Origin of the sequence: Alcaligenes sp. Lyrl_28, assembly GCF_051948705.1 — a bacterium.
GTDB classification, from domain to species: Bacteria; Pseudomonadota; Gammaproteobacteria; order Burkholderiales; family Burkholderiaceae_B; genus Alcaligenes; species Alcaligenes ammonioxydans.
The window spans coordinates 575,819-633,489 of sequence record NZ_JAYJLG010000001.1; the positions used below are offsets into that span (position 1 = coordinate 575,819).

Here is a 57,671-nt window from a genome sequence, read left to right on the forward strand (position 1 = left end):
CTTTTCAAGGAGTCTTTGTGGATTTAACCAGTCTGTCTCTGTATGTCGTTGCCGTGGCCGCTGTCACCGTCATGCCTGGGCCCACCATGCTGCTCGCCCTGAACAATGGCGCCCACGGCGGCAAACGCATTGCCGCCTGCGGAATTGCGGGTGCCGCGCTCTCGGATCTGATTCTGATCGCCGCGGTAGGCGGGGGGCTGGGCGCCCTGCTGCTGGCTTCCGAGCAGCTTTTCACGCTGGTGAAATGGATTGGCGCCGGCTATCTGCTTTATCTGGCCTATGGTCTTTGGCATGCCCCTGTGAGCGCCGTCCCGTCGCAACCCTCCACAGAGAAAGTCCGTACGGGTCGAGCCGCCTTCCTGCGTTCTTTACTGGTGGCTCTGTCCAACCCCAAAGCCTTGCTGTTTTTTTCGGCCTTTTTACCCCAGTTCATCCGGCCTGAAAGCCCGATCGCCATTCAATACATTACGCTGGCATTGGTCACCGCCCTGATTGATATTGCCTTAATGAGTATCTACGCCCTGGGAGGACATCACGCCATGCGCCTGCTCTCGGGCCAGGCCATGCGCTGGCTGAACCGAGGCTGTGCAGGCATGCTGGCCGGGCTGGGGCTTGCCCTTAGCGTGTACCGCCGCAGCGAATCCGATTGAGTCCTGGTGGCCGGAAAAACCTCTCGCCGATGTTCTGCTCCCACGGTTTGAATCGTATATCATCACGTAGATCATGACCGACACCACAGGGCCTCGTTGTGCCTCCGCTGCAGATCAGCGTCCGGGCCCACGCGGCCCCTGGTTGCCTGCCTTCCCAAAACCAACAAGGAGCCACGATGAAGCGTATCTATTTAGCGGGTCCTGATGTGTTTTTCAGCGACGCTGTCGAGCGTGCCAAACTGCACAAGCAACTGGTGCGAGACTTTGGTTTTCAGCCTCTGCACCCCGTTGATCAGGAAGAGATTGAGGCCTCTGCCATCTATCACCACAATATCCGCCTACTGGATCAGGCCGATGCAGTCGTGGCCAATATCACGGCGTTCAGGGGCGCGGAGATCGACACGGGCACGGCTTTTGAAATCGGCTACGCGGTAGCTCAGGGCCTGCCGGTATTCACATACCGCTCCACAGCCGATACGGTACTGGATCTGGTGCGCGAGCACTACAGCCCAGTCGTTCTGGACCCTGCCAGCCAGACCTGGCGCGACCGCAACGGCGCCCTGATCGAGGACTTCGGTCTGCCTGCGAACCTGATGGTCGCGATCAGCACGGAATTTGTGCATGGCTCCTTGAGCGATGCCTTGCTTGCCGCACAGGATTACTTCAAAGCCATCAGCTGACTTTCTATAGAACAAACTACCGGCTTACCTTGTGAATCAATGACACGCCGTCAAACAAGACGAACCCAACCCGCGGTTCCCTGCAGGCTCGTTTTTCGCAACTCCAAAACAGGGCCTCGCCCCACACCATGCCCGACAAGCGCCCACTCTCTTTTCTTGACCGCGTCCGCGCCATCCTTACTGATCTACCCGCCTCCGAGCGCCGTCTGGCCCAGTTCGCGCTGGATTTCCCCGGTGATCTGTCCAGTTATAACGCCTCGGAACTGGCCAGCCTGGCGCAAGTCTCCAACGCAACCGTCACGCGCCTCATTCGTCGCCTGGACTACGCCAACTACGAGGCGGCACGCAGGCAGATTCGCACGGAAAAAACCGATGACACTCTTCTCTCGCCGAGCCCCCAACTGTCTGTGGGTGAGGCAAGCCTGCAATCCCATTTGCAAGATGGCTACAACAAGCTGAGCAACACGTATCGTCATCTGTCCCATTCCGTCCTGCAAGAGGCCAGCCAGGCCATCCGTGGCGCACGACAAATCTGGGTACTGGGCTTGCAGGCAAACTACTTTCTGGCAGGGCATTTCTACTGGCATCTGTCCAGGCTCATGCCCGGGGTGCGGCTGATCCCGGGCGCCGGTCAGACGGTCTGCGAATACCTGGCGGACATTCAGCACCAGGATGTCGTGATAATTTTCAACCTGCATCCCCGAGCTGAGGGCATGCCAGCGCTCATGCTTCGCCTGGAAACACGCTGCGCAAACATCGTGCTGATCACCGACCAGGACTACAAGGAACGCCCCAAAAGCCGCTGGCCCCTGCCCTGTCAGCCCGGTTCTGAACAGACGCCTGACAATGCGCTGGCGGCGGCAAGCCTATCTCATCTGCTGTTGTCCGAGATCGCGAACGTATGCAACGCCCTTGATCGGGATGAGTCGAAACAAGCACCATCACCGGCCGAGACAGTATTTGAATGACACGGGCAGGGGCACCCAAGAAGTCGCCCAACGCGCCGCCCTGCCCCCCTCCTCTACGACCAAAGTCGCCTGTCGGGAAAAGCTGATTCGTTTTATACATGCTGTACACAGAGCGCCCTCAAGCGCCCACTCTCTGTACGTCCTGTAGGTAGAGAGCCTCGATGCCAAGAATCATCAAACCCCATAAGGAGACACCAACCATGAATTCAGCCCATCCTGCCGTCACGGCAGTGACCCAACACCCGGCCTATCAAGAGCTGCTTCGAAAACGCAACCGCATGAGCCTGATCTTCTTTGGTCTGACCGTGATTGTGTACGCCGGCTTTATTCTGACACTGGCTTTTGACCCCGAGCTTTTCAGCCGTCCCGTCGGCTCCATGACAATGACGATTGGCGTGCTGAGCGCCGCCATTGTGCTGCTCAGCGCGGTTGTTCTGGTGTCCCTGTTCGTCTACATCTCCAACAAGGTCTATGACCCCTTGCTGGCGCAAATCATGAGGGACGTGACATGAAAACCTTACTCATGAGCTTGGGCCTGTTCAGCTTGGCCAGCAGCCATGCAATGGCCGCCTCGCCCGGTCAGGCCAATACCTCTGCCATTGTCATGTTCCTGATCTTCATTGCCGGGACCATGGCCATTACCTGGTGGGCCGCACGACGCACCCGCACCACATCAGACTTTTATACCGCGGGCGGTGGCCTGACCGGCTTTCAGAACGGACTGGCGATTGCCGGGGATTATCTGTCCGCCGCCTCTTTTCTGGGGATTGCGGGCATGGTGTACGTCAGCGGCTTTGACGGCATGATCTATGCCATCGGCTTTATGTTTGGCTGGCCGGTCGTCATGTTTCTGATTGCCGAGCGACTGCGCAATCTGGGCCGCTACAACTTTGCCGACGTGACCTCGTTTCGTCTGTCCCAAAATCCCATGCGCATTCTGGCGGCCAGCGCATCCTTGCTGATTATTGCCCTGTACCTGATCGCACAAATGGTGGGGGCTGGCAAACTGATCGTGCTGCTGTTCGGGCTGGACTACAACGTGGCGGTGGTCATTGTCGGTTCGCTGATGATGATTTACGTGACCTTTGGCGGCATGACCGCCACGACCTGGGTACAGATCATCAAGGCCGTACTGATGCTGGTTGGCGCCACTTTGATGACGGTTCTGGTGCTGGCTGCTTTCCATTGGGACGTGGATACCATGCTGGCGAAGGCCGTTGCCACTCACCCGACCGGCCATGCCATTCTGGAGCCGGGCGCGGCGGTCAGTCGCAACCCACTTAACGTGCTGTCCCTGGGCATTGCCTTGGCCTTTGGTACAGCCGGCCTGCCGCATATCCTGATGCGCTTTTTCACCGTGGCCGACGCCAAGGAAGCCCGTAAATCGGTGATTTATGCCAGCAGCTTCATTGGCTACTTCTACCTGCTGACCTTCATCATCGGCTTTGGCGCCATTGCCTTGCTGGTCAGACACCCCGAGTACTTCCATACCGGCCCTGACGGTTCCTTCAATATGTTGACCGACCTGATTGGCGGCACCAATATGGTCGCGGTCCACCTGGCCAATGCTGTCGGTGGCAACCTGCTGCTGGGCTTTCTGGCCGCCGTCACTTTCGCCACCATTGTCGCCGTGGTGGCCGGCCTGGCGCTGGCGGGCGCTGCCGCGATTTCGCATGACTTGTACGCCAACGTCATTGCCAAGGGACGAGCCACCGAGAAAGACCAGATGCGCATTTCGCGCATCTCCACCGTGGTCTTGGGCGTACTGGCCATTTTGCTGGGCATCATTTTTGAAAACCAGAACGTGGCCTTTATGGTGGGGTTGGCCTTTGCGATTGCGGCCAGCGCCAACTTCCCGGTTCTGGTGTTGTCGATCGCCTGGCGTGGCTGCACCACCCGTGGCGCCACCATTGGCGGCTTTCTGGGGCTGGTCACCGCCACCGCATGGGTCGTTTTGAGCAGCACCGTCTGGGTAGATGTCTTCGGATTTGCCGAGCCTATCACCCCTTTCCCCAACCCAGGCATTTTGTCCATCCCGCTGGCCTTCTTCTCGATCTGGCTGTTCTCAACACTGGATAACAGCGCACGCGCAGTCAAAGAGCGCGCCGCGTTCGAGGCCCTGACCGTACGCAGTCAAACCGGTATTGGGGCTGCCAGCGCCAGCGCTCACTAAGGCTTTGACGCTGATTCAGTCAGCATGCAAGAAAAAACAGGGCATTTCGGTGCCCTGTTTTTACGGATACACAGCTCATCCGGGCGGGCATCCTTGCAGATACTTGAACATGGCATAATCCCCACATGAATGAACTGCTCATTGCGGACGATCACCCGCTATTTCGGGAAGCGTTACGAGGTGTCGTAGCCAGTCTGTTTCCCGGCACGGCCATCTACGAAGCGGATCGCATCTCTAATCTATATCCGCTGGTCGACGACCATCCTGACGCCGATTTGCTCTTGCTGGACCTGGATATACCTGGGGCAATCGGCTTCAGTGCACTGGTCCATTTGCGTGCGACCTACCCCTGCCTGCCCATCATTCTGGTCACGGCCCATGAAGAGGCCCGCTTCATGCGCCGCGCCATGGATCACGGCGCCATGGGCTTCATTCCCAAATCCATTGATGCGCAAACGCTGGGTATCGCCCTGCAAGTCGTTCTGGATGGCGGCACCTGGCTGCCGGAAATCGGTTCTTCCGCCCCCGGCATCAGCCTGGACGAGCGTGAAGTCGCCGCGAAGTTGCGCGAGCTGACCCCTCAGCAATTTCGCGTACTGCAAATGCTCAGCACCGGGCAACTGAACAAGCAGATTGCCTACGAGCTCAATGTCTCGGAGGCCACCATCAAGGCACACATGACGGCCATTTTGCGCAAGCTGGGTGCTTCCAATCGCACCCAGGCCGTCTTGATGGCCAGCCATCTTGGCCTGAACCAGGACGAATCCCAGGACGCTAATACGTTTTAATTTGCGCGGTCAAAAAAGCTCGCAGCGAAGCGGGCTTTACCGGCTTGGTCAACACCAGATAGCCATATTGTCGAGCTGCTGCTTTCAGCTCATCACTCCCATCCGCCGTCAACAACGCGCCTTGCGCATGAGGCAAATGCAGGCGCAACAATTGCAGTGCCTGCAAACCGTCCAGCCGATCATGCAAGTGATAATCCACCAGCAAGACATCGGGGTTCAAGGAGATGGTCTCCAAAGCACGATCTACCGTATTGGCGGTAATGATTTGCGCTCCCCAGCGGCCCAGCAGCACTTCCATACCCGCGATAATATCCAGATCATTGTCCAGACACAGCACTCGCAAGCCCTTTAACGGCAAGCCATCGGCAGGCTTGCTGGAATCGTTACTTGGGTGACTGCTGGCTTGCGTCGCGTGGCTCAAGGGAACGCGAATGGAGAACATGCTGCCGCGCCCCACCTCGGATCGGACATCCAGCGTGTGCCCCAGCAAGACCGCAATACGCTGGCAAATGGACAGGCCCAATCCCAGGCCCCGGCCATCCCAGTCGAAAGCTTGCTCGTAACGATGGAACTCCGCATAAATCTGCTGAATATGATGCGGCGGAATGCCCTGGCCTGAATCCCAGACCTGGAACTCCAGCTCTTCGCCCCGAACCCGCACGCCAAACACCACCCGGCCTTCCTGTGTGTAGCGCAAGGCATTGGCCAGAAAATTCTGCAGCACCCGCCGCAGCAGGCGATGATCGCTATACACCGACAAAGGACGGGCGTGAATCCGCAATTGAATGCCGCGCCGAGCCGCCATGGGCGCATATTGATCCGCCAGATGCTGCAACAAGTGCTGAACATTGATCACCCCCAGATCGGGCTTCAAGGCTCCGGCATCCAGACGGGAAATATCCAGCAGACCCTCCAGCAATTCCTCCGCGGTACGCAAAGATGTATCGACGCGCTCGGCCAGATTGGGCATTTCGGCAAGATCGTGTGTATCGCGCAAGGCCGAAGCAAACAGACGTGCGGCGTTAATCGGTTGCAGGACATCGTGGCTGACAGCCGTCAAGAAACGGGTTCGGGACTCCTGAGCTTTTTCCGCCTCTTGCGTACGCACGGCGACGCGCTGCTCCAGACTGTCATTCATCTCCCGCAACTCACGCTCGACCCGCTTGTAATGGGTGATGTCGCTATAGCTGGTGACATAGCCGCCGCCGGGCAGGGGCCGGCCTCGCAGTTCGATCACTTGCCGGTCATTGAGCATGCGTTGGGTCACATAAGAGGAACCCTCGCGCATAAACTGAATCCGGCGAGCAATGGCCTGTTCCACCCCGATGCTCTCTACGCCATCGACCTTGCCCCGTTCGGCATTAAAGCGAATCAGGTCGGCTACGGACCGTCCCACATACAACATACTGGGCGGGTAATCGAATAACTGCTGGTAGCGCTGGTTCCAGGCGACCAGACGCATATCTGCATCGACCACACTGACGCCCTGATCAATATTTTCCAGCGTCGCCAACAAGATATCCCGATTAAAACGCAACTCCTGACCGGCCTCATCCAGCACGGCCATGATAGCGGCCACCTCCATGCCTGAACCGCGCAAGGCACTGGTCAAAACCAGACGAGCCGAGGCCGCCCCCACCGCTGCCGCCAACAACAGTTCCGTGAAATGCACCCAGGCGCTATCTGCCCGCAGTCCCGGCTCCAGCGGCTGTTTCATTTGCCGTGCCTGGGTCTCAAACGCCCGCCTTGCCATTTTTTTACCAACAATCCGTTCAGCCAACACCTGCAGATCCTGCACCGACAAATCCCCATAAGCATGACGAGCTGCCAGGGTTTGCCGCTCCGCATAGGGATTCAGGAAAGGCTCGGCGCGCAGGCGCTCGCCCAGGCCCGGCCGCCGGCGCCAGGACACCCACAAGAATGCGCTGATATTGCATAGCAGGGACCAGAAAGTGCCGTGGGTTAAGGGGTCCCACCCTTCAACGCCAAACAGATGATAAGGTCGTAGCCAGGCCAATCCCCAGGGCCCTTGGTGCAGCCAGTCAGCCGCCAACCATCCCACCTCGGCCAAGGTAGGCAACAGCAAGGTATAGACCCAGATGGCAAAGCCCAGCAAAAGCCCCGCCTCCACGCCCTGTCGGCTGGCTCCTCGCCAATACAGCCCTCCTATCAGGCCAGGCCCGAACTGGGCGACCGCCACAAACGCCATCAAGCCATAGGCCGCCAAGGTCGTATCGCTGCCGCTAAGCATGTAATAGCCGTAAGCCACGCCGGCCAGCACCATAATGGCGACACGCCGAATCCAAAGAACCGTAGAAGCCACTGTGCTTTGCTGATACTGCGCCCAGCCACGACGCAGCAGCAAGGGCATCACCAGATCATTGCTCACCATGGTCGAGAGCGCCACACTGGTCACGATGACCATGCCTGTCGCCGCCGAGAAACCACCGATATACACCATCAGGGCCAGTCCCACCTGGTTTTGCGACAAGGGCAAGGCGAGCACAAAACTATCCGGCGCCACCCCCTGGGCTCCAGTACCAAACAAGCTGACCCCGGCCGCGGCAATCGGCAAGACCATAAGACTGACCACGATCAGGTAGGCTCCAAACAGCCAGCGTGCGCGCCGTATGTCCACCACGTCTCCACACTCCACAATAGCCACATGGAACTGCCGGGGCAGGCAAATGATCGCCGCAAATGCCAACAGGGTTTGACCGACGAATCCCACCGGTGGACTGTTTTCGAACAAGGTGCTGACCGCCCCCACCATATCGAGCTCCGTGTGGGCAAACCAGCGCACCGCAAACAGGCCTACCGCGAGCAAAGCCACCAGTTTGACCACCGACTCAAACGCCACGGCCAGCATCAGACCCGGTCTGTGCTCGGTGGCATCGACTTGCCGCGTTCCGAACAAAATGGAAAACAGGGCCATCAGGATCGCCACGTACAGGGCCGGGTCGCCCAACAGGCCTGCATGAAACTCGGTCCCGGCCAGCACGCTCAGACTTAGGGCCACCGCCTTGTACTGCAGGGCCAAGTACGGCACGGCCGCCACCACGGCAATACCTGCCACCATCGCCGCCAGACGTTGAGAGCGTCCGTAACGACTGGCCATAAAGTCCGCAATGGACACGGTATTTTGGGATTGGGCGACCAGCGCCAGACGTTCGATGATTCGCCAGCCAAACAGCAGCATCAATATCGGGCCCAGATAAATAGGCAGAAAACCGATGCCGTACCGGACCGCCGACCCTACCGCGCCGTAAAACGTCCACGAGGAACAGTACACCGCCAAAGCCAGGCTATAGACCATGGGCCGCAGCCAGGGGCGCTGGGTATACAAGGGGTTTCTATCCCCGAACCAGGCAATCGCAAACAAAATCGCAGCGTAAATCAAGGAAGCCAACACCACCCAAGCCGGCGTCATCTGCACTGTCTCCTACTTTGGTATAACGCGATGATTTTTCTCGCGATTGTGAGTAATACTAAGGCAGTTCCGGCGGGATCTGCTCATGGAAAGCTAGGGCTTATCACCTATACCCAATTTGATTTTCAAGGCGGTTTTCCTGGGGTAAGCAGCAGCATCATGAGCCATGGGTAACGATCACCCCACCGGCCAAGCAGCCCGGCACGATGCCTGTTTCCTTGTCGTCATGCCGTATCAAACGACCGCAACACAACGATGCGCATACGGCATGCAAACCAGTGCGGCATCACCTGTTCGGACGAGGATTTTTCGTTCGACATCCCAAGAAGAAATAGAGCATTTGCAATCCAGGGGCCTGTCCCGCGGCCTGCAACTCATCTATCACTGGCAAACGAAAACGCCCCGACAAAAAAACTATCTCTCATCGTCACCGCGGGGCACCTTAAAGGAGGCAATATGAACCATTCCACATTGAATTTTGATCGCTACCCACAGCAACCGCACGGTGGAACGCTGGTCAACCAGGTCGTCCCGCAAGATCGCGTCAAGAACGAGATTGAACGTGCGCGCTCCCTGCCCAGCATCCGCGTGGATCTGGAGGCGGTGATCACCATAGAGATGATCGCCACGGGTGTGCTGTCCCCCAACAAAGGCTTCATGAACGAGGCCGACTACAACTCCGTGCTCAAAGAGGGTCGTTTGAGTAATGGTGTGGTGTGGCCTGTGCCGCTGAGCTTCGCCCCGATTGGCGATCGCAACCGCGACATTATTAAAAGACTTTCGGTCGGCTCTGAAGTGGCGCTGACCAATAGCGACAACGAGCCGGTAGCCATCCTGAGCGTAGAGGACATCTTCTCCTACGACAAAGAGCAACGCGCCCAGCAACTGTTTGGCACCACGGACAGAAACCATCCCGGCGTGGACTCCATTTACCGGCGCATGGGCGACGTGTCCCTGGGTGGCACCTTGCACCTGCTGCAGCGTGTGGACTGGGGCCCGTTCGAGAAGCTGCGGCGCGAACCCAAAGACACCTGGCGCCTGTTCTACGAAGACAAGAAATTCAATTCCGTGGCCGGCTTTATCACCGGCGCGAACCCGCTGCACCGGGGCCATGAATACATACACCGCAATGCGCTGGAAGGGATTGATGGCCTGTTCCTGCAGCCATTGGTGGAAATGGCCAAGCGTGAGTACGTGCGCCATGAGTTCCGCATGATGGCCTACCGGAATGTGCTGGATACCTACTATCCCAAAGACCGCGCCATCCTCTCGCCGCTGCGCGTCACCTATATTTTTGCCGGTCCGCGCGAAACCATTTTGCATGCCCTGATCATGAAGAACTATGGGTGTACGCATGCGCTGATTGGCCGCGATCACGCCGGCATTGGCAGCTACTACGACAAGTACGCCAGCCACAGCATTTTTGACCAGTTCAGTCCGCAGGAAATGGGCATTGATGTGCGTCTGTTTCACGAGGTGTTCTATTGCACGCGCTGCGCCTGCCACGCCACTTCCGAAACCTGTCCACATGACGAGCGCTTCAGACTGACCATCTCCGGCACCGGCATTCGCGAGATGCTGCGTCACGGCATCATGCCGCCCAAAGAGATCTGCCGCCCCGAATCCATCTTGCCCGCCATGCAGGGTGTTCAACCCAAAGGGCTATGCGAACAAGGGGAAGCCATCCAGCCCGTGGGCAAGCTGATCCAGAGCATGTTTCCCTACTACACGCACTATACGCGTCTGGGCGGGGCCAAGCGCAGCGAACCCCTGGACCCGACCCAACTGACGGTGCGCGATCTGGAAATAGCCAACCACGATGTGCGGCATCACGCTGCCGATATCTACAACGGGGTGTACACCGAATACAGTGCCGTCATGGATCACAACCGCAGCATGCAGGCCGCCTGGATTGAGGACGCACGCGCTGCCCTGCGCCTGCAACAGGAACGTCTGATCGGCGACCTGGAAGAAAAACAGCAGCAGGCGCCGGAGGAAGCCTCGGACGAATTCATGTACCAGGATAAACACGAAGTCGTGCGGGAGCTGCATTCCGCCCGCAGCCTGCTCGATGATATTCCGGCGGTGATCTCTGCCAAGCAGCTCAGCATACGTACCTGGAACGTACTGCCCTATCAGCGCTATCGTGGCGCCGATAAAGAATAGGACAGTCTGCGTCCCATACACGGCTTTGCACGGATGCCAGCCCGGCCAAACACCCCAGAAAAACCCGGGCACAGCCTGCCCGGTCAGGGGGTGCCCATCCCGTGACGAAGCGTTCAAGGACTTGGGTCGGTTCAACGCAGGTGTATTGCCGGCACAAAAAAAATCCCCTGATCGACACACGATCAGGGGTTTTTTCCATTGCAGAGTTTGCCCGTCGTCAGACCCTAACGGTACAGAACCGTCTTAGCAGACCTCTTCCAGCTTGACTTCATTGACCGGCACCAGACGGCGGTAGAACGTTGGCAGTGCAAACAAGGCGCCATGCACATCGGCATTGTAAAACTGCAGCGAATCCTGATTATCGCGGCTCATGCGCTGCTGTAGACGATCCTGGATCTGCTCGGCAGAGAAAGCACGAGGGTTCAGTTCGTCAGATGCAATCGCCAGCCCCCAGTACGAGCCGTAAAGCGGAATATGCAGACCATAAGCATGAACCTGAGCAAATACGCTGGCGAGCGAGTGGCTCAGGTCTTGGACCTGCTGGCTTTCATGGAACGGCGATCCCAGATGCAGTACCAAGGCTCCACCACTGGCCAACGCACCTTTGCAGGACTCAAAGAATGCTGTTGTGTACAAGGGGCCTGCCGGTGTTTCCGGATCGGTCAGATCCAGATAGATCAGATCAAACCGGTCCTGGGTATTAGCCAAGAACTGAGCGCCGTCTTCAATCTGAATCCGTACCCGCGGGTTGTCAAACGCCCCCTTGTGAATGGACTGCAGGTGCTCACGAGCCACCTCGATTACCTCGCCATCCAGCTCCACCAAAGAGACATGCTCCAGGCTGGGGTATTTCAGCAGCTCTTCCAATGCGCCGCCATCACCGCCACCCACGATCAGGGCGCGACGGGGTTCAGGGTGTGCCATGGCGGCCGGGTGGATCAGGCCCTCATGGTAGAAAAATTCCTCGGCCTCGGACGTCATCATGCAGCCATCCAGACGCAAGGTGGTACCCAGGGTTTCGGAACGCAGCAGCTCCAGGCGCTGAAAGGCGGTCTGGCGCTCGAGCAGGCGCTCGGTAAAGCGAAAGCCATACAGGGCGTCTTTGTTCAGGTTTTCAGTCAGCAGCTCGCCCGCATGAGCCGGGCCATCCGCTTCACCACGCCACAAACGGTTGCGCTGGGCTTGGCCTGGCTTGAAAGCCTGTTCAATCCCGTTAATTAGACGGGTCGCCTTGCCGGAGTTGTCCTGCATGAAGTTGCAGACATAAACGTCCAGCGTCACGCCACCCCGCTCGGGCCAGGTATGAATGGCCAAATGAGACTCGGCCAGCAACAGGACGCCGGTTACTCCGCCGGGCTGCCCCTCGAACTCGGGAAATGCCTGCCACTCCTCACCCACGATCGTCAGCCCAGCATCAACAGTTTGCTGGCGGCAAAAATCAGCCAGTTTCTGGGCATCGATCAGCAGCTCGGGGCTGCATGCACATTGGTAAAGGTCTGCGGTCAAGTGCAAGCCTTGCATAATCGTGTGCTCCTTTAACGGATTTTGCGCTCCCTACCAACGAGATGACCGCAACGTAAAAACTGTAAAGCGAGGTGCACCTGGAATGGCGATCACCTCGCTTCATCGAAAAGAGCGCAAATTGTACCTTATATCAAACTTAAATATATGAAAATAACCCTATTTTAGAGAAGATTAAGGTATATACGCTGCGGAAGGCAGCAGAACCAACTCCATGACCAAATGAGCCCCGGGACCGGGGCGCTCCTTGAAATAGACTCGGCCACCATGATGCCGCAGCACTGATCGCAAGATAGACAGGCCGAGCCCACTGCCTTGCACCTGCTGACCGGGTAGACGAAAGAACTTGTCAAAGACTTTCTCTTTATAGAGTGGGTCAATGCCCGGCCCCTGGTCCAGCACTTCAATACAGGCCCATCCGGGTTCTCCAACTTGCAAACGCACGGTCACCATCGTATCGGGGGCGGAATACTTAAGCGCGTTCTCCAGGGCATTGCGCAAACCCACCTGCAAAGGAACCATATCCACACGCGCCCATAAGCCATGCGAAGGCAGCTCCAGACGCAGGCGGTGGCGCTGATCGTGAAAAGCACGCAGACTCAAACGCAACACGGCCCGTAAATCTGCTTCGCGCCACTCTTTGCCGTCGCCTGCCTCATACTCCAGACGGTTCAGGCGCGCCAGATCATTAAGCAGCACATCCACACCGCGAACTTTTTCATGTAATTGTGTGTAAATTTTGTTGGTTCGCGCCGTGGGCGGAGTTTCCAGCTGCAGCAACTGGATATAGCCGCTAATGGCGGCCAAGGGAGAGCGTATTTCATGGGCTGCCACCGCAAAACAGTCCGCACGCTCCCGCTCCTGCTGCACTTTGGCACTGACATCGCGAATCATCAGCAAGGTAGCCTTATCCGGCGCAGGCGCGGCGTAAGCATGAAACTCCAAGGCCCGTACCTGCTCCCCTTCCCCGTCTTGATGAAGATAAAAAAAAGGATTCTGAATCCGTTGAATTACCCGGCTAATGCCGGGCAACAGATAGGACAAGTCCACCCGCAAACTTTTTTCCAGTCCCTGAAAAAAATCGAACAAGTCAGAGACCCCCTTTTTGATATCCGCCTGATCGAGCAAATCGCGCATGGCCCGATTGCTACCTTCTATATGTCCACAGGAGTCAAACATAATGACCGCGTCGGGCAAGGCATCGAGCATCTGTTCAGAGCGGCGTACTCTTGTATAAGCAAGCCGGGGCCGTACGGGTACCGCCGTTTTGCTAAACGAGCGTTGCCCGATCAAAAAACTCGCAAATAGTGTGAGCAACAATCCAATCCCCTATTTCCGTCCCAAAACAAGCACTGCGCCTGCCTCAGTGCATTTGTCATCACCATGCAGCAAAAAAGCAGGTCCAAGCCAGGAGCCAGACATTTTTTCGATGGGATGAGTGACATGCCGATGCTTTCGTGTCGGCCAAGGTGAAATTAACGATTAAGCGCCTAATAACTTTAATTTATGACAATTAAGCGCGACGATGGGAAAGGTATCTGTATTTTTAAAAAGATCGGCACCAGACGAACCCGTCCTACTGCTCAGAAACGTAAACAGCCGTACCATAAGGCGCATAAAATTTCTTTGAGAAAAACAGCAGTCTTGGACAAAATATCGCCCTATTTATTTCATAAACACTGATTAGAATCAAGGTTAGCATCCAAAATAAATGCTAGGGTGCTCACACCCTCTTGGGCTGCTCTCCTGCGGCCAGCTACGCGCTGGAACCCAATCACTGCGTCACACTCCAAGTGTGTTCAGCGGCCCACACTGGGTTCGTCCGGTAACACGACAGCGCAAGGGTTACGCGTAAAATCAGCAAGGCGAGTCCAGGTTCACAGACCCGCCAGATTGAAGTGGCTCCCTGAAGAAGCATGAACATCTGAAAAACGGAGATATTAGAAGCGTGTGTGTCGAATACTCTGCCTATCACTTGGCATGAACAGGCCCCTTACCATTGCCATTATTAGTATTTTTCTACTTACTAATATCGTCTCTACACTCTGCACTGCTACATCGGGGCGCATTGACTGGACTGCCCCGGTCTGGCCTGCTTTCAATTATTTGACTCCATGAACGACGCCGTTTACTCCACTCGGCAGGCTGCTGATTTACTGGGTGTGTCTGTACGCACCGTACAACTTTGGGTAGAAGCCGGGACCCTGAAGGCCTGGAAAACCCAAGGCGGGCACCGACGCATTGACCGTGCGTCCGTACAAGCCGTCTTGCAAGAGCGACAGGGGCACACCGGGGTGCAAGCCGCCGAACCCCCACTCTCCCCCGATGCACCCGCTTGCAGCGGTGAGCCGTGCTTGCGTGTGCTGGTCGTTGAAGACGACCCGGATTTGCTGGCGATTTACCGTATGGCTATGGAGCATCTGCCCTTTCCGATCGAACTACGTTGTGAGCAAGACGGACTAAAGGGTCTGATCGCCGCCGGCAACTTTCATCCCGATGTTCTGATTGTGGATTTGAATCTGCCCAAGCTCGATGGGTTTGCCATGCTCAAAGCCCTGGCAGACGCTCGTGAAACCGAACACACCCAGATCTATGTCATTTCCGCTTTGAGTGCGGCTGACATCCATGCCCGCGGGGGTCTGCCCAGCAACGCGACCGCTTTGTCCAAGCCCATCCCTATTGCCTTGCTGCTGCAGCTGCTCAGCGAAGCCTTCCACGCCCAGTATCTGCCATCCTGACCGCACGCCCTTCCCGGCACCCACACGGATCATTTATTTCAATTTATATCGTTTTATGGTGAAAAACCTCATTTAATTATCATTTTTTTATTTTTTGACATAGAAAATGATTCAAATGATACTATTCACGAAAAAACGCAACAAGAAATTGATCAGTTCCATCTGGAGTCTGTTTCTGATCCAAAAGTGCAAGGGGGAAGGCCATGCGCAAGAATCTGCCCGTTACCGGCATCGAGACCAAGTTGCTGGACGAACAGTACCTGATTTCCAAGACCGATCTGGCGGGACGCATTGTGTATGCAAACCCGGCATTTGTGGAAGTCAGCGGTTTCAGTCGGCAAGAACTCATCGGTGCTCCGCACAACATCGTGCGCCATCCTGACATGCCTGCCGAAGTCTTTGCCGACTTATGGCATACGCTCAAGCAACGGCGCTCGTGGGTGGGGATCGTCAAGAATCGCCGTAAAGATGGTGGTTTTTACTGGGTCATGGCCCATGCCAGTCCGATTATTGAACAAGGTGAATTGACCGGCTTTGCTTCAGTGCGCGTGCGAGCCAAATCTCAGGATATTCAAACGGCTGAGCAGTTTTACCAGGAGTTGCGTCAAGGTCGCCTCGGTTCGCGAGCCTTGCGTGCTGGCCAGATCGTCGCCCGCAGTTGGCGGCGCCCTTTTGCCGCCCTTCGTTTCCTGGGTGGCCCCAGTCTGCTGGCAGCGTTCTTACGTAAAGGCCTGTTGAATCTGGGCATTACCGGCACCATCATCGCCATGATCCTGAATACGGAGATGCCTGAGCGCAGCATGTTTCTGTTGGCCGGTGCACTAGGTGCAGGAACCTTGGTGATCCTGGGCTACCAGGCGCTTTTGATGCGGCGCGTTCTGGGCTCATTCAGAACCGCCACCCACATTGCCCAACAGATTGCCGCAGGCAACCTGACCGTCAATACGCGTGGGCCCGAGGTCAGCAAGCTCGAAACACTGGGGCAAAACCTGGATTTGATGCGCAAAAGCCTGATGAGCATCAGCACGGATGTCGACAACAGTTGTGCAAACAATCAACAAGTGGCCCGGCAACTGTCCGACAACAGCACCTTGCTGGAGGCCCGCACGCACGAGCAGGCCGCGTCCATACAAGAGACCACGGCCAGCATGAGCTCCTTTGGTCAAACTGTTTTGCAGACAGCGGAAAACGCTAAAGCCAGCCATGAGCTGGCCAGCCGCAGCGCTGATATTGCCAGTCGCGGCAACGAGGCGGTACAGAAGGTGACCGTGTCCATGCAGCAGATCCTGGAGAGCTCGCAACATATTGGCACGATCGTGGCGATGATCAACAACATCGCCTTTCAAACCAACATCCTGTCGATCAATGCCTCTATTGAATCGGCCCGAGCTGGCGAGGCCGGCAAAGGCTTTGCGGTGGTTGCCTCAGCAGTGCGCTCGCTGGCCCAGCAAGCGGCACAAGCGGCTGATGAGATCAAGCAACTGGTGACGCAAACCCAGGCTTTGAGTGCTGAAGGTGCAGACCATGCCGCCCATGCGGGCCAGACCATGCAGGAAATTCTGACCTCTGTGTCCGAGGTCGCACATTTAATGGGCGAGATTTCAGCCGCCACCGGCGAGCAAAGTATCGGTCTGGGCCAACTGACTCAGGCCTTGCGGCAGGTGGACCAAATTACCAGCGATAATGCCGTGCTGGTCCAGGATCTGAGTGAAACCGCCCGGGAATTAAACCTGAACGGCGCCGAGCTGCAGGAAGCCATCAGCGTTCTGAATCATGGTGACAAGGAAAAGGCTCACCATGCCCCTGTTCCCGCCCATTCCCGTGCTCTGGCACCCGTTGTCACCTTGGAAAGCGCTCGTCGCCAGCCCGTTCCCCCAGGCCGGCCACGACAGCGGGCATCAGGGGCCTAGCTGGCCTGGAAACCCAGGCTTTCTACTCCGCCCAGCAAGGCTACCAGGCCCAACACAGCAAAGATACAGGCGGCAATCCGGTGCACCAGTTGGGTGGGCAAACGGCGGGCGATGCGCTCGCCAAACAGAACAGCAGGCGCATTGGCCAGCATCATGCCCAAGGTCGTCCCGAGCACAACCCACCAGAACTGCTGATATTGAGCCGCCAAGGCAACCGTAGCGATCTGGGTTTTATCGCCCATCTCGGCCAGAAAAAAAGTAATCAAGGTCGTTCCAAACACGCCAAACCGTGTCCGTGTCGCTTCAGCGTCATCGATCTTGTCGGGAATCAGAATCCAGATGGCCATGGCAAGAAAGGAAATGCCCAGCACCCAGCGCAATACGTTCGGGTCCAACAGCGCAGGAACCCAGGTTCCAATGGCACCTGCCAAACCGTGATTGACAAGGGTTGCGATGAAAATGGCGAGAATGATGGGCCAAGGGCGTTTGTAGCGGGCCGCAAGAATAAAGGCAAGTAACTGGGTTTTGTCCCCAATTTCTGCCAAGGCAACCACACCCGTGGAGATAAACAACGCTTCCATAACAACTCCTGGCCGGATAAGAGACAGATGACCACAAACCCCCCCGGCCAAACGCGAAGGTCTATGGTCAAAAGTCTTGCCAGGCTAAGTTGCTACCAGCGCCATGACCTTGTGTAGGTCAAGTATGTTGACGCTGATCTTCGATAAGTCGAAGCGGCTACTCCCTAATGACGAAGCGCATCGTAGCCCAGATTATCGTCCCTGTCCAATTGAAGCGTTTCAACGTAGACACAGTACACTTGCTGATTTACACCTACGCACTCCAAGCATGACTGTCCAAACCCCAGCATCTGCCCGATCCGACGCCTATCAGCGCTCCGTATTGCTGTATTTGTTGTTTATGGTGTTGCTGTGGACCATTTTGATGGCCATCAGCCACAAAGCACCAGACCTGGACGGCATGGAAGAGCTGGTCTGGTCGGCCAGCTTCGAGCTGGGCTACCTGAAACACCCCCCCTTACCCTCCTGGGTGATGGCAGCCTTGACCAGTGTGGTCGGGCGCCCTGCCTGGCTGAGCTTCGCCGCCGGCATGAGCGCTTCTGTTCTGGGTCTGTGGTTCATCTGGAAACTGGCCTGCGAGTTTCTGAACCCCGAGCGCGCTTTTATGGTGCTGCTCATCAGCTCGGTCAGCATCTACTTTTCTTTGCGCGGAACCATTTTCAATCACAACACCGCTCAACTATGGTCCGTCACCGCAGCCACCTGGTTTTTCTATCGGGCGGGGCGAGACCAGAGACCGGCTGACTGGTTATGGCTAGGTGCCGTCGCGGCCCTGTCTACGGTCACCAAGTACAGTGCCGTTATTTTGTTCACGGCATTTTTCCTGTATTTTTTGCGCAGCGGTATGTGGCGACAGCGGCAGACCTGGGCAGGACTGGGTCTGGCTCTGCTCGCCTATGTGGTGGTGCTCTCCCCCCATTTGTACTGGTTATTCAAGAATGACTTCGCGCCGTTTCGCTATATGGACGGCTCCTTGGAGACCCACACCCGCTGGGAAGCCTACAAGGAATTACTCTCCTTCTGCCTGGATCAGCTCGGTCGGCTCAGCCCCATGCTGGTCGCCATGATTGCCCTGGGCATCTGGAATCGCCGTGATCAAAAACAGCGGAGCTCGTCTGATCCTGGCCTGCCAGGCACGCCGTCTTACGCTGTCGATATTTCCCAGCGCGATAAACAGTTTTTGCTGTGGGTAGGTCTGACACCGTTTGTCAGCACGGTTCTGGTTTCGGCCGTCCTGGGGACACGTCTGGTCGCCTCCTGGGCCACGACCTTTTTTGTCTTGTACGGTTTTTTCGCCTTGTGGTTCATGCGCGGCAAGGACAAGGTCCAATTGCGGCGGGTCGCCATTATTGTGATCGTGCTGCAGATTTTGCTGGCATCCGGCTACGCGCTGGCACGAGGCCCGCTGGCCTGGTACAAAGGCCGGGATTCACGCTCTACCTTTCCGGGTCCTGAAATATCTGCCCAAATGCAGGCCATCTGGAACGAACATATGCCCGGCATCCCTCTGAAAGTCGTGGTTGCCGACACGTGGCTGGGCGGAAATATTGCGGTCCATGCCGGACAGGACGTAATGGTCTTCATTGATGCCGATCCCGCCGCCTCGCCCTGGCTGACCCTGCCTCGGGACATGGTGTGTGGGGCCCTCGTCGTGTACAGCCTGCAAACCCGCGGACAGCCACCGGCAGCCTTGCTCAAGCTATACGAGCAGGCCCCCATCAAAGGGCTGGCGCAACAGCGTTGGTCGTCCGAGCGCAGTCCCATGATCGACCTGAACTGGGCCATTGTGCCTGCCCAACCCAGCTGCCACTTGAGCACCCCCAAGCGGTAAGTCTGTCAAATCTGGGGATGATGCACCGGCAGTTGCTCACCCAGGTAATCCAGGAAATGCCGTACCGCCGGGGCCATGCCCCGGCGGGAGGCAAATACGGCATGAATAATGCCCGGCAATGGCGCCCACTGGGGCAGAACCTGCACCAAACGCCCGGCCTGCAAGGCCTCGCAACACATATAGTCGGGCAAAATGCCCACGCCTATTCCCTGCTCCACCCCCTCGCGCAAGGTGAGCAAATCGGAAGCCATGTAACGGGGCCGATGCGTTATCGTCAGACTGGCGCCATCAGGACCATACAGCTCCCATTCATTCTGACCTTGCCGGGCCGACATCGCGACTGTGGGCAACTTGAGTAGATCTGTCGGCCCACGCACCGGCTCAAAAAGCGCCAGCAACGCAGGCTGAGCAACCAGAATGGAGCCGGTCTCCCCCAGACGTTTGACGATATAGCTGGCGCTGTCGCTCAAGGTGCTGCGCACCCGCAAAGCCACATCGATACCATCGGCTACCGGGTCCACCACGCGATTGCTGACCTCCACCTCCAGCTCGACCTGGGGGTAGCGAACCAGAAACTGCGCAAACACCGTCGACAGCACCGTATGTGCCAGGGTAACCGGGCAACTGATCCGCAAGAGCCCGCGTGGCTCCTGCTGCACCTGCGCGACGGCCGCATAGGCGGCTTCGGCCTCATCTCGCATGGCCTGACAATGGCGCAAGAACACCTCGCCGGCCGGGGTCAGCGACAGGCTACGAGTCGTGCGTTGCAACAAGCGCACGCCCACCTCGGCCTCCAGACGGCTCAAGCGCCGCGATACACGCGACGGGGGCATGCCCAGGTGCCGGGCAGCCGCGCTAAAGCCGCCCCGTTGCACCACTTCGGTGAACAGCACCATGTCATTTAAGTCATACATACAGGATAGTTTTCCAGGATTACAGACAAAAGTAGAATAATCTTTCTCAGAAAAGCCGGCTTATCAAAGGCAGGGTCATCCAACATAATGACAAGCATTCCTTCATCGCTTTGGATTCCAACATTATGAAACTGCTACACGTAGACTCCAGCATCACCGGCGCCCACTCCGTTTCCCGCGAACTTTCCCAATTTGTGGTGGATCAGTTGCGCCAGCAAAATGAGCAGGTAGAAGTGGAGCATGTGGATCTGGCCCTGAACCCTCCTCCTCACTTCTCGGCTGATTCACTGGGAATGCGCCTGGGCCTGGACCCTGCCACCCTGACCGAACGTCAGCGCGCCGAGAACGCGATCACCGAACAATACCTGAGCCAGTTCCTGGCCTCGGATGTGGTTGTGATTGGCGCCCCCTTCTACAACTTCACCATTCCCAGCCAGCTCAAAGCCTGGATGGATCGCCTGGCCCAGGCAGGTCGCACCTTCCGCTACACCAGCAATGGCCCAGAAGGTCTGGCGGGTAACAAAACGGTTTATCTGGTCTTGAGCCGTGGCGGCATCTACTCCGAGTCGGAGCAGGGCCAGGCCATGGAACACCAGGAAAGCTACCTGCGTGTGATGTTTGGCTTCATGGGTGTGACAGATCTGCGCATCGTGTACGCAGAAGGTCTGGGCAAGGCTCCGGAGCTGCGAGAGCAGATTATAGAAAACGCCAAAGCCAGTGTCAGCGCCTTGCTGGAAAAGAGTACGGCTTAAAAACAAACGCGGTCCAAGCCAATAGGACCGCCACAGGGCATCGACCGGAAACGGGGGCTTGTTTCACCCCCCAAAGTTCAGGCTAACCCGACCCATTGCCAGACGGCGACCCCAGTCCCGTCTGGCTTTGTTTTTATAGCGTCTGGCCTTTTGTCACAGTCCTGCTTTGTGTCTCTAGCGTCCAGCCTATTGATACGTCTCCGGCGCACCACCCAGGTCATCGTAGGCTGACGCCCACAAAAAAGGGCCTGTGAAGGGCCCTTTTTCCAAGCGAGAACGTCCAGGCTGAAGCCAAAGCGCCAGCGCCCAGACTGGCACTGCGCTACTCGTCCGTTTCCAGCCAGTGGCCCAGGCGCAAGCGCTTGGTGTTCAGATAACTGGCATTAAAGGGATTGCCTTCAATTTGATGTGGCACACGCTCGACCACATCAATCCCGATTTCCTGCAGGGTTTTCACCTTGCGGGGATTATTGGTCATCAAACGTAGTTTCTGGATGCCCACATGGGACAGCATATCCTTGCAAATATCGTAGCGACGCATATCGGCCGGAAAGCCCAGTTTTTCATTGGCCTCGACCGTATCCGCCCCCTGATCCTGCAGGTTATAGGCTCGAATCTTGTTAACCAGCCCAATACCGCGCCCTTCCTGGCGCAGATACATCAAGGCGCCACGGCCTGCAGTGGCAATCCGTTCCAAAGCCAACTGCAACTGCGGCCCGCAATCACAGCGCAAGCTGAACAAGGCATCGCCCGTCAGGCATTCGGAGTGGACACGGGCCAGGACGGGTTCGCCATCGGCTACATCGCCCAGAGTTAACAAGACATGTTCTTTTTGGTTACTACGCTCAACAAACACATGAATCTGAAAAACAGCCCAAGGTGTTGGCAAACGGCTGGAACTGACATAGTCCAATAAATCGCCGGGTTTGGCCTGCGGGGCGGCAAGCGTGGAGCCCGATTCTGATACCAGTGCGGCATCCGGGATGGATTGCATAATAAGTCTCTGCTGCAACGAAGAAATGCGGCTGAACCCCATACAGGGTAACTTATCAATCATAGCCCAATTCAGCCTGTTTCTTTATGTCTTTGACTCGATGCTTTTCAGGACTAATCGAGCCTGTTTACCCAGGAGATCACAAGGCAAGACTGACCTTATGTGCCTATCCTTATAGCGAAAAGTTCTGCGATCCGGTATTCTACGCAGCATGTAAATACATAAAATGTTATGAAACTTACAAATACAGATGATCTATGGCGCTTTGTGTTGCTCGCCTAGCCCGGATCATCCTCAACCGTGATCGATCATGCCCGCCTCTACGGTCTTTATTCGCCATGTTGTGATTGGGCTGACCTTAGCCCTGCAACCGTTTGTCGTCCATAGCGCGGCAAGCCAGACCTGGCCGCAACCGCCTTCGCAATTGAGCCTGGACAGCCCCTACGGAACATTGCATGTCAGTCAAAGCGACTATATTTATGAGGCCCAGTTGCAACTGGACGCTCAGATCATCGCCCCTGAACTCAAAGGCCTGATCAATATCCCCTACGCGTTCCGACAGCCAAACGAGCAAACCGCGCTGATCTCAGTCGACAAGGGCCTGGGGGGCTGCTCCATCAACTACCACTGGGTAACCGTCTCACCCAAGGGCTACAACGTCTCGCCTGCCTTTGGTTCCTGCAGTGCGCAAATACGGGTTCGCAATCATGGTCGCACCTTGATCATGGAAACCCCCAATCAAGATACTCCCGGCGTCATCGACGAGTATCGCTACGACGGTCGCAAAATCAGCTTGCGCAAACGTCGTCAGCCCAAACCCTAAAGCAGGCGGCGGGGTCACGCAGATTTCAGAGCAACACTGACTATAATCAGGTGTCTCTGTCTCTGCGGATTTTCCCTATGCACGCTTCCTCGACTCGCCCTTTACTTATCTGGGACTTACCCACCCGTCTGTTCCACTGGCTGTTGGTAATCAGCATTGTGGGCTGCTTTGTGACCATCAAGGCTGGCGGTCTGTGGATGGACTGGCATGTACGCTTTGGTCTGCTGGCGCTGGGGCTGTTGGCCTTTCGCCTGATCTGGGGCCTGGTCGGCGGTTACTACTCCCGCTTCAGCCACTTCCTGCCCAATCCGTCCCGCAGCCTGCGCTACCTGCGTGACAAACCAAACCTCTATCCGGGCCACAATCCTGTCGGCGCCTGGTCTGTCTGGATCATGCTGATCGTCTTTGGTTTCCAGGCGGTTTCTGGATTGTTTGCCAATGACGACATCTTCACCGCCGGCCCGCTGGCTTATCTGAGCAGCGACTGGTCCAAGACACTGACAGGCCTGCACAAAGCCAACGAAGGCGTCATGCTCGCCATCATTGGCTTGCATGTCCTGGCCATTTTCCTGTATCGCGTGCTGCGTGGTCAGAAATTAACCAGTGTCATGGTCAAAGGCACTATGCCTGTTCCGGCTCAAGCCCCACTGCCTGCCAGTACCGACACCTGGAAAACCCGTTTGCTCGCTCTGATCATCGCCGCACTGATCGCCGCGGGTGTGTATTGGCTGACTGGTCTGGCCCCCACAGGGGGCGGCATGGATGACTTTATGTAAGCTCGACTTATCCCCAGAAACTGTGAATAAACCTGGGGATAATGCGGGGACTGTTTGGGCTGAGCCGCATTTTTACTGGCCGTCTTTTAAACTGGGCGGTGACTAGCCGCTTGAGCACTCTATGCACAAAAGACCTGAAATCGGCGTCGGTGTTGTTTAACGCCGCCGCCAAAACCCCCATAAAACCAGAACCAGACCCAGCAAGGCGGCCAGCAGGCCTGCCCAACTGAAAATCGTCAGCCCCAGCCAGGCGGGGCCGCGCGTCACCAGCACCGGCCCCAAAATCAAGACAAAAGCAGCCGTTACTATGGCGATTGCCAAACGCGTTGCCGCCTTTTCCAGTGAAGCAGCCAGACGGGGCATCCCCTCAACTTGAATGCGCGCTGAAATTTTTCCTTGCCGAACCCGATGCATCAGCAGGCGCAGCAACTGGGGGGCGTCCATAGCCAATTGACGAGACTCCAGCAGGCTGCGTTGCAAGTCCGCATACACCCGGCCAGGCGAGTACTGTTTGCGCATCAAGGCCGAGATGACCGGTTGCGCGACTTCGACCACATCAAATTGAGGGTCCAGGCGTTTCAGTACGCCATCGGCGGTAATAAAAGCCTTGAACAGCAAGGCCAGGTCCGGCGGCAAAATCAAATGGTTTTCACGCGCCAGAGCCATGAAATCCAGCAAAGCAACCGAGATGGACAGAAGCCCTTTACTTTGTCGGGCTACATAACGCTGAGCACTCTCTTCCAGCCGACTCCAATCAAAATCTTCTGCTCCCGACCAATCCAGCAAGGTGGTGGCCACTCCCTCTGCCTGCCCATCCACAATGGCACGCAGCAAGATCAGCAGTTGTTGACGACGACGCTCTGTTAAATGACCCACCAGGCCAAAGTCAATAAAGGCGACCTTATTGCCCGGCAAAGCCATCATATTGCCGGGGTGTGGGTCGGCATGAAACAGCCCATCCTCCAGGACCATATGCAGAAAAGCCAGCGCACCACGGCGGGCCAACAAAGGACGATCCGCCTCAATGGCCTGCAACTGTGCCTCTTGAATAGGCGAGACCCCTGGCACAAACTCCTGCACCATGACGGTCGCGCTGGTCCACTCCATATAGACACGCGGAACCACAATGTCTTGGAAGGGCTGCATGTTCTCGCGCACCGCCACGGTATTGGCAGCTTCGCGCGTAAAGTCCAGTTCATCGGCAATCGCCTCCGCCAAGGCTCGCACAATATCGTAAGGACGATACTCGGGCAGCAAGCCCTGCTGCTGGACCAGGCGGGCAATCTGTTTCAACAAACGCAGGTCGGCTTGGATCAAGGGCTCCAGACCGGGGCGCTGTACCTTCACCACGACCTGTGCACCATCACGTAGGCAGGCGCGATACACCTGCGCCATGGACGCCGAAGCCAGCACCTGCCTGTCAAAACTCGCAAAGGCCTGCTCCACGGTTTGCCCCAAGGCCCGTTCCAGCTCGGGTTTCATGGTTTCCCAAGGCACGGGCGCGGCATGACCTTGTAGCTTTTCCAGCTCCTGGGTCCATTCCAGCGGCAACAAATCATTGCGCGTGGCCAATATCTGACCGAGCTTGATAAAGGTAGGCCCCAGTTCCTCCAACGCACGTCGCAGGCGCTCCGGTGCCGAACGTTCAGGCATCTCCGTCGCCATCGGGGTTTTGCTGCCGGGCAACAGCTCCGATAAGCCCAGCCGATGCATCACATCGCCAATCCCATATCGAGCAATGACTGCTCCAATGGCACGGACTCGTGCATGGTCGCGCAAGGCCAATAAGGTTCCTCCCAACATACTGCGTCTCCCGTAGGCTAGGCCTGAAGAAACTAGCATACCCCAGTGTCCGCCTGAACCACTTGTCCACTTATCCACATTTTCAGTGGGCAAGCACGGGGATAGCCTTTGGACAAGTCCCATTAATCTCGGTAATTCAATAACTTGTCATCAGGGGGGTAAGGAACGCCCCGCTGCTCGGAACCGATGACAAGAATCGAAAACGAGTCGGCCACAGCCTCGAAATCAGAGTACATTGACGTTTTCAAATTCAAGGAGAGCGTGATGCGTCTGGATAAGTCTCGCTCCAGCCGTAATGTCGAGGACCGCCGTGCCAATGGGCCACGCCTGAGCGGCGGCAAGATCGGCTTGGGGACCATTGTTCTGGCCCTGGTGGCCATGTACTTCGGGGTCGACCCCAGCGTGGTGCTGAACCTGGCCGAGGGCCCGACTCCCGCCCCACAATCTCAACCGGTTCCCGCCTCGGATGCGCAGGGACAGACTATTGCCAAAATCCTGGGTGAAACCGAGGATGTATGGCGCGATATTTTTGCCAAGCAGACCAATGGCAGCTACCGCGATCCTGTGCTGGTTCTGTATCGTGGATCGACTCCCACGGCTTGTGGTGCAGGCCAATCGGCAATGGGACCGTTTTACTGTCCTGCCGATCAAAAGCTCTATATTGACCTGGGCTTTTTTACCGAGATGGAACACGCGATGGGGGTCAAAGGCAACTTTGCGCCCGCTTACGTTATTGCGCACGAGGTTGGTCACCACGTTCAGAATCAACTGGACATGATGCGTCGCGTAGATGAAGCCCGTCGCAGCGGCTCGGCCTCACAGGCTCGTCAGGCTTCCGTGCGCCTGGAACTGCAGGCCGACTGCTATGCGGGCATATGGGCCAATCACGCCGATGCCCAACGCCAGATTCTGGAGCCGGGGGACATTCGCTCCGCACTGGATGCTGCTCAAGCAGTAGGCGATGATACGCTGCAGAAGCAATCTCAAGGCTATGTGGTGCCCGATTCCTTTACCCATGGCAGTTCGCAACAGCGCATGGCCTGGTTCATGGAAGGGTATAAAACCGGTCAGTTAAAAATGTGTGACACGTTCAGTCGGCCCGATCCGAAGCTTGGATAAACGTAAAATTATGTAACCATGTCTTGTGGTGAATAATTTCCGTTCTATAATCTTTTTCTTCGCAGGAAACGGGGGTCGTTAGCTCAGTTGGTAGAGCACTGGACTCTTAATCCATTGGTCGACAGTTCGAGTCTGTCACGACCCACCAAGTATCTTGCGACTTACAGAAGATTTCTCTGTAAACGTTTGCTCCGCAAATCACACATTGCTCCGCAAACTCGTAAATTAGCCCGCCATAGAGCGGGCTTTTTTGCGTCCTCACCCTCAAAGGCCAACTTAGACCATCCAGTGTCGAGCTGCTCCAAGGTGCCCCCCCAATCAGCCAACTCACACGCCATGTGTCAACGCTACACAGCCGGGTTATCGGGACGGAAGCCTGATCGTCTTTCTCGACACGCAGACTTGCCGTGACTTGCAACCGAAAAAAACGGGCAAGACCTTCCAGGTCGTCATAGTTGTTTACGATGTCTGCGCCAGAAATCCGATACGCTGGAAGATCACTTTAGCCAGGAGATGTTCATGCTAAATGCGATTGATCCCACCAAAGCTCCCGACACCACGCCTCCAGGCAAGACGCCCAACCCCGAACCTGATCCCAAAAAGATCCCGGGCAATGAGCCTCCGGCCCGGAAAAAACCGTAAACCTTTGCTCGAGGCCAGCTGCTTCGCCTGCGTTCGAGCGCTGCGCTCATATCCTCAACGGGTCGCATGTCATTACATTGAGATGCGGCCTGAAATGGTTGCTACATTTTCTGCAGTACAGTGAATCGTGGTGACATTTATTACAAGCCATCACTCCACGATGATTGGCCTGCCAAATTGCAAACGCTATTACATCAACCGCAAAATTATTTGAGGAGCATTGTATGGCCCAGCTAGATCGCGGCACCATGTGCATCATGTGCCAAACCCTTCCACTCTCGCAACCTAACGCCCAACGACATCCCTACCTCAAACCCATCCGACGAGTCGACGACGCCGACGAACAAAGCACGGAAAGTCTTTACCACTGCACCGTGTGCCAGACCCACTGGCTCTATCAACGTGACAAATGGGACGCCTGCCTGGGATTCAAATTATGGCAAGGAGGCCTGCAGGCATTTAACCGACGGCATGTACCACTTACCTTCCCCTCAAAGAGCACATCGGGCGCAAACAGCCCCTTGCACCCCGGCCCCGACCTGCTTTCCTGATCCTTGCGAGTTGTAGAACTGGCCACATCCGTACCCGGGCAGCGCTTAGACGCTGGCTGCCCTGTCAACCGCCCTCTCCTGAGTCCTTGTTGCAGGCTGACCCTGCTCGCCGCGTTCACCAAGATCGTGACGCCGCGAGGCTCTCCCCCCTACAGACCAGACACTTTCGCGATACAAACAGGTTTACCGTGCCTGTTCGCGGGCGGGGCATTTTTTCAAACCGAATGTTGCAAAGTTAAGACTATTCAAAAAAAATCGGTACACAATGCGCACTTGTTGCGCCGCAACATATATTATTTTTCCATAGTCGTTGTTCCTGCGGTGGTGAGATGAGCGGAGACAGGCGTCACAGAGCGCTGCTGTTATCTCGCTGCCCACCGACTAGGCAAGACCGGGGTCACGTGCCTAGCTAGCTTACTCGCCTTGCCGGAATTGTGTTGCTCTTCAACCTACAACACAGGTCCGCTTGCCTACCACTTGCGTTCGCGCTGTCACACACCTTGCTGACAGCCGGAGAGTCGCTCAAACCGGCCATGCCCGGTTGCACTCAAGCCATCCATCAGGATTACCCATCCTGGTCGGCCCCCTCTCAACCGTCTCCTACCCCCTTCGGTGTTCCTTTGCATTCGTCTGGCTGGCTTGCCTGTGCTTACTTCAGGAACACCTATGAAACTGATTACCGCCATCGTCAAACCCTTCAAGGTTGACGAGATACGCGAGGCCCTTTCCGATCTGGGCATACAGGGGATGACGCTGACCGAGGTTAAAGGGTTCGGTCGCCAGAAAGGCCACACCGAGCTCTACCGCGGTGCGGAATACGCGGTCGACTTTCTGCCCAAGATACGCATTGAGCTGGCCATTCCCGACGAGCAGTTACCCAGCGTGCTGGAAGCCATCCAAAGTAGTGCCCGCACCGGTCGCATCGGTGACGGCAAGATCTTTGTCCAGCCGCTGGACCATGTCATCCGCATCCGCACCGGCGAATGCGATGAGCAAGCCCTGTAACCGGAGAACCCCTCATGAACAACGCTGATCTATCGTGGATGCTGGTCTCCACGCTACTGGTACTGATGATGGCCGCGCCGGGCCTGGCCCTGTTTTACTCAGGCATGGTGCGTCAAAAAAATGCCTTGTCCATGTTGTCCCAGACCTTGCTGGTATTCAGTTTGGGCGTGGTGCTTTGGTTTATCTATGGCTATTCACTGGCGTTTACGGCAGGCAATCCGTTTATCGGCAGTCTGGACAAGGTCTTTTTCAATGGCCTATTCAATGCCGCTGACCAACAGTTCTCCATGTCGGGTTCTTTGCCTGAGCTGCTGTTTGCGTCCTTTCAAGCCACCTTTGCCGGTTTGACTTGCGCACTGGTCGTAGGCAGTCTGGCCGAACGAGCCCGCTTGTCGGCTATTTTGGTCTTTACCGTGATCTGGTTCACACTGGCCTATCTGCCCATCTGCCATATGGTCTGGTTTGCCGACCCCCAGCACGGCGGCTTGCTCAACTCCCGTGGTGCGCTGGACTTTGCCGGCGGTACGGTCGTGCATATTAATGCCGGGATTGCGGGACTGGTGGGTGCCTGGCTGATTGGTCCGCGCCTGAATTATCGTCGTGAAGCCATGCCGCCTCACAACCTGCCACTGACCTTTATCGGCGCAGCCTTGCTGTGGGTGGGCTGGTTCGGCTTTAACGCAGGCTCGGCACTGGCGGCCAATGAAAACGCCACCCTGGCCTTCTTTAACACCATGTTGGCTGCCGCTATTGGCGTCATCGCCTGGGTACTGGGCGAATGGATCAGCAAAGGCCATCCCTCCTTACTCGGTGCGTGTTCAGGGGCAATTGCCGGTTTGGTGGGCATTACCCCGGCTGCCGGTTTTGTTGCACCTCTTGGCGCACTGGCCATTGGATTGATGACGTCCCTGGCTTGCCTGTGGGGCGTGAACGGCCTGAAACGCTGGCTGCGAGCCGACGATACGCTGGATGTCTTTGGCATTCACGGCTTGGGAGGGATTGTGGGCGCTCTGCTCACCGGCTTGTTCAACGCTCCCGTTCTGGGGGGGCCAGGTACCGCCGCCGGTAACAGTATCTGGATGCAGTTATGGATTCAACTCGAAGGCGTACTGCTCACCCTGGTCTGGTCGGGCCTGGCTGCCTGGATTGCCTTTAGCATTGCCAAAGCCGTTTGCGGTGGCCTGCGTGTCGACGCCGACCATGAGCGTGAAGGTCTGGATATCCGTACCCACGGCGAAACAGCTTACTAACACTGAGTACCGATCATGATTTGTGTTTATCTTGCCAGCAGGCAAACTGCCCCCTTCAAACACAGGCACAGGCCTAAAAGAAAAAGCCCTCTTTCGAGGGCTTTTTTACACGCAAACCAGCCGCTTATTTTTCTTTGCGGTAGGCATCATGGCATGTCTTACAGGACTTGCCCACATTGCCGAATGCCACACGGAAGGCATCGAAGTCACCCGAATCGGAGGCCACTTTCAACTTATCGATCGCAGTAGTGAACTCGTCGGTTGCTTGCTTGAAACCTTTAGCATCGCTCCAGGCCTCGGCTTTGGTCTCGCCGCCTTCCGTACCCGGTCCAAAAGCACTCCAAGGCAAAGCAGCCAAAACCGTCAATACTTCCACGTTCTTTGCGATCGCAGCCGCATCATACGGTGCTTCTTTTTTGGCTACAGGGGCCATGCGACCAAAGTGCGAGCCGATCAGGGCCATGCTGGCCTGACGGTAATCAATGGCTTGTTCTGGCTTGGCAAACTGGGCCGTAGCAGGCGCGACAAACGCCGCGCACATGGCGGCAGCGGCGGTCAGAAACGCAAATTTCTTCATGTGAACTCCTGTGTGATGAAACATAAAACACTTCATAAAGCACTAGCTCAAGAAAGCCGAAGGCAGCTGCCCCCCTATTTTTCAGGTACAGCCGCCTGGATTCAGATAGCCTTGGCCAACTGTACCGCCACGCCCAGATAGCTGCGTGGAGTCAGCTCAAGCAAATAGTTCTTGGCATCGGCGGGCAGCTCCAGACCACCAATAAACTCGCGCAATGCTTCCTCAGTAATACCACGGCCACGTGTCAGCGCTTTGAGCTGCTCGTAAGGCTGGGGCAGACCATAGCGGCGCATCACGGTTTGAACTGGTTCGGCCAGGATTTCCCAGCAGGCATCAATATCTGCATCCACTGCAGCGGCATTCAACTCCAGTTTGCCCAGACCACGCAGGCAGGCATCGTAGGCGACCACGCTATACCCCAGGGCCACGCCCAGGTTGCGCAGCACGGTGGAGTCGGTCAGGTCGCGCTGCCAGCGGGAGATGGGCAGTTTTTCGGACAGGTGACGCAACATGGCATTGGCCAGACCCAGATTGCCTTCCGAGTTCTCAAAATCAATCGGGTTGACCTTGTGCGGCATGGTGGACGAACCAATCTCGCCCTCTTTCAAACGCTGCTTGAAGTAGCCCAGGGAAATGTAGCCCCAGACGTCACGGTTGAAGTCCAGCAAAATGGTGTTGGCACGGGCAATGGCATCAAACAGGGCAGCCATCCAATCGTGCGGCTCAATCTGAATGGTGTAGACGTTTTGCGTCAAGCCAAGCCCACCCAGCACGCTCTTGCTAAAGGCAGGCCAGTCAATGTCGGGGTAAGCCGAGAAGTGCGCATTGTAATTGCCCGTCGCACCGTTCAATTTGGCCAGAGGCTCAACGGCGGCAATCGCCGCAATCGCGTTCTGCAAACGGGCAGCCACGTTGGCGAACTCTTTGCCCATGGTGCTGGGGCTGGCAGGCTGGCCATGCGTGCGCGAGAGCAACGGCTGTTCCGCATGCAGACGGGCCTGCGCCTTGATGGCATCGCACACTTCTTGCAACTGAGGCAGGATCACCTGCTCACGGGCACGCGTCAGCATCAAGGCATGCGACGTGTTGTTGATGTCTTCAGAGGTGCAGGAAAAGTGAATGAACTCGGCCGCCGCGGACAATTCGGCGTGATCGGCCACTTTTTCTTTAAGCCAGTATTCCACGGCTTTCACATCGTGGTTGGTAGTGCGCTCGATCGCCTTGATGCGAGCGGCATCCTCTTCCGAGAAGTTCTGCACCAGCGTCTTGAGTACCTCGCGGGCCTGGGCAGAGAAAGGCGGCAATTCGGGCAAACCTGCATCGGACAGGCCGATCAGCCAGGCCACTTCGACCTCCACGCGATGCCACATAAATGCGGCTTCGGACAACAGGCCACGCAAGGGGGCGGTACGGCTGCCATAACGCCCGTCCAATGGCGACAAGGCATTCAGAGTGCTCAGGGTATCGGCTATGTGCATCGTTCTACAGAAAAGAAGGGGGAATAAAGTCAGCCCGCATTCTAACATTGCGCACTGGCAGCCGGATGCCACGTGTTCGGCATAGGGACAGAATCCACCAGCCACCAGGCTATTTGACGAATAAACCACAGTTTTAAGACATTGTTCCACGCTATGGGGTCATGCCTTCTTAGCGAGGCGTTCGCCCGGAGGTTCCTGCTATACTTTTTGAGCCTGCAACTTTTGATAGCTTTTTATGAAACTTCTAGCTTCCCTCACAAGTCCATACGCGCGCAAAGTGCGTGTTGTCATGGCGGAAAAAAAGCTCGATTACGAGCTGATTCTGGAGGATGTGTGGGCCGATGACAGCGATATTCTGAAACACAATCCCCTGGGCAAAATCCCCTGTCTGATCATGGACGATCAGGCTAATTTGTTTGACTCCCGCGTGATCGTCGAGTATCTGGATACCCTCTCGCCCGTCGGCCGCCTGATTCCTCAAGCCGGACGTGATCGCGCTGCAGTCAAATGCTGGGAAGCCATTGCCGATGGCTTGCTGGATGCCGCCGTCGCCATCGTGGTGGAAAACCGCCGCCCCGAAGCACTGCGTCTGCCCTCGTGGATTGATCGTCAGAACAGCAAGATCACCGCCGCTCTGCAATCCATGAACAACACCCTTGGTGACCAGTCCTTTTGCATGGGAACCAGCTTTAGCCTGGCCGATATTGCCGTGGGCTGCGCACTGGGTTATCTGGACCTGCGCTTTCCGGAGCTGGACTGGCGCTCGCAGTATGGCAATTTGCAACGCCTGGATGAGAAACTCCAGACGCGCCCCTCGTTTGCCAGCACCTTGCCGCCTACGCAGTGAGCGTTGCGACAGCAAACCAGGGCCCATTCTTCTGAATGGGTTTTTTTATGTCTGCCGACTTAGCACTCGCCCAGTAAACGGTACATCCAGAAGGCCTCGTCAGTCTGTAGACGCTGGGCAAAACGGGCTGGCGAATAACCCGTAATCCGTTTGACCTCCCTACCAAAATGAGACTGGTCACTGTAGCCGGCTTGGAGCGCAAGCGCTGACCAGTCCGTCTTTTCCTGCTGCTGCAGCAAGTCAAAGGCACGCTCTACGCGCACATACAGTTGCAGTTCACGCTGACTTTGCCCAGCCCACCGCTTGATCTGTCTTTGCAATTGGCGCAAACCCGTTCCGGGGCGCGTCATTGCCGCCCTCATCGCCAAGGTTCGTAACCAATCATGTAAGTTGGCAGACCCCGCTTTGCTGCCCAGGCGCTCAGTAGGCGTGCAGCGATAAATGGCTGCTTCCAGTTGCTCGAACAGCCTTCCCTGCCCAGGCTGCACCTGCTCCAGAATCCGACAGGCCGCAGCCGGCAAGACCTGATCCATGGGCAAGACCTGATCCATCAAGGCATGGGGCTCAATACCAAACATCTGTCTTACGGCATCGGGGTAAAGCCCAATCGAAATGGCATGCACGGGGCCCGGAGACCAACTCATGGACGGGGTGCGCGAGGGCCCAGCCAGCACCATGCTGGACAAAGCCTCTGACAGAACCATCGGACCGCCCTCAGCCAGCATCCGAACCCTATGCAGCTGGCCATGAAAAATCCACGACAACACCACCAGCGGCGAGGCCGGATAACAATTCAAACGCTGCTCAGGCAGCAAATCCAGCCCGCGGGTGTCCCGCTCTACCCCCAGATGGATGCTGGCCGCGGTATGGCGGCGAGGACGATGCAGGCAGGCACGAGACAAAGTGGTCATGAGACGTCGCTTCCGTTCTATCCGGCCCGAGCAAGGCCGGCCACACTGACTGCTCTTCTTGTATCCTACTTCAGCTTCCTCTCCATGCCCAAAATCATTCTGCAAGGTTCCTGGTCCCACCGTTGCCGCAGCGTCCTTACGTTGTGGGCCACCACGGTGGATGTTCTGGCCCGACGGGCCATAGGCAGGCCACAAGTCCACGGCTGGACCATCTCCTTTGAGATCGCCACCCTGTTCTATCGAAAGCAGTTCAATCACGCCTTTCGTCTGGACAACATCGCTCAAAGCCGGGCTTACTTCGACAGTCTGTACACAATTGCAGAACCGGACCTGCCGGTACGGGTACAGGCCAGCACCGCTCAAGAGCCAAGGGGACACTGGTTTATTCCCGAGCATGCTGACAAGACCCACACTCTTTTGTACTTCCATGGCGGCGGCTATGCTTTTTATCCCGCGGTGTCACTGCACTTTATTCGTCTGCTCGCTCATCACCTGCAAACCACGATTTTTGCCCTGGACTATCGCCTGACCCCGGAGCATCCGCATCCGGCCCAACAGGACGATGCGGTGCAAGCCTACCGTTATTTGCTCGCCCAAGGCTTGCGCCCCCAAGACATAGTCCTGGGTGGCGACTCAGCGGGCGGCCATCTGGCACTGATGACCTTGGTGAGAGTGCGACAGGCGGGCTTGCCCCAGCCTGCGCTGGCCCTGGCCCTAAGCCCCTGGACTGATACCGGACGACGAGGGGCCAGTCAGTTTGGCCATGATCGCTACGATATGGTGCAGGGCTACCAGACACTGCGGTATGGGCAGTGGCTGAAAGGAGAGGGGCCCTGGAGCGATGCACAGCTCTCTCCCATCGCCCAGGATCTGCGTCATCTGGCCCCTCTCTATATCCAAGCAGGCGGCAAAGAAATCATGGTCGATATGATCCGCGATTTTGCCCGTGAGGCACACCGGCAGGGAGCCCAGGTACGCCTGGATGTGTGGCCGGACATGACGCACGAGTTTCATGCGTACGGCCGTACTTTGCCCCAAAGCGAGCAGGCACTTACCGCCCTACGGTCGGCGATGCGATGGACACAAGGGGAAAGTTTTGAGCCGCTAGAGGAAACCGAGCGGGATGCACTGGACTTTAGCGATGGCAAAGTCCAGTCTGAGCGCCTCATCAAGCCTGTGTAATGGCCTGCGCAATCATGTAGAGCGCCAGCACCGTCAGCATGCCGGCAAAAATGCGCTTGAGCGTCATCTGGTCAATCTTGTGGGCCAGACTGGCACCCAAGGGGGCGGTACAGATGCTGGTGGCCGAGACAATCAGCAAGGCAGGCCAGTAGATAAAACCAATCATGCCTGGATGACTGCCAAAGCTCACCTGGCCGGACCAGATATAGCCCACGCTATTGGCAAGGGCGATAAAAAAGCCCAGCGCGGCGGAGGTCGCAACCGCCTGCCGAACCGGCACATTGCCGCGTAGCATAAAAGGAACGGACAGAAATGCCCCGCCAGCACCCAGCAGACCGGACACAAAACCGATCAGCGCCCCCATGGCGGCAATCCAGAAAGGAGCCGGCAAGGATCGGCCTTGCACCGGGGCCGATTTACGGGCCATTTTGGAGGCCGAATACAAGACAAACGCCGCAAACACAATAGCCAGCGCCGTGCTGTCTATCATGGCGAACACCGCACCGCCCGACAGCAGCCCTCCCACTATCAGGCCCGGCACCATCACCTTGACCACATCCCAACGGATGGCGCCGTGCTTATGGTGAGCCCGCACGCTGGACAAGGAAGTAAACAAGATGGTGGCCATCGCCGTGGCGATCGAGGCATGAACGGCCAACTCCTGCGGCACACCAAACAGGGGCAGCAGAAAGGTCAGGAATGGCACCAGAATCATGCCCCCGCCAATCCCCAGCAGACCGGCGGCCAAGCCAATACCGGCACCCAGCACCAGCAAACTGATGACTAAAATGGGTTCCATGCCCGCCTCTTACTGAATAATGCCGCCGCCCAGGCAGCGCTCACCGTCATACAAGACCACGGACTGGCCTGGAGTGACGGCCCATTGAGGCTCGTCAAAATGTAAAGACAAGCTATCACCGTCGGCAGCCAGAATCGTGCAGGCCGCATCGGCCTGACGATAGCGCGTTTTGGCGTGAATCGGGCCCAACGCGGGTGGGTGACCTGCAACCCAGCTGGTCTGCTCGGCTTTCAATTCGGACTGTAACAACCAGGGATGATCATGACCCTGCACGACATACAGCGTATTCGTGGCCAGGTCCTTGCGGGCGGCATACCAGGCGTCGGCAGTCCCATCTTCGCGCTGCTTGCCCTTGACGCCACCAATGCCCAAACCCTTGCGTTGGCCATAGGTGTGGAAAGCCAGGCCCACGTGCTGGCCCAGCACCTGCCCTTCCGGTGTCTTGATCGGACCGGGCTGAGTGGGCAAGTAACGATTCAGGAACTCGCGAAAAGGACGCTCGCCGATAAAGCAAATGCCGGTTGAGTCTTTTTTAGCCGCATTGGGCAGCTTCAATTCCTCAGCAATACGGCGCACTTCCTGCTTGTTGATCTCGCCCAACGGGAACAGAGTGCGCGACAGTTGCGCCTGGTTCAGGCGGTGCAGAAAATAGCTTTGATCCTTGGAGGCATCCAGACCTTTGAGCAATTGATAGTCTGTGCCGCCCCCAGCCATGGGCACGCCACGCACACGGGCGTAATGGCCGGTGGCAATCCAGTCGGCACCCAAGGTCATGGCGTGGTCCAGAAAAGCCTTGAACTTGATTTCGGCATTGCACAGCACATCGGGATTCGGGGTACGACCTGCCGAATACTCTCGCAAGAACTCCGCAAACACGCGATCTTTATATTCCGCAGCAAAGTTGACTGCCTCGATTTCGACACCGACCAGATCAGCCACACTGGCCGCGTCCAGCCAGTCCTGGCGCGAGGAGCAAAATTCGGAGTCATCGTCGTCTTCCCAGTTCTTCATGAACAGGCCGACGACCTCATAGCCCTGCTCTTTAAGCAACCAGGCCGAAACGGAGGAGTCCACGCCGCCGGACATTCCGATAACGACGCGACCTTTTTTGGTGGAAATAGTCATTGCAGTGATGATGAGCGGGGCCACAGCCCGCAAACCCACGGACCGGCGCGCACCCGACTAACTAAAAAAAGCATTGTACGCCTGCCCTGACGCAAGTACAGGGACAGGCCGTCCCCGCACGGGGTTTCTGACAAGCTGTGCCGCCCCGGTCACAAAAGCCCAGGCTGGACAGACTGGGCTTGGTCAGGGGCAAGCGCGCGCTCAGGCCTGAGCGCGTGCGGGTAACATCTTCCCGGGATTCATGATGTTATGCGGGTCAAGCGCCCGCTTGATGCTGCCCATCACGTCGAGCGCATCTTGACCGTGTTCGGCCAGCATGAACTCCATCTTGTGCAAACCTACGCCGTGCTCGCCGGTACAGGTACCTTGCATGGCAATCGCCCGTTCCACCAGCCGGCGGTTCAGGCGCTCGGACTCGTCCCATTCCTCCTGACTATCGGCATCGAGCAACATCAGCACGTGAAAGTTGCCATCGCCCACGTGGCCCACGATAGTGTACGGAAACGGAGCCTGATCCATGTCGGCCGCGGTCTGGGCCACGCACTCTGCCAACGCAGAGATAGGGACGCACACGTCTGTGGTGCTGGAGCGGCACCCAGGGCGCAGTTGCAAGCCGGCAAAGTAGGCATTGTGTCGAGCCGTCCACAAACGGGAACGGTCCTCGGCCTTGTCGGCCCACTCAAAATCCATGCCACCATTTTCACGGGTGATTTCCTGAACTACCTGGGCCTGCTCCTGAACCCCGCTGGGGCTGCCATGGAATTCAAAAAGCAACAGGGGCGACTCTTTCAGTGTCAGCTTGCTGTAGGCATTGGTGGCACGTACGGCTGCGGTATCCATGAATTCGACACGCGCAATCGGAATACCCATTTGAATGACCTCGATCACGCTCTGCACGGCAGAGCGCAGATCGGGGAAATTACAGATGGCGGCAGAAATAGCTTCGGGCTGAGGGTACAGACGGACAGTCACTTCGGTGATGATGCCCAGCGTGCCTTCGCTACCGATGAATAGACGGGTCAGGTCGTAACCGGCCGAGGATTTCTTGGCGCGGTTAGCGGTATCGATAATGCGGCCGTCTGCCGTCACGACCTTCAGGGTCAGGACGTTTTCACGCATCGTCCCGTAGCGCACGGCATTGGTACCCGACGCACGGGTTGCCGCCATCCCGCCCAAGCTGGCATCCGCACCGGGATCGATGGGAAAAAACAAGCCCGTATCACGGATATGCTCGTTCAAGGCCATGCGCGTCACGCCAGCTTGCACCGTGGCGGTGAAGTCTTCGGCGTTGATTGCCACGATCTCGTCCATGCCGGACAAATCCAGGCTGACGCCACCTTGAATTGCCAGGAAATGTCCTTCCAGCGAGGAGCCAGCCCCGTAAGGGATCAGCGGCACATGATGCTCGTGACAATGACGGGCCACCCAGGCCACTTCTTCAGTGCTGCGGGCAAACACAACCACATCGGGCAGCATGGGTGGATAAGGCGATTCATCCCGACCATGGTGCTCACGCACGGCGTGAGACAGCGAACAACGCTCTTGAAACTGAGCCTGCAAGGCTTCTACAAAACCTTCAGGTAAAGGGCGCCGCACGATTTCGGCATGAGCGGGAGCATTCATGAACATTCCAAAAAGGCAAAACCTTATTATGAGTGGCTAAGTGCCCCTTCTTCAAGTGCGACCCGGGCCTGACGGCGCTGACGCACGGCTTGGGCCAGGTTCTCCAGCACCGCCACCGTGTCATCCCAATCAATGCAACCGTCCGTAATGCTTTGCCCGTACGTCAGCGGCTTGCCTTCGACGACGTCCTGACGGCCGCCGACCAGATGACTTTCGATCATCACGCCACAAATGCGCATATCGCCACCCGCAATCTGACCGGCCACATCGGCCAGCACTTCAGGCTGACGACGGTAATCCTTGTTGCTATTGGCATGGCTGGCATCGATCATCACACGCGGCACCATGCCGGCCTTGATCATGGCCTGGCTGGTGGCTTCGACATGCTCAGCGTCATAGTTTGGCGCCTTGCCGCCGCGCAGAATCACATGGCAATCGTTATTGCCCACGGTGGACACAATGGCGGAGTGACCACCCTTGGTGACCGACAGGAAATGGTGAGGTTGGGAGGCCGCCTTGATGGCATCCAGCGCAATGCGGATATTGCCATCCGTGCCGTTCTTGAAACCGACCGGGCAAGACAATCCCGAGGACAGTTCTCGGTGAACCTGACTTTCTGTCGTGCGCGCACCAATCGCGCCCCACGACACCAGATCAGCAATGTACTGGGGTGTAATCATGTCCAGAAACTCGCAGCCCGCTGGCAAATCCAGCTGGTTCACAGCCAGCAGCAATTCACGAGCAGTGCGCAAACCCTGATTGATATTGAAGCTGCCATCCATGTTTGGATCGTTAATCAGGCCCTTCCAGCCCACGGTGGTACGAGGCTTTTCAAAGTACACGCGCATGACAATTTCCAGCTCGGGCGCAAAACGCTTGCGCTGTTCTGTCAGGCGGCGGGCGTAGTCCATGGCCGCTTCGGTATCGTGAATGGAACACGGGCCCACCACGACCACCAGACGATCGTCCTGTTCGTGAAGAATCTTGTGGATGCTGCGGCGCGCCTTGTGAACCGTCGTCGATACAGCAGAGGTACACGGAAACTCGCGCATCACGTGCGATGGGGGAGAGAGCTCCTTAATTTCACGAATCCGTAAATCATCAGTATTGTGCGACACGATTTAACTCCAGTTGGTTTGCCAGGTCCGGGGGCAAACGAAAAAAAAGCCGCCCGGTCTATGCTGGCGGCTTATTTCAGGATTTAGGTCTTACTTCTGTTTGGTGCAACCCGTCCTTTCCTCCACCAGCGGCATCGGAAAAGCATAAAAATAAAAGAAGAAAACGGGGTTTGCGAAAGTCATGGGAAAAATCCTAACACAGTTCCTGAGGCGCCGCCAAACAAAACCAGCAAGATTCATCCAAAAAACCGCATAACAACAAAATATTTATACCAAAAACCCATGAAAAAAACCCATAAAACGAAACATATATTTCGTTTAGTGAATTTTATTGGCCCATTTGTTTCGTGCTGACGCAAAAAAACACGATAAATCGTTTAGAACCTTGGTTTGTCTTATTTTTACATCTAAACACAATTAGGCTTATTGTCATCGGACTGTCATGCAGAAAGGGCCAGAACCCTGGCTCTGACCCTTAGCCGACTCACTTAGCAGCACGCGATACGTCCTTTACCCCCATACCGCGCCTGCTGTCGTTCGCGGAAGAACTCGGCGTATGCCATCGGCTGTTGGTCCGGATGATTTACCCGCATGTGCGTCAGATAGGTCTCGTAATCCGGTACACCGACCATCAGACGCAAGGTGGTGGCCAGGTAGCGTCCCGTCCCCCGCCCTGCCTGGGCTCCGCGCGCTATCGCTCCAGTCAATAATCCTTTCATATCACGCTCCTGCTGTTGCCTGAGCCGGCAAAGGCTCATACAGCGTCTCGGCTGAATGTGGCACGGCACTGCGGCGCGCGTTCAACACGCAACGTATGCCAAAGAACACCATGCTCACAACCACAAAAATGAACAAGCCGCATAAGGTCGAGTTCACATAATCGTTGAAAATAACCTGCTGCATCTGCTCCAGCGATTTGGCAGGAGCCATGACCGTTTGTTCGGCCAGACCTTGTTGATACACCTTGGCATGCGCCAGAAAGCCGATCTTGGGATCAGGGTGAAACATCTTCTGAAAGCCGGCAAACAGCGTGCAGATCAACAGCCAGATAGTAGGAACCACGGTCACCCAGGCGTAGCGATCTTTCTTCATCTTAAAGAGCACCACCGTCCCCAGCACCAATGCCACTGCCGCCAGCATCTGGTTGGCAATACCGAACAAAGGCCACAACGTATTGATGCCACCCAACGGATCAACCACCCCCTGATACAGGAAATAGCCCCACGCCGCCACGCACAAGGACGTGGCAATCAGGTTAGCGACCAAGGACTCGGTACGGCGCAAGCCCGGTACGAAGGTGCCCATCAGATCCTGCAGCATGAAGCGGCCGGCACGGGTGCCGGCATCCACGGCAGTCAGGATGAACAGGGCCTCGAACAGAATCGCAAAGTGATACCAGAAACTCATCATCGCCGGCCCGCCGATGACATTATGCAAGATGAAGGCCATGCCTACCGCCAGGGTAGGAGCACCACCCGCACGCGAAATAATGCTGTTTTCACCCACGTCGCTGGCCATCTGGGTCAGATCGGCCGGCGTAATCAGAAAGCCCCAGCTGGACACCACTTGCGCGGCCTGTTCAGGAGTCGTGCCGATCAGGGCAGCCGGGCTGTTCATGGCGTAGTAAATGCCAGGTTCGATCACGCAAGCAGCGACCAAAGCCATGATGGCCACAAAGGATTCCATCAGCATGCCGCCGTAACCGATATAGCGCGCCTGGGTTTCGTTTTCGATCATCTTGGGTGTGGTGCCCGAGGAAATCAAGGCGTGGAAACCGGACACGGCACCGCAAGCAATGGTGATGAACAGGAAGGGGAACAAGCTGCCGGACCAGACCGGTCCTGTGCCATCAATAAATTTGGTGGTCGCTGGCATTTTCAGATCGGGTGCCACAATTACAATACCGATGGCCAGCCCCACAATCGTGCCGATTTTCAGGAAGGTGGACAGATAGTCACGCGGAGCCAGCAGCAGCCAAACGGGCAGCACAGCGGCAATAAAGCCATAAATAATCAGTGCCCAGGTCAGCTCTTCGCCATTCAACGTGAAGAACGGCCCCCAGGTGGGGTGCGCGGCCACGTCCTGGCCGTACACAATCGCGGCCAGCAGAAAGATCAGCCCGATCACCGAGACCTCGCCAATACGGCCCGGCCGCAGGAAGCGCAGATAAATCCCCATGAAAATGGCTAGCGGAATCGTCGCTGCCACCGTAAAGGTGCCCCACGGTGAGTTGATCAGGGCCTTGACCACAATCAGCGCCAGCACGGCCAGGATGATAACCATGATCATGAAGGCGCCAAACAGCGCAATGACGCCAGGCACCGTGCCCAGTTCGGACTTGATCAGATCCCCCAGCGAGCGCCCGTCGCGGCGCATGGAGATGAACAGAACGGTAAAGTCCTGCACGGCCCCCGCAAATACCACGCCGGCCAGAATCCAGAGCATGCCGGGCAGATAACCCATTTGCGCAGCCAGCACCGGCCCGACCAAGGGGCCCGCGCCAGCAATCGCCGCGAAGTGGTGACCAAAGAGCACATGCTTATTGGTCGGTACATAGTCCAGACCATCGTTATGACGCCAGGCAGGCGTCATGCGGGTGGCGTCCAGCTCAAAGACCTTACGAGCAATGAAACGGCTGTAGTAACGATAGGCAATCAAATAGACGCAGACTGCGGCGACTACGATCCATAGAGCATTGATGCTCTCCCCCCGGCTTAGCGCCACCGTTCCCAGGGCAAAGGCCCCCAGCACCGCAACCAGCACCCAAATCAGATGCTGTTTTATAAAACCGCCCTCTTCTCTGCTCATAGAGCCTCCACGATTTTGCATTAAGTAAGTCTGTCACCAACTTTTTTTCCGGCTGTACTTCTGATCTGAAGAAGTCGCCAGCTGCCGGTACAAGAGGCGCAGCACCGCGTAGGATGAGCACTCTTGCTGGGACCGCACAGTGTTCTTGATACCGTGCATTTCCCGCACCAGCAGGGTTTGAAAGCACCGTAAAGCGCACTTTCCAAAAAGGTGTCGGCGCGCCCGAAGGCGCGCCGAACTCATTCATGAATCAATCTGGGGTAGGCACAAGCCAGGCGCTTTTGAGAGGACAAGCGCTCTTTAATCCTTGGGAGCATAGTAAAAACACGTACTCAAGACACCACGCATTTTCCCTAAGACCAAACTCTTTATTTATATATAAATTCTAATCAGTTCTTTTGGTCGATAGTTTCTATCCATTTAATTTGAGTACGAATGATTTTATGCGCTATGATTTCCCTGCAAATCTTTCGTAAAACAAATCATTCATAACGAAATGGTAAAGGCGAGAAAAGGACTCATGATGAAACTACACTCCAAGCCCCTCTGCGCGCTGGCCTTGGCCCTGCTGGGCACCGTCGCTGCCGCCTCCAGCGCCCACGCGGTCACGCTGGAACAAGTCAAAGAGCGCGGCGTGATTCGCGTCGCCGTTGCAAATGAAATTCCTTACGGTTACATGGACATGTCCGGCAAGGCTCAGGGCGCAGGTCCTGAAGTGGCGCAAGCCATCCTGGAGCGTCTGGGCATCAAGGAAATCAAATGGGAAACCGCCAACTTCGGCTCCCTGATTCCCGGCCTGCAAGCCAAGCGCTTTGATATGGTGGCCGCTGAAATGGCCATCCTGCCGCAACGCTGCAATACCGTGCTGTTCTCCGAGCCCAACAGCTCGTATGGTGAAGGCCTGCTCGTGGCCAAGGGCAATCCCAAAAACATTCACGCCTACGAGGACTTTGCCAAGACCGATCACAAGATCGCCATCATGGCCGGTGCCGATCAATTGGAAATGATGCAGGCCCTGGGCGTACCCGATGATCGCATGATCACGATTTCCAACAACGCGGATGCCATCTCTACCGTCGCCACGGGTCGTGCCGACGCCTATGCTGCCACCGGCCAGACCGTCAGTGACCTGGCATCCAAAGGGAGCGGCAAGGTGGAACTGGCCGCCGAATTCAAGGACCCCGTCATCAACGGCACTCCGGTTCGCAGCTGGGGCGGTTTTGCTTTTGCCAAGGAATCCGAAGATCTGCGCGACGCAGTGAACAAGGAGCTGGCCGAATTCAAGAAAACCGAGGAATGGAAAGCGATCCTCGACAAGCACGGCTTTACCGAGGAAGACGCCAAGCACTCGTTTGAAAAATCCACGGAACAGCTGTGTAAAGCCTGATCCTTCACCTGCGGGTAAGGCGGCCGCACGAGCCTGCGTAGCCCCTCGCAAGGGCCCATTTCGCACCGGGAGTGCCCCGCCTGCCCTTGTCCGGAATCTGATATGGATTGGTTAAGTTACAGCTCGGCCCTGATGGAAGGGGCCTGGGTCACCATACAGCTCACCCTGTACTCAACGGTCGTGGGGGCCATCGCCGCCTTCGCGCTGGGTATAGGCAGGCTATCGCGATCTGTGGTCCTGCGCTCCTTGTCCATCACCGTTATCGAGGTGTTTCGCGGCACCTCTTTGTTGGTACAGCTATTCTGGCTGTACTTTGCCTTGCCGATTCTGGGCGAGTCGCTCGGTCTGGACTGGCGGCTGGACCCGGTCGTGGCTGGAACCCTGGCATTGGGCCTGAACATTGGCGCTTATGGGGCCGAAGTGGTGCGCGGCGCTATCCAGGCCGTACCGCATTCTCAACTGGAAGCCGCCAAGGCCCTGGACTTTACAGAACGCCAAACCCTTTGGCGCATCAGCCTGCCCCAGGCCATTCCAGAGATGATGCCCAGTTTCGGAAATCTGGCCGTGCAGAACCTGAAGGATACGGCCCTGGTCTCCCTGATCAGCTTGGGGGACTTGAGCTTTAGAGCTGAACAAATACGCAACTTCACCCAAGACAGCACCACCATCTACACCCTGCTCTTGCTGATGTACTTTGGCATGGCATTGGTACTGACCGTCCTGATGAAATTGCTGGAGCGCGCAACCGGCCGCTGGCGCGCGCAAAGGAGCTGAACATGCTGTTTGGTATTGAATGGGACACCAGCAGCAATGGAGCATTTGCGCTGTCTATCCTGCCTATCCTGCTCAAAGGTTTATGGGTGACCATCCAGGCCGCCGTGCTGGGTTTTGGTGTTGCCGCCGTGTTAGGACTGATTCTGGCAGGCCTGAAAAGCGTGCGTCTGCGCCTGATCTCCTGGCCCGCCTATGTGTTGACCGAGTTCCTGCGCGACACGCCATTGCTTGTGCAATTGTTTTTCCTGTACTACGTACTGCCGGACTACGGCATCGTGCTGCCCGCCTTCCTGACCGGCGCACTGGCACTGGGTGTGCAGTACAGCGCATATCTGTCGGAAGTTTATCGGGCCGGTCTGGAATCCGTCACCCACGGGCAGACTGAAGCTGCCCGTGCGCTGGATATTTCCCCATTGCGCACCTTTATGGTCATCACCCTGCCCCAGGCCATCCCCCGCATCATTCCAGCCATGGGCAACTACTTGGTATCCATCATGAAAGACGTGCCCGTGCTTTCTGTTGTATCGGTGCTGGAAGTGCTGAATGTGGCCAAGATTATTGGTGACCGTACCTTTAACTACATCATTCCCCTGTCCATGGTGGGCGGCCTGTACCTGCTGCTGACCCTGCTGGCTTCAGCGGGGATACGAGCACTGGACCAACGTTTGCCCAAGCAAGGAATCCCTCTGCGATGATCGACACACTCTCCAAGCCCATCATTGAATTTGAGCATGTCACCAAAAAATTCGGTGACGTCACCGTGCTGGATGCCTTGAACTTTCAAGTCAGGCGGGGTGAAAAAGTCACTATTATCGGCCCCTCAGGATCGGGCAAATCAACGGTGCTACGTATCCTGATGACGCTGGAAACCATAGACGACGGCGTCATTACGGTCGCGGGCAAACCCCTGTGGCATGAACGTGTCAACGACCAGTTGGTCCCCGCCAGCCAAAAGCATTTGCGCGAAATGCGCAAGGAAATGGGAATGGTATTTCAGCAGTTCAATCTGTTCCCTCACATGACCGTAATGCGCAACGTGACCGAAGCCCCCATGCATGTACTGGGCCTGTCCAAGGAGCAAGCGCGCGAACGAGCCACCAAATACCTGGATCTGGTGGGTCTGATCGACCATGCGGACAAATTCCCCAGTCAGCTCTCGGGCGGTCAGCAACAACGTGTGGGCATTGCCCGCGCTCTGGCCATGGAGCCGAACATTTTGCTGTTCGATGAGCCCACCTCGGCACTGGACCCAGAGCTGGTCGGCGAAGTGCTGGGCGTGATTCAGAAGCTGAGCCAGGAACAGGATCTGACCATCTTGCTGGTGACCCACGAAATGCAATTTGCCAAGGAGGTGTCAGACCGCGTCTGTTTCTTTGACAAAGGCGTGATCGTGGAATCCGGTCCGCCAGAGCAAGTGTTCTGTCACCCGCAGGAAGCACGGACTCAGGCCTTTTTGAGCAATTTCATTCAAGCGGCGTAGTCAATCCCCAGTGGTGGGCCACTTCTGCCACTGAGATGCTCCTCATTTAGCGACGCTGGCGGCAAGGTGAGACTTCAAGCCGTTTACACCACGCCCCCGCTGGCACTCAAGGCTGAGGCACTCGTCCATCCCAATACCGTGGTAACCAAGGGCCTGGCGGCCCCGCACCCGTCAGGCCTGCCGTATCGTGGCGCCCTCTCGAGTGTCTGACCTGCGCTTTTCTGAGCGTCAGAACCTGAGTCTGCCACTGAAAACCTGCCCATACAAAAAAACGCCCCCCGGAAATAAATCCAGGGAGCGTTTTATCGAGCCAAGGTCTCAAAAACTACAGACCCTCCGCTTGTTCAAGACTCCAACAGCGGCCCATCCAATGGCTTAAGGACGGGGAAATGTCCACGTGTGGCTACATGTGCAGGCCGAGGGGTCAGACCCTGCTTGGGCTCACCCACACAATTTTCCACGCTATTGTAGACCGTGAACACATTGGCTCGTGGCCAAGGCGAAATATTGCTGGCTGAACCATGCAAGGTATTGCAGTCAAAAAAGATCACGGAACCGGCTTTGGCCGTAATGGCTTCGATTCCACCCTGATCGACCAGCAAACGCAAGCTGATCGGGTCAGGCACGCCATACTCCTGCTTGCGCAAGGACTCCTTGTAGTGATTGTCCGGCGTCTGCCCAGTGCAGGAAATGAACTGACGGTGTGAACCCGGCACCAGCATCAGTGGCCCATTGCACACATTATTGTCCGTAAGCAGCACCGAACAACTCAAGGCGCGCATTTGGGGCATCCCGTCTTCAATATGCCAGGTCTCGAAGTCCGAATGCCAATAGAACTCCTTGCCGGTAAAGCCCGGCTTCAGGTTGGCACGGGACTGATGCACATAGACTTCCGAGCCCAGAATCTGGCGGGCCACATCCAGCACCCGCGGGTCCCGCACCAGGCGGGCAATCAGGTCGCTCAGCTCATGCACCCGAAAGATCGAACGCACCGCCTGGCTGCCCTTTTCAACCACGGCTTCTTCACGCGACAAAATGGCGGGGTCTGCACTCATGGCCTGGACATTACTCAGCAGCGCCTGCACTTCCTGCGCATTGAACAAGTCAGGCAACAGCAAAAAGCCATTGTCCTCATATTCGCGCAGTTGGGCCCGATTCAAGGGCTGGCTACCTACCGGGTCCGGATACACCACCGGCTCCTGACGGCTGACGATGGCCGCCGTTCGTTCTGTACGGGATGTGTACAGATCGCTCATGGTCACTGTCATCATGCTCTCCTTAAGATGTCAGTCTTCCACAATAGCGGGATAGACCCCTTTCTCATCGTGAACTTCCTGACCGGTCAAGGGCGGATTGAACACGCATATCACCCGCAATGGCTCCTTGCCACCGCGCAGATAGTGCTCATCGTGCTGATCCAGGGCGTAGACCACGCCTGGCCCCAACTCGTACTTCTTGCCGTCGGCTACCGTTTCAATTTCACCGTCGCCTTCAATGCACCACACCGCCTCCAAATGATTCTGGTAGTGGATGTGCGTCTCAGTGCCCGGAAAAATAACGGTTTCGTGAAAAGAAAAGCCCATGCCGTCTTTCTTGAGCAAGACACGGCGACTGACCCAGGTGTCCGTGCGCACCTCGTCACGGGTTCCAATCACATCTTTGACGTTTTTGACCAGCATCAGCGTGCTCCTCCAATCTTCAGAATCTTGGCCTGACTGCCGCGTTTGGACAGGCACTGGGCGACACTGCGCTCAATGATGTCCAGACCTTGGCTGAGCTCCTCGTTGCTGATCGTGAGCGCCGGCAGCAGCTTCAACACCTCGTCGTGGGCCCCCGAGGTCTCAATGACCAAACCCTGCTTGAAGGCCTGGGCCGCAATTTCATTAGCCAGACCCGCACCGGGCGGCGTGACCAGACCTTGAATCAGTCCGCGTCCCCGCACACTCAAGCCCCGATCCGGGTAGCTGTGCACCAGATTTTCCAGCCAGTCGCGCACCTGTCGCTCCTTGGCCTGGATTTCCGTCTCGAAGTCCTCATTGGCCCAGTAACTTTCCAGAGCCTGGGCGGCCGTCACAAATGCCAGGTTATTGCCACGGAAGGTGCCGTTATGGGCGCTGGGCTTCCACACATCCAGCTCAGGGCGCAACAGGACCAAGGACATGGGCAAGCCAAAACCGGACAACGATTTGGACAGTGTAATGATGTCAGGACTGATGCCGGCCTGTTCAAAGCTGAAGAAACGACCAGTACGACCACAACCGACCTGAATGTCATCGACAATCAGCAACATGTCATGTTCGCGGCACAGGCGTTGCAACTCGCGCAACCAGCGCTGTGTGGCCACGTTCACGCCTCCTTCACCTTGCACGGTTTCCACGATGACCGCGGCAGGATGGTCCAGGCCGCTGCTGGGGTCTTCCAGCAAGCGCTCCAGATAGGCCATCGTATTGACGTCCGGCCCCAGGTAACCGTCATACGGCATAAACGAGGTATTGCCCAGGGCCACACCTGCCGCACTGCGGAACTTGGAATTTGCCGTCACTGCCAGGGAACCCGTGCTGACGCCGTGGAAACCGTGCGTAAAGGAAATCACATTCTGGCGCCCCTTGACCTGTCGCGCCAGTTTTAACGCCGCCTCCACGGCATTGGTGCCCGTCGGGCCCGTAAACTGCAGGCGATAATTCCACCCGCGCGGTTTGAGCAGTATCTTGTCCACCGCTTCCAGAAAATACTTCTTGGCGCTGGTGGCCATATCCAAACCATGTACCAAGCCGTCGGTGTTCAGGTACTCAATCAGCTTTTCTTTCAAGTGGGGATTGTTATGCCCGTAATTGAGCGTACCGGCTCCACTGAAAAAATCGATGTATTGCCTGCCTGACTCGTCCTCCAAAACCGAGCCTCGGGCTTTGTTGAAAATGACCGGAAAGGACCGGACGTAGCCCCTTACTTCAGACTCCATCCGGTCGAATATTTTTAAGTCAGTCATATTTCCTCTCCTGGTTATAGAACGGCGTGTCTTGAGCCGACAAACAACAATCAGCGAACCAGACCGGCTCTACCGTTCTTTTGCGTAAAGTCCCCTTATCCTGAGTCCAAGGGGCCGATTCGTAATAGAGGTTCTGCCTCGTGTGCCTGCGCGGCAAACAAAGCAGTATCAAAAAATGCGTGTTCCTGCAGGGGTGCTCCCCAACGGCGCGCCATCGCTGCAAACAAGCCACGCGAGGCCAGGTTGCCGGGGCTGACTGTCGTTTCCAGAAAGCGCCAGTCACGGTCACTCAGACCTTGTCTTAAGTGTTCCAGCATGGCCTGTCCCAGACGCTGCCCACGGGCGCGCTCATGCACCGCCACTTGCCAGACAAAGAGCACATCGGGACGGTCGGGGAGAAAGTAGGCAGAGATGAAACCGTCTATTTGTTCCCCCCGCTGCGCAACAACGCAGGTCCGGGAAAAATGCTCGCTGAGCAGCAAATAGAGATATTCAGAATTCAGATCCAACGGTGGGCAGGCGGCAATCAGCTGATGGATGGCCGCCGCGTCACGCAGCACGGGCGCACGCAATACCAGCGCCGGAACAGCGGGGGCAGGCCCGGCAGCACCCACGCTGCCTGTCGCGCTGCCCGTATCCGGTCGGGCCGTCACACCACCAACCCGGATTCGGGGGGCACATCCCCTTCCGGGACCTCTAGAATAGGGGAAGCCGTCTCATCGGCCTCCAGCACGACATCCGGATCCGCATCAAGCAGGCGAACAATGCGCTCCAAGGACAGCGTCATGGTGGCTTGCTCCAGCTCAGGCAGCTCTTTGAGGGCGTCCGACAACTTCTTTTGCAACGGGGATGGTGTATCACGGGCCAAGGTCTTGCCTTCCGGTGTGGCACTGACAAATACAATGCGGCGGTCTTCCCGACCACGCTCGCGCAACACCAGCTTCTTGTCTTCCAGACGATCCAGAATCCCCACTACGGTGCTGGGGCTGACGTGCATTTCGCGACTGATGGCCGTCGCCGTCAAGGGCCCCTTCTCAATAATGGTGCGCAGGCAGATCAACTGGGGCGCGGTGATATTGCTGTACGCCGACAGCTGCCGGGAATGCAGGGCAATCGAGCGCGTGATCTGGCGCAAAGCCCGCAAAATTCGTAAATCGTAATGTTGATCCGTAGTCATTTAATTAGCCAAACAAAATAATTCAGCACTATTAATTCGTGTTGAAATGATATCCGCAGAAAATATTCAAGTCAAACCGATTTACACTCAAAATCATACGGAGCGTAAACAGAAGGTTCGACTCAAAACTCAAGAAAATGTAAGTATTCCAACTTGTCGCCCTCTCCAGGGGGGTAGACAAAATGGCCTGTTATCCTTGTCCTCCCGTCCTCACAAGGGGTACGAGCGCGCACCGCGCCTGCAGTACACTGCTACAAACGGTCCGCCCACACGGCCTGGATCGCTGTCAGCACCCATCCCTGGCGCTCAAGCTCTGCTTACAGACAGCCAGATCCGGATACAAAGCCGGCCCATTAACCCATAAGTGTCCCCAGCAAGTAAAGCCGCCTGCCGCCCAGGGCACGCTCGGCAGACATTGAAACCCGCATGAAACAATCTGATAAAGCCACCCTGATCGGGCTGATGGCCATCATCTTATGGAGCACGATTGTCGGCCTGATCCGCAGCGTCAGCGACTATCTGGGCCCTACCGGCGGCGCGGCCCTGATTTATACCTTGGCCTCCGTCTTTTTGCTTTTATCAGCTGGATGGGTGAGGCTGCGCGAATTTCCGCGCCTTTATCTGTTCTGGGGCAGCATCCTCTTTGTCTGCTATGAGCTCTGCCTGGCCCTATCGATTGCTTATGCGCATAACAGCCGGCAAGCCATTGAGGTGGGCATGGTCAATTATCTCTGGCCGACCTTCACCATCGTGGCGGCCATTTTATTCAAGCAACAGAAAGCCAATTGGCTGATCGTCCCGGGCCTGTTTTTGTCCATGTTGGGCATCAGCTGGATTCTCGGTGGTGAGCAAGGCTTGAATCCGAACAGCGTCTGGCTCAACGTGCAGGACAACCCCTTGAGCTATGGCCTGGCACTGAGCGGGGCCCTGATCTGGGCTGGCTACAGCACCATGACCGCACGCATCGCGCAGGGTAAAAATGGCATCACCTTATTTTTCATGCTGACCGCGGCCACCTTGTGGATGAACCATCTGTTTCAGGGAGCTCCTAGCCTGACAGTGTCGACACCGGCTCTGGTGTATTTGCTGTTGGCTGCCAGCGCGATGGGTTTTGGCTATGCAGCCTGGAATGTCGGCATTTTGCACGGCAATATCACCCTGCTCGCCGGTGCCTCCTACTTTATCCCGGTATTTTCGGCGGCCTTGTCCAGCCTGCTACTGCGCACGCCATTGGCGACAAGCTTCTGGCAAGGCTCAGCCATGGTGTGCTCGGGCGCCTTGCTATGCTGGCTGGCCATCCGGCTTCGCCAGCCCAAAGTGCTCAAGAACGCGCAACCTGCTGAAAAGTCGCGCTGCATCTCTGCCGACGCAGCGGGGCCCCCGGGGCAACAATAACAAAGTAAAAGCGATTTGTTGCGGCGCAATATAAAAACAAAAAACCGCTCCTGCTTAATTCAAGCAGAAGCGGTACGAATAACCATTTAATTAGCTGGCAAATTAAATCAGGCGGTACCACCCACGGTCAGATTTTCCATTCGCACGGTAGGAATCCCTACCCCAACAGGGACACTTTGACCTTCTTTACCGCAGGTCCCTACCCCAGGATCGAGCTGCATATCATTGCCGATCATGCTGATTTGATTCATGGCATCCGGGCCACTGCCGATCAAGGTGGCGCCTTTGACGGGATACATCAATTTGCCGTTTTCAATGACCCAGGCCTCCGAAGCGGAAAAAACAAACTTACCGCTCGTAATATCAACCTGCCCACCACCAAAGTCCACAGCATATAAGCCTTTCTTGACCGAAGCGATGATCTCCTGAGGATCTTTATCGCCACCCAACATAAACGTGTTGGTCATGCGCGGCAAAGGCAAGCTGGCATAGGATTCACGGCGGCCATTGCCGGTAATGGCCGCACCCATCAAGCGCGCATTATGGGTATCTTGCAAATACCCTTTCAAAATACCGTCCTCGATCAGAACCGTACGTTGCGTGGCATTGCCTTCATCATCCATATTCAAGGAGCCACGACGGTTTTCCAGGGTGCCGTCGTCAATGACGGTTACCCCTTTGGACGCCACACGCTGGCCAATACGGCCCGAGAACAGGCTGCTGCCGCGACGGTTGAAGTCGCCTTCCAGACCGTGGCCCACGGCTTCGTGCAGCATGACACCAGGCCAGCCTGGGCCTAGAACCACCGTCATCTGACCGGCAGGCGCAGGCTTGGCCTCCAGATTGGTCATGGCCGAGCGCACGGCCTTGTCCACATAGGCACGCAGCATGTCGTCGGAAAAGTACGACAGATCCACCCGGCCGCCACCCGCTGCCGAACCACGCTCACGACGGCCATTTTGTTCGACAATCACCGACAGGGACAAATGCACCAGGGGACGGACATCGGCGGCCAGACGACCATCGCTGCCCGCAACCAGCACCACATCATATTCCGCCCCCAGGCTGGCCATAACTTGCACCACACGCGAATCGGCTGCCCGAGCCAAGGCGTCCAGACGCCCCAACAAAGCCACTTTTTCTGGCGCAGGCAAGCTGGCAATGGGGTCCGTTCCGGTATAAAGCGTCGCACGCTGCGAATCGGCCGGCACCAAAATCCCGCTTTTTCCCGAGCCCCCCTGACGGGCAATGGAACGCACCACGCGCGCCGAAGACAGCAAGGCCTCAGGACTTAAGGAGTCCGAATAGGCAAACGCGGTTTTCTCGCCGCTCAGCGCGCGCACACCCACGCCCTGCTCAATCGAGAAACTGCCGCTTTTCACAATGCCCTCGTCCAGGCTCCAGCCCTCGCTGCGGGTGTACTGAAAATATAAATCGGCATAGTCAGCCTGATGGGTGAAGATTTCACCCAGCGCACCGGACAGGTGGCTTTCATGCAAGCCCCAAGGCTCGAGCAACAGACCACGGGCGCATTCCAGGGCATTGATTGCCGGATCAACTAGCTTCATCGTTTATTCCTACTGACAGATCCCTGGCAAGCCCACGGCTGCAAGGGACGAAAATGGGTACCGACAGACGCACTGACATCCATTCGGTTTCCGTCCATCTGAGCATTAAAACAGAATGTGCCACCGTATGCGATGCCCACGTACTGAACCGGCTATTTTCGGGCTTTCCGACGCTGAATCAGGCAGCTCCCCTAATCGCGACAAAAAACTCCAATTACGACATTTTCTGATACCTAATTAAAATTATTTTATATTTTTCTTAATTAAAAATTCAGCTATATGGTTTTTGTATAAACCCATTCAAAATCATGATAACCCCTGATTAGTTTAAATAATCACGCCCCATAGAATTGACTAATGACTATAAACAATTACAGAGACTAAACAGTTTTTTTGAATTAACGTTTATTTTTTTCAAACCACTTATATTTTCAAGGAAATCAAAGTACACTGTTTTCGCATGATAAACATGAGCTCGTGCAGGCAGGGTTTATCAGATAACTACAAACATGAAACAGGAATCCTATATGTCAGTCGAAACTTACAGCTCCGCAAAGCAGAAGATAGAAAAAGAGATTCTGCGTCTTCAAAAGCAGATGAAATCCCTTCGAGTCAAACAGCGTCGTCCTGTCATCGCATCCATCGTCAAATCCATGCAAGATAACGAGATCACGATTGAGGAAGTCGCTGAAGCTCTGGAAAACTCTGCTCGTCGTGGTGCTGGTGCGTCCACCGGCCCCAAAACCAGCCTGCCTCCCAAATACCGTCACCCCGGCACCCAGGACACCTGGACGGGCCGTGGTCGCCCCCCACGCTGGATCATTGACGCAGAAGCCAATGGCCGCAGCCGTGAAGAGTTCCTTATCAAATAAGCTCTGGAACCAAACAAAAAAAAGGGACCGTTTTCCAAACGGTCCCTTTTTTATTGTTATAAATTTTTGACTTAATCCCAGACTGCTGACGACTCAATCCCGAGGCAGTGGATAGCGGATATCAATCACCTGTCCATTATTACCAGGGAAGCGATCAAATATGGCCTGGGACAAAAATGGCATCTGCTGGGCCAGGTTGTCGGAATGGCTATAAGACACGGCCGTAGCACGATACACTTCTGTGCCCGAGTTTCGATTATCTGTAATAATTACATTTAGATAATTCTTATACACGGTAACCGGAACGTTCACGACATTCGGCGAATAAAAGAACCCGCCTGCCCAACCATCATTTGGCGCATAATAGCCACGTCCCATTCCCCACCCGGTCGGGCCATAAAAACTATCGGCAAATTGCGGCACCCAGCTTTGTTCCTGAGGATTGCCATAATCCATTTTCACCACAAAGCGCGCTGACTTCAGGTTCGGGGCCTCCACCAGCCCGGTCACGCCAATCGAGGCGCGTACCGAATCGGCAAAAGACTGGTACTCCAGATTATTGCTATCGCCTGGTATAGGCTGAATGTAATAGGTCTCTCCACTGGCGTTCGCGGGCCACTGTTGATAGCGTGTCAATTTGGCAGACCAACTAGGCGCAGCGCACGCCGTGGTCAAGGCGGCAAACGCCAGACTCAGCAGACGCAGGGCGCGCCAGGAAAATACTTCAGAAAGTAAGCTCATCATTTCACCCCTGCTTGTTTTCACTTACACGTTCAAGCCATTTGAGCACAGCGCCAGGGCGCCGACGAGCATTTAGTTTACTGCCTGTTTCCCCCCTCCAGTGTGGGCGTTCAAACAACATTACAATAGACCATCTTTTTCGATTGTCGGACCAGGATTACATGCGCACAGACACCTTACCCACGATCTCCCGCCACGATTACCAGCCCTACCCCTATCAGATAGATCAGGTTCGGCTGGAGTTTGACTTGGCGGCCGAGCAAACCCTGGTTCGGCTGGCTTTTCGAGCCCGCAGCCGGGACGGCCAGATTCAACCTCTGGTACTGGATGGCGAGGACATTGAACTGCTGGAAGTCAGTCTTGACGGCAACTTGGTGTCCCCTCAGGATTACCTGCTCAATGATCAGGGCCTGACCCTGTCGCCCCCAGCAGCAGAGTTTGATCTGGTCCTGGTCAGCCGTTGTCGCCCGCAAGAAAACACCATGCTGATGGGCCTGTATGTATCGGGCAACAGCCTGTTTACCCAATGTGAAGCCCAGGGCTTTCGACGCATCACCTTCTTTCCCGATCGCCCTGATGTGATGTCCCGTTATGAAGTGGTACTGCGCGGCGATGCCACGCTCTACCCCTATTTGCTCTCCAATGGCAATTTGCTTGAAAGCACCACCTTGGACGATGGCCGTAAGCAGGCAGTATGGGAAGACCCCTTTCCCAAGCCCTCTTATTTATTTGCCCTGGTCGCCGGCGACTTTGATGTACGCGAGCGCGAAATCAAAAAAGCCAATGGCCAGCCTGCCCTGTTGCAGGTTTATTGCGATCGTGGAGACGGCGATAAAACAGAGTGGGCCATGCAATGCCTGGAGCACTCAGTACGATGGGATGAGCAACGCTTTGGCCTGGCGCTGGATCTGGACCGTTTCATGATCGTGGCCGCCCGCGACTTCAATATGGGCGCCATGGAAAACAAAGGCCTGAACATCTTTAATTCCGCCTATGTGCTGGCCGATGCCGAAAGTACAACTGATGCATCCTTCCACGCCGTGGAGGCCGTCATTGGTCACGAGTATTTTCACAACTGGACCGGCAACCGCGTTACCTGCCGCGACTGGTTCCAGCTCTCCTTGAAAGAAGGCCTGACGGTTTTCCGTGACCAGGAATTTTCCGCCGACATGCTGGCTCAAGGCCTGGACGGCGCCCAAGCGGCCAGCGCCCGCGCTGTCAAACGGATTGATGATGTCAGTGTGCTGCGTGCTGCTCAGTTCCCCGAGGATGCCGGCCCGATGGCCCACCCCATCCGACCCGAGAGCTATCAGGAAATCAGCAACTTCTACACGGCCACGATTTACGAGAAAGGCGCTGAAGTCATTCGTATGCAGCACACGCTGCTGGGCGAGGACAATTTCCAGGCGGGCATTCGGGAGTACTTCAAACGCCATGATGGGCAGGCCGTCACCTGCGATGAGTTCGTGGACTGCATGGACAGCGTCTATCGTCAGGTCAAGCCAGGCCAAAGCCTGGATCAGTTCCGCCGCTGGTATCAGCAGGCAGGCACACCCCGCGTGCAGGTCAGCCTGACTCATGACGCAGCCAAACAGACTGCCACCCTGACTCTGCGCCAAAGCAATGCCCCCGCCGGGATCGAGGACAAGGCCGCGGTCAAACCGCCCTTGCACATCCCTTTTGCCCTGGGAATGCTCGATCAGCACGGCCAGCCGCTCAGCCTGCACCTGGATGGGCAAAAGGGCGAAACGCTGGTCCTGGACTTTACCGAGGCCGAGCAAAGCTGGACCTTTACGCACATCCCTGAAGCACCGGTCCTGTCCTTGCTGCGCAACTTCTCGGCTCCAGTCAAGGTGGACTATTACCGTCCGGACGCCGAACTGGCCTTGCTGGCCTGTCACGACACCGACCCCTTTGCCCGCTGGGAAGCAGCTCAGTTGCTGGCAACCCGCCTGATTCTGTCCTCAGCATCCGGACGCACTCCTTCGGCGGCACAACAGGCCACCGTGGTGCAGACCTGGCACGCTCTGGTGCAAGATCCTGCGCTGAGCCCGGCCTACAAGGCCCGCATTCTGTCCCTGCCCAGCGAGCGCGAACTGCTGGAACAGACCCAGCCCATGACCCCGCGCGCAATCGTTCAGGCCCGCCGTCAACTACAACGCGAACTGGGACTGGCCCTGACGCCCTACTGGCAAGAGCTCTATCAGTTCCTGAGCCTGGAGCAAGCTCCCTACAGCCCCGACGCGCTGCAAGCCGGTCAGCGCTCCTTGCGCAATCTTGCCTTGAATTATTTACTGGTCGCGGGAGTGAGCACTGGCCCGCAACTGGCGCGCAACCAGTACGATCAGGCGACCAACATGACTGATCGTCTGGGCGCGCTCAGCGCCCTGGTGAACTATGGCGACCCAGAAGATCGCCAGGACGGCCTGGACGACTTTTTCCAGCGCTGGCAGGACAATCCTCTGGTGTTGGATCGCTGGTTCAGCCTGCAAGCTACCGCCCCAAGCACTCAGGTCGCCCAGGTACGGGCTCTGATGTTGCATCCAGCTTTCTCGATGCGCAATCCCAACCGCGCACGCTCGCTGATTTTTCAGTTCTGCATGAATAATATGCAGGCCATACATACCCCGGAAGGCTATGCCTTCTGGGCTGAACAAGTGATTGCTCTGGATAAGCTCAACCCGGAAATCTCTGCCCGTCTGGCTCGGGTCTTTGATAACTGGGCCCGCTTTGAACCCCAAGCCCGCGACCCGCTCAA

General features: G+C 56.6%; 49 protein-coding genes, 1 tRNA gene and 1 riboswitch (1 of these 51 cut by a window edge). Of the genes, 27 read left to right on the forward strand and 23 right to left on the reverse strand.

What is annotated here, in order from left to right:
* Positions 1 to 17 precede the first annotated feature (17 nt).
* The 6 genes from VF694_RS02605 (at position 18) to VF694_RS02630 (ending at position 5,259) form a co-directional block, all read left to right on the forward strand.
* On the forward strand, positions 18 to 650 hold the full coding sequence (locus VF694_RS02605; protein WP_440163653.1) for a LysE family translocator: 633 nt from the start codon (positions 18 to 20) through the stop codon (positions 648 to 650).
* A gap of 176 nt (positions 651 to 826) precedes the next feature.
* Entirely contained in the window at positions 827 to 1,330 is a 504-nt protein-coding gene (locus tag VF694_RS02610; RefSeq protein WP_003802946.1) for a nucleoside 2-deoxyribosyltransferase, read from the forward strand.
* Between the two features lie 128 nt (positions 1,331 to 1,458).
* On the forward strand, positions 1,459 to 2,298 hold the full coding sequence (locus tag VF694_RS02615; RefSeq protein ID WP_440163654.1) for a MurR/RpiR family transcriptional regulator: 840 nt from the start codon (positions 1,459 to 1,461) through the stop codon (positions 2,296 to 2,298).
* Positions 2,299 to 2,498: 200 nt separating this feature from the next.
* Complete coding sequence (locus tag VF694_RS02620; protein WP_240208545.1) at positions 2,499 to 2,810, forward strand: DUF485 domain-containing protein; 312 nt, start codon at positions 2,499 to 2,501, stop codon at positions 2,808 to 2,810.
* Complete coding sequence (locus VF694_RS02625; protein WP_003802942.1) at positions 2,807 to 4,471, forward strand: cation acetate symporter; 1,665 nt, start codon at positions 2,807 to 2,809, stop codon at positions 4,469 to 4,471. The genes VF694_RS02620 and VF694_RS02625 overlap by 4 nt, the downstream gene beginning before the upstream one ends.
* Before the next feature lie 125 nt (positions 4,472 to 4,596).
* The gene (locus VF694_RS02630) at positions 4,597 to 5,259 is read left to right on the forward strand and encodes a response regulator transcription factor (protein WP_003802940.1); all 663 of its coding nucleotides are present in this window, start codon (positions 4,597 to 4,599) and stop codon (positions 5,257 to 5,259) included.
* Here the strand turns inward: VF694_RS02630 and VF694_RS02635 are convergent.
* Positions 5,246 to 8,689: a hybrid sensor histidine kinase/response regulator gene (locus tag VF694_RS02635; protein ID WP_003802938.1), complete on the reverse strand. Its 3,444-nt coding sequence runs from the start codon at positions 8,687 to 8,689 to the stop codon at positions 5,246 to 5,248. The genes VF694_RS02630 and VF694_RS02635 overlap by 14 nt on opposite strands.
* Before the next feature lie 456 nt (positions 8,690 to 9,145).
* Here VF694_RS02635 and VF694_RS02640 point away from each other — a divergent pair, with 456 nt between their 5' ends.
* Positions 9,146 to 10,855, forward strand: a complete 1,710-nt coding sequence (locus VF694_RS02640; protein ID WP_131070706.1) for a sulfate adenylyltransferase — start codon at positions 9,146 to 9,148, stop codon at positions 10,853 to 10,855.
* Between the two features lie 243 nt (positions 10,856 to 11,098).
* On the opposite strand, the gene speE is transcribed toward VF694_RS02640, so the two are convergent.
* Entirely contained in the window at positions 11,099 to 12,376 is a 1,278-nt protein-coding gene (speE, locus tag VF694_RS02645; RefSeq protein WP_003802934.1) for a polyamine aminopropyltransferase, read from the reverse strand.
* A gap of 174 nt (positions 12,377 to 12,550) precedes the next feature.
* Positions 12,551 to 13,555, reverse strand: a complete 1,005-nt coding sequence (locus VF694_RS02650) for a sensor histidine kinase (RefSeq protein ID WP_440163655.1) — start codon at positions 13,553 to 13,555, stop codon at positions 12,551 to 12,553.
* Positions 13,556 to 14,490: 935 nt separating this feature from the next.
* On the opposite strand from VF694_RS02650, the gene VF694_RS02655 reads away from it, so the two are divergent.
* Both VF694_RS02655 and VF694_RS02660 read left to right on the forward strand, forming a co-directional pair.
* Complete coding sequence (locus VF694_RS02655; protein ID WP_240208544.1) at positions 14,491 to 15,114, forward strand: helix-turn-helix domain-containing protein; 624 nt, start codon at positions 14,491 to 14,493, stop codon at positions 15,112 to 15,114.
* Positions 15,115 to 15,317: 203 nt separating this feature from the next.
* Positions 15,318 to 17,024 (forward strand): methyl-accepting chemotaxis protein, encoded by a 1,707-nt coding sequence (locus VF694_RS02660; RefSeq protein ID WP_440163656.1) that lies wholly within the window; start codon positions 15,318 to 15,320, stop codon positions 17,022 to 17,024.
* Here VF694_RS02660 and VF694_RS02665 read toward each other — a convergent pair.
* Positions 17,021 to 17,605, reverse strand: a complete 585-nt coding sequence (locus tag VF694_RS02665) for a TMEM165/GDT1 family protein (protein WP_003802927.1) — start codon at positions 17,603 to 17,605, stop codon at positions 17,021 to 17,023. The genes VF694_RS02660 and VF694_RS02665 overlap by 4 nt on opposite strands.
* Positions 17,606 to 17,783, reverse strand: a riboswitch (yybP-ykoY riboswitch).
* Between the two features lie 90 nt (positions 17,784 to 17,873).
* Here VF694_RS02665 and VF694_RS02670 point away from each other — a divergent pair.
* Positions 17,874 to 19,436 carry a glycosyltransferase family 39 protein gene (locus tag VF694_RS02670; RefSeq protein ID WP_240208542.1) on the forward strand — a complete coding sequence of 521 codons (1,563 nt, stop codon included), beginning with the start codon at positions 17,874 to 17,876 and terminating at the stop codon, positions 19,434 to 19,436.
* 5 nt (positions 19,437 to 19,441) lie between these two features.
* Here VF694_RS02670 and VF694_RS02675 read toward each other — a convergent pair whose 3' ends face one another.
* Positions 19,442 to 20,350: a LysR family transcriptional regulator gene (locus VF694_RS02675; RefSeq protein ID WP_003802924.1), complete on the reverse strand. Its 909-nt coding sequence runs from the start codon at positions 20,348 to 20,350 to the stop codon at positions 19,442 to 19,444.
* A 125-nt stretch (positions 20,351 to 20,475) separates the two neighbouring features.
* Here VF694_RS02675 and VF694_RS02680 point away from each other — a divergent pair, with 125 nt between their 5' ends.
* Positions 20,476 to 21,102 carry an FMN-dependent NADH-azoreductase gene (locus VF694_RS02680; RefSeq protein ID WP_003802922.1) on the forward strand — a complete coding sequence of 209 codons (627 nt, stop codon included), beginning with the start codon at positions 20,476 to 20,478 and terminating at the stop codon, positions 21,100 to 21,102.
* Between the two features lie 322 nt (positions 21,103 to 21,424).
* Here the strand turns inward: VF694_RS02680 and ribA are convergent, their stop codons facing one another.
* Complete coding sequence (gene ribA, locus VF694_RS02685; protein WP_003802920.1) at positions 21,425 to 22,096, reverse strand: GTP cyclohydrolase II; 672 nt, start codon at positions 22,094 to 22,096, stop codon at positions 21,425 to 21,427.
* A gap of 310 nt (positions 22,097 to 22,406) precedes the next feature.
* Between ribA and VF694_RS02690 the strand changes: the two genes are divergently transcribed.
* Together VF694_RS02690 and VF694_RS02695 are read left to right on the forward strand one after the other, a co-directional pair.
* Positions 22,407 to 22,919 (forward strand): hypothetical protein, encoded by a 513-nt coding sequence (locus VF694_RS02690; protein WP_440163658.1) that lies wholly within the window; start codon positions 22,407 to 22,409, stop codon positions 22,917 to 22,919.
* A 77-nt stretch (positions 22,920 to 22,996) separates the two neighbouring features.
* Positions 22,997 to 23,695 (forward strand): cytochrome b/b6 domain-containing protein, encoded by a 699-nt coding sequence (locus VF694_RS02695; RefSeq protein ID WP_440163659.1) that lies wholly within the window; start codon positions 22,997 to 22,999, stop codon positions 23,693 to 23,695.
* 156 nt (positions 23,696 to 23,851) lie between these two features.
* On the opposite strand, the gene VF694_RS02700 is transcribed toward VF694_RS02695, so the two are convergent.
* Positions 23,852 to 25,498: an ABC1 kinase family protein gene (locus VF694_RS02700; protein WP_131070710.1), complete on the reverse strand. Its 1,647-nt coding sequence runs from the start codon at positions 25,496 to 25,498 to the stop codon at positions 23,852 to 23,854.
* 264 nt (positions 25,499 to 25,762) lie between these two features.
* Between VF694_RS02700 and ypfJ the strand changes: the two genes are divergently transcribed.
* The 5 genes from ypfJ (at position 25,763) to VF694_RS02725 (ending at position 30,065) form a co-directional block, all read left to right on the forward strand.
* Positions 25,763 to 26,617, forward strand: coding sequence for a KPN_02809 family neutral zinc metallopeptidase (gene ypfJ / locus VF694_RS02705; protein ID WP_440163660.1), 855 nt, complete (start codon positions 25,763 to 25,765; stop codon positions 26,615 to 26,617).
* 72 nt (positions 26,618 to 26,689) lie between these two features.
* Positions 26,690 to 26,765 (forward strand) — tRNA-Lys (locus VF694_RS02710).
* A 371-nt stretch (positions 26,766 to 27,136) separates the two neighbouring features.
* The gene (locus VF694_RS02715) at positions 27,137 to 27,259 is read left to right on the forward strand and encodes a hypothetical protein (RefSeq protein ID WP_003802911.1); all 123 of its coding nucleotides are present in this window, start codon (positions 27,137 to 27,139) and stop codon (positions 27,257 to 27,259) included.
* A 1,217-nt stretch (positions 27,260 to 28,476) separates the two neighbouring features.
* Positions 28,477 to 28,815, forward strand: coding sequence for a P-II family nitrogen regulator (locus VF694_RS02720; RefSeq protein WP_003802910.1), 339 nt, complete (start codon positions 28,477 to 28,479; stop codon positions 28,813 to 28,815).
* A gap of 14 nt (positions 28,816 to 28,829) precedes the next feature.
* Complete coding sequence (locus tag VF694_RS02725) at positions 28,830 to 30,065, forward strand: ammonium transporter (protein WP_003802908.1); 1,236 nt, start codon at positions 28,830 to 28,832, stop codon at positions 30,063 to 30,065.
* Positions 30,066 to 30,189: 124 nt separating this feature from the next.
* Here VF694_RS02725 and VF694_RS02730 read toward each other — a convergent pair whose 3' ends face one another.
* Positions 30,190 to 30,642: a c-type cytochrome gene (locus VF694_RS02730; RefSeq protein ID WP_003802907.1), complete on the reverse strand. Its 453-nt coding sequence runs from the start codon at positions 30,640 to 30,642 to the stop codon at positions 30,190 to 30,192.
* A gap of 101 nt (positions 30,643 to 30,743) precedes the next feature.
* Positions 30,744 to 32,120 (reverse strand): adenylosuccinate lyase, encoded by a 1,377-nt coding sequence (gene purB / locus VF694_RS02735; RefSeq protein WP_059317963.1) that lies wholly within the window; start codon positions 32,118 to 32,120, stop codon positions 30,744 to 30,746.
* A gap of 235 nt (positions 32,121 to 32,355) precedes the next feature.
* On the opposite strand from purB, the gene VF694_RS02740 reads away from it, so the two are divergent.
* Complete coding sequence (locus VF694_RS02740) at positions 32,356 to 32,967, forward strand: glutathione S-transferase family protein (protein WP_003802903.1); 612 nt, start codon at positions 32,356 to 32,358, stop codon at positions 32,965 to 32,967.
* Between the two features lie 59 nt (positions 32,968 to 33,026).
* Here VF694_RS02740 and VF694_RS02745 read toward each other — a convergent pair whose 3' ends face one another.
* On the reverse strand, positions 33,027 to 33,878 hold the full coding sequence (locus VF694_RS02745) for a helix-turn-helix domain-containing protein (RefSeq protein WP_440163661.1): 852 nt from the start codon (positions 33,876 to 33,878) through the stop codon (positions 33,027 to 33,029).
* Between the two features lie 84 nt (positions 33,879 to 33,962).
* Between VF694_RS02745 and VF694_RS02750 the strand changes: the two genes are divergently transcribed.
* A complete protein-coding gene (locus VF694_RS02750; protein WP_440163662.1) occupies positions 33,963 to 35,060 on the forward strand; it encodes an alpha/beta hydrolase in 1,098 nt (365 codons plus the stop codon).
* On the opposite strand, the gene VF694_RS02755 is transcribed toward VF694_RS02750, so the two are convergent.
* The 6 genes from VF694_RS02755 to VF694_RS02780 form a co-directional block, all read right to left on the reverse strand.
* The gene (locus tag VF694_RS02755) at positions 35,047 to 35,859 is read right to left on the reverse strand and encodes a sulfite exporter TauE/SafE family protein (protein WP_003802898.1); all 813 of its coding nucleotides are present in this window, start codon (positions 35,857 to 35,859) and stop codon (positions 35,047 to 35,049) included. The two genes, VF694_RS02750 and VF694_RS02755, sit on opposite strands and share 14 nt — an antisense overlap.
* 9 nt (positions 35,860 to 35,868) lie before the next feature.
* Entirely contained in the window at positions 35,869 to 36,984 is a 1,116-nt protein-coding gene (gene mnmA, locus VF694_RS02760; protein ID WP_039943632.1) for a tRNA 2-thiouridine(34) synthase MnmA, read from the reverse strand.
* Positions 36,985 to 37,185: 201 nt separating this feature from the next.
* Entirely contained in the window at positions 37,186 to 38,607 is a 1,422-nt protein-coding gene (locus VF694_RS02765) for an FAD-binding oxidoreductase (RefSeq protein WP_003802895.1), read from the reverse strand.
* A gap of 26 nt (positions 38,608 to 38,633) precedes the next feature.
* Positions 38,634 to 39,728 (reverse strand): 3-deoxy-7-phosphoheptulonate synthase AroG, encoded by a 1,095-nt coding sequence (gene aroG / locus VF694_RS02770; protein ID WP_272942518.1) that lies wholly within the window; start codon positions 39,726 to 39,728, stop codon positions 38,634 to 38,636.
* 485 nt (positions 39,729 to 40,213) lie between these two features.
* The gene (locus VF694_RS02775) at positions 40,214 to 40,444 is read right to left on the reverse strand and encodes a YbdD/YjiX family protein (RefSeq protein ID WP_059317966.1); all 231 of its coding nucleotides are present in this window, start codon (positions 40,442 to 40,444) and stop codon (positions 40,214 to 40,216) included.
* Between the two features lies 1 nt (position 40,445).
* Positions 40,446 to 42,533 carry a carbon starvation CstA family protein gene (locus tag VF694_RS02780; protein ID WP_003802889.1) on the reverse strand — a complete coding sequence of 696 codons (2,088 nt, stop codon included), beginning with the start codon at positions 42,531 to 42,533 and terminating at the stop codon, positions 40,446 to 40,448.
* 520 nt (positions 42,534 to 43,053) lie between these two features.
* Between VF694_RS02780 and ehuB the strand changes: the two genes are divergently transcribed.
* From ehuB to ehuA, 4 genes are all read left to right on the forward strand, one after another.
* The gene (gene ehuB / locus VF694_RS02785; protein WP_240208533.1) at positions 43,054 to 43,920 is read left to right on the forward strand and encodes an ectoine/hydroxyectoine ABC transporter substrate-binding protein EhuB; all 867 of its coding nucleotides are present in this window, start codon (positions 43,054 to 43,056) and stop codon (positions 43,918 to 43,920) included.
* Between the two features lie 102 nt (positions 43,921 to 44,022).
* On the forward strand, positions 44,023 to 44,694 hold the full coding sequence (gene ehuC, locus VF694_RS02790; RefSeq protein WP_003802885.1) for an ectoine/hydroxyectoine ABC transporter permease subunit EhuC: 672 nt from the start codon (positions 44,023 to 44,025) through the stop codon (positions 44,692 to 44,694).
* 2 nt (positions 44,695 to 44,696) lie between these two features.
* Positions 44,697 to 45,389, forward strand: coding sequence for an ectoine/hydroxyectoine ABC transporter permease subunit EhuD (gene ehuD / locus VF694_RS02795; protein ID WP_003802883.1), 693 nt, complete (start codon positions 44,697 to 44,699; stop codon positions 45,387 to 45,389).
* Positions 45,386 to 46,174, forward strand: coding sequence for an ectoine/hydroxyectoine ABC transporter ATP-binding protein EhuA (gene ehuA / locus VF694_RS02800; protein ID WP_003802881.1), 789 nt, complete (start codon positions 45,386 to 45,388; stop codon positions 46,172 to 46,174). Before ehuD ends, ehuA begins: the two co-directional genes overlap by 4 nt.
* Positions 46,175 to 46,518: 344 nt before the next feature.
* Here the strand turns inward: ehuA and thpD are convergent, their stop codons facing one another.
* From thpD to VF694_RS02825, 5 genes are all read right to left on the reverse strand, one after another.
* Positions 46,519 to 47,442: an ectoine hydroxylase gene (gene thpD, locus VF694_RS02805; RefSeq protein WP_003802877.1), complete on the reverse strand. Its 924-nt coding sequence runs from the start codon at positions 47,440 to 47,442 to the stop codon at positions 46,519 to 46,521.
* Between the two features lie 18 nt (positions 47,443 to 47,460).
* Entirely contained in the window at positions 47,461 to 47,853 is a 393-nt protein-coding gene (locus VF694_RS02810) for an ectoine synthase (protein WP_059317968.1), read from the reverse strand.
* Positions 47,853 to 49,160 (reverse strand): diaminobutyrate--2-oxoglutarate transaminase, encoded by a 1,308-nt coding sequence (gene ectB / locus VF694_RS02815; RefSeq protein WP_003802871.1) that lies wholly within the window; start codon positions 49,158 to 49,160, stop codon positions 47,853 to 47,855. The genes VF694_RS02810 and ectB overlap by 1 nt, the downstream gene beginning before the upstream one ends.
* Positions 49,161 to 49,255: 95 nt before the next feature.
* Positions 49,256 to 49,813 carry a diaminobutyrate acetyltransferase gene (gene ectA, locus VF694_RS02820; protein WP_003802869.1) on the reverse strand — a complete coding sequence of 186 codons (558 nt, stop codon included), beginning with the start codon at positions 49,811 to 49,813 and terminating at the stop codon, positions 49,256 to 49,258.
* Positions 49,810 to 50,337 (reverse strand): MarR family winged helix-turn-helix transcriptional regulator, encoded by a 528-nt coding sequence (locus VF694_RS02825; protein WP_003802867.1) that lies wholly within the window; start codon positions 50,335 to 50,337, stop codon positions 49,810 to 49,812. The genes ectA and VF694_RS02825 overlap by 4 nt, the downstream gene beginning before the upstream one ends.
* Positions 50,338 to 50,763: 426 nt before the next feature.
* On the opposite strand from VF694_RS02825, the gene yddG reads away from it, so the two are divergent.
* Positions 50,764 to 51,732 (forward strand): aromatic amino acid DMT transporter YddG, encoded by a 969-nt coding sequence (gene yddG / locus VF694_RS02830; RefSeq protein ID WP_240208530.1) that lies wholly within the window; start codon positions 50,764 to 50,766, stop codon positions 51,730 to 51,732.
* Positions 51,733 to 51,839: 107 nt separating this feature from the next.
* On the opposite strand, the gene tldD is transcribed toward yddG, so the two are convergent.
* On the reverse strand, positions 51,840 to 53,300 hold the full coding sequence (gene tldD, locus VF694_RS02835; protein WP_059317970.1) for a metalloprotease TldD: 1,461 nt from the start codon (positions 53,298 to 53,300) through the stop codon (positions 51,840 to 51,842).
* 527 nt (positions 53,301 to 53,827) lie between these two features.
* Here tldD and VF694_RS02840 point away from each other — a divergent pair.
* Positions 53,828 to 54,172, forward strand: coding sequence for an H-NS histone family protein (locus VF694_RS02840; protein WP_003802861.1), 345 nt, complete (start codon positions 53,828 to 53,830; stop codon positions 54,170 to 54,172).
* Between the two features lie 93 nt (positions 54,173 to 54,265).
* On the opposite strand, the gene VF694_RS02845 is transcribed toward VF694_RS02840, so the two are convergent.
* Positions 54,266 to 54,916 carry a DUF4136 domain-containing protein gene (locus VF694_RS02845; RefSeq protein ID WP_059317971.1) on the reverse strand — a complete coding sequence of 217 codons (651 nt, stop codon included), beginning with the start codon at positions 54,914 to 54,916 and terminating at the stop codon, positions 54,266 to 54,268.
* Between the two features lie 158 nt (positions 54,917 to 55,074).
* Here VF694_RS02845 and pepN point away from each other — a divergent pair, with 158 nt between their 5' ends.
* Positions 55,075 to 57,671: the 5' portion of an aminopeptidase N gene (pepN, locus tag VF694_RS02850; RefSeq protein WP_440163665.1), read on the forward strand. The gene runs 82 nt beyond the window's last position; the window shows 2,597 of its 2,679 coding nt (coding positions 1-2,597); its start codon is at positions 55,075 to 55,077; its stop codon lies off the right edge, out of view.

Coding starts and splice junctions, on each gene's coding strand:
- tldD (WP_059317970.1), bottom strand. CDS start 53,300: ATGAAGCTAGTTGATCCGGCAATCAATGCCCTGGAATGCGCCCGTGGT.
- purB (WP_059317963.1), bottom strand. CDS start 32,120: ATGCACATAGCCGATACCCTGAGCACTCTGAATGCCTTGTCGCCATTG.
- VF694_RS02690 (WP_440163658.1), top strand. CDS start 22,407: ATGCCCGCCTCTACGGTCTTTATTCGCCATGTTGTGATTGGGCTGACC.
- VF694_RS02750 (WP_440163662.1), top strand. CDS start 33,963: ATGCCCAAAATCATTCTGCAAGGTTCCTGGTCCCACCGTTGCCGCAGC.
- VF694_RS02655 (WP_240208544.1), top strand. CDS start 14,491: ATGAACGACGCCGTTTACTCCACTCGGCAGGCTGCTGATTTACTGGGT.
- VF694_RS02675 (WP_003802924.1), bottom strand. CDS start 20,350: ATGTATGACTTAAATGACATGGTGCTGTTCACCGAAGTGGTGCAACGG.
- VF694_RS02615 (WP_440163654.1), top strand. CDS start 1,459: ATGCCCGACAAGCGCCCACTCTCTTTTCTTGACCGCGTCCGCGCCATC.
- VF694_RS02700 (WP_131070710.1), bottom strand. CDS start 25,498: ATGTTGGGAGGAACCTTATTGGCCTTGCGCGACCATGCACGAGTCCGT.
- ehuB (WP_240208533.1), top strand. CDS start 43,054: ATGATGAAACTACACTCCAAGCCCCTCTGCGCGCTGGCCTTGGCCCTG.
- ypfJ (WP_440163660.1), top strand. CDS start 25,763: ATGCGTCTGGATAAGTCTCGCTCCAGCCGTAATGTCGAGGACCGCCGT.
- ribA (WP_003802920.1), bottom strand. CDS start 22,096: ATGCAATCCATCCCGGATGCCGCACTGGTATCAGAATCGGGCTCCACG.
- VF694_RS02720 (WP_003802910.1), top strand. CDS start 28,477: ATGAAACTGATTACCGCCATCGTCAAACCCTTCAAGGTTGACGAGATA.
- VF694_RS02715 (WP_003802911.1), top strand. CDS start 27,137: ATGCTAAATGCGATTGATCCCACCAAAGCTCCCGACACCACGCCTCCA.
- VF694_RS02725 (WP_003802908.1), top strand. CDS start 28,830: ATGAACAACGCTGATCTATCGTGGATGCTGGTCTCCACGCTACTGGTA.
- VF694_RS02630 (WP_003802940.1), top strand. CDS start 4,597: ATGAATGAACTGCTCATTGCGGACGATCACCCGCTATTTCGGGAAGCG.
- VF694_RS02825 (WP_003802867.1), bottom strand. CDS start 50,337: ATGACTACGGATCAACATTACGATTTACGAATTTTGCGGGCTTTGCGC.
- VF694_RS02840 (WP_003802861.1), top strand. CDS start 53,828: ATGTCAGTCGAAACTTACAGCTCCGCAAAGCAGAAGATAGAAAAAGAG.
- VF694_RS02665 (WP_003802927.1), bottom strand. CDS start 17,605: ATGGAAGCGTTGTTTATCTCCACGGGTGTGGTTGCCTTGGCAGAAATT.
- VF694_RS02810 (WP_059317968.1), bottom strand. CDS start 47,853: ATGCTGGTCAAAAACGTCAAAGATGTGATTGGAACCCGTGACGAGGTG.
- VF694_RS02640 (WP_131070706.1), top strand. CDS start 9,146: ATGAACCATTCCACATTGAATTTTGATCGCTACCCACAGCAACCGCAC.
- VF694_RS02730 (WP_003802907.1), bottom strand. CDS start 30,642: ATGAAGAAATTTGCGTTTCTGACCGCCGCTGCCGCCATGTGCGCGGCG.
- VF694_RS02780 (WP_003802889.1), bottom strand. CDS start 42,533: ATGAGCAGAGAAGAGGGCGGTTTTATAAAACAGCATCTGATTTGGGTG.
- yddG (WP_240208530.1), top strand. CDS start 50,764: ATGAAACAATCTGATAAAGCCACCCTGATCGGGCTGATGGCCATCATC.
- VF694_RS02845 (WP_059317971.1), bottom strand. CDS start 54,916: ATGATGAGCTTACTTTCTGAAGTATTTTCCTGGCGCGCCCTGCGTCTG.
- VF694_RS02625 (WP_003802942.1), top strand. CDS start 2,807: ATGAAAACCTTACTCATGAGCTTGGGCCTGTTCAGCTTGGCCAGCAGC.
- VF694_RS02740 (WP_003802903.1), top strand. CDS start 32,356: ATGAAACTTCTAGCTTCCCTCACAAGTCCATACGCGCGCAAAGTGCGT.
- VF694_RS02620 (WP_240208545.1), top strand. CDS start 2,499: ATGAATTCAGCCCATCCTGCCGTCACGGCAGTGACCCAACACCCGGCC.
- VF694_RS02680 (WP_003802922.1), top strand. CDS start 20,476: ATGAAACTGCTACACGTAGACTCCAGCATCACCGGCGCCCACTCCGTT.
- VF694_RS02635 (WP_003802938.1), bottom strand. CDS start 8,689: ATGACGCCGGCTTGGGTGGTGTTGGCTTCCTTGATTTACGCTGCGATT.
- VF694_RS02745 (WP_440163661.1), bottom strand. CDS start 33,878: ATGACCACTTTGTCTCGTGCCTGCCTGCATCGTCCTCGCCGCCATACC.
- ehuA (WP_003802881.1), top strand. CDS start 45,386: ATGATCGACACACTCTCCAAGCCCATCATTGAATTTGAGCATGTCACC.
- mnmA (WP_039943632.1), bottom strand. CDS start 36,984: ATGACTATTTCCACCAAAAAAGGTCGCGTCGTTATCGGAATGTCCGGC.
- VF694_RS02610 (WP_003802946.1), top strand. CDS start 827: ATGAAGCGTATCTATTTAGCGGGTCCTGATGTGTTTTTCAGCGACGCT.
- ehuD (WP_003802883.1), top strand. CDS start 44,697: ATGCTGTTTGGTATTGAATGGGACACCAGCAGCAATGGAGCATTTGCG.
- ehuC (WP_003802885.1), top strand. CDS start 44,023: ATGGATTGGTTAAGTTACAGCTCGGCCCTGATGGAAGGGGCCTGGGTC.
- VF694_RS02775 (WP_059317966.1), bottom strand. CDS start 40,444: ATGAAAGGATTATTGACTGGAGCGATAGCGCGCGGAGCCCAGGCAGGG.
- VF694_RS02765 (WP_003802895.1), bottom strand. CDS start 38,607: ATGAATGCTCCCGCTCATGCCGAAATCGTGCGGCGCCCTTTACCTGAA.
- VF694_RS02755 (WP_003802898.1), bottom strand. CDS start 35,859: ATGGAACCCATTTTAGTCATCAGTTTGCTGGTGCTGGGTGCCGGTATT.
- VF694_RS02695 (WP_440163659.1), top strand. CDS start 22,997: ATGCACGCTTCCTCGACTCGCCCTTTACTTATCTGGGACTTACCCACC.
- VF694_RS02660 (WP_440163656.1), top strand. CDS start 15,318: ATGCGCAAGAATCTGCCCGTTACCGGCATCGAGACCAAGTTGCTGGAC.
- VF694_RS02670 (WP_240208542.1), top strand. CDS start 17,874: ATGACTGTCCAAACCCCAGCATCTGCCCGATCCGACGCCTATCAGCGC.
- ectB (WP_003802871.1), bottom strand. CDS start 49,160: ATGACTGACTTAAAAATATTCGACCGGATGGAGTCTGAAGTAAGGGGC.
- thpD (WP_003802877.1), bottom strand. CDS start 47,442: ATGACAGTGACCATGAGCGATCTGTACACATCCCGTACAGAACGAACG.
- speE (WP_003802934.1), bottom strand. CDS start 12,376: ATGCAAGGCTTGCACTTGACCGCAGACCTTTACCAATGTGCATGCAGC.
- VF694_RS02650 (WP_440163655.1), bottom strand. CDS start 13,555: ATGTTTGACTCCTGTGGACATATAGAAGGTAGCAATCGGGCCATGCGC.